Here is a 56,513-nt window from a genome sequence, read left to right as displayed (position 1 = left end):
AAGTGAAGACAATAGTGAAGACCATGAGTAATAACAATACGGATCAAACATCTCTCAATGCCTCGCTCTTAACTAAAGCAACGCGTATTTTAGCCCAAGCCGATGAAACCGGCGTTGTGGCTATCATGGCAAGCAGAAACGCAATGGCTTGTCAGCAAAATCAATTAACCCTGCGTTTGCCCTTCTATGCGCCTACTTGGCAAGCTGCGTTAGCGCAAAAAACCAAAGTCAAATTAGCCATGCTAGGACTAAGTTTGCAATTTAGTCAGCAAGTTGCTGCACTTAAAGCAAAAAATACGCCTGCGATAAAAGGCGTTAAAAACGTGATTGTGGTTGCTTCGGGTAAAGGCGGGGTCGGAAAATCCACCGTGGCGGTGAATCTTGCCTTAGCGTTGGCACAAAATGGTGCAGCGGTGGGCATGTTAGATGCCGATATTTATGGCCCATCGGTGCCGCTCATGCTGGGGCAGCAAGAGGCGCGACCGCAAAGTGATGATGGCAAAACCATGTTGCCGATTGCTGCCCATGGCATCGTCGCCAACAGTATTGGCTTTTTAGTGGCCAAAGATGATGCAACCGTGTGGCGAGGCCCGATGGCCAGCAAAGCCTTAGCTCAAATTATCCGTGAAACCCAATGGGGCGAGTTAGATTACTTGGTGGTGGACATGCCCCCAGGCACGGGTGATATTCAATTAACCCTATCACAACAAGTGCCAGTGACGTCGGCCATTGTGGTCACCACCCCGCAAAACGTCGCCCTCGCTGACGCCAGTAAAGGGATCAATATGTTTCGCAAGGTTGACGTGCCCGTAGTGGGGGTAGTGGAAAATATGAGTATCCATGTGTGCAGCCAATGTGGCCATCAAGAAGCCATCTTTAGTCACGGTGGGGGCCAGCATTTGGCGCAGCAATATGAAGCCAGATTACTTGCGCAGTTGCCGCTGCATCGCCACTTTTGCCAAGATACCGACGCGGGCACGCCGACCGTAGTCCAACGCCCTGATTCCCCGCTAACCCAAGCGTACCAACAATTAGCGGAGACGGTGGCGATCAAGCTTTACCAAGAAGGGGAGCTTGGCGAACAGCAGATATCCGTACTGGCCATTGAATAGGCCAGACATTAAGGGGCAGGCTGCTTTAATCTTGACTTGCCCACAAAATATCTAACTTACATACCCAATCGACTTGAAGATGCTTGTTTCAGAGCCCCACCGTGTTTTCAATACTAGGCACGCTAATGCAGGAATGTAGGCACCTTCTAAATTAGCGTAACAACGTAGTGTAAACACGGTGGCGCTCCCGAAGGGCAAGTTTTACAGGCGTTTATGCCGCGTTATTGATTTTGATAAGGGGAAAGCCATTACCTGCAATCAATGCCTTGCCTAAACGCCTGTAAACTCTTGCTGAAAGCGAGCATCTCCAGGTTGATTGGGTATATAATATTGGGTAATTACAACATTATTTAATTCTGAGCAACTATGTCTACTGAACCAAACCAAGCTGTTATTATTGCCATTGCTGGTGCATCTGCCTCTGGTAAAAGCCTGATCGCGCAATCGATTTACCGTAAATTAAGAAAAGATTTTAGCTCAGACGAAATTGGGGTGATCTCCGAGGACAGGTATTATCGTGATCAAAGCCATTTGCCGATGGAGCAGCGCGTATTAACCAATTACGATCACCCCAACGCCATGGAGCATGAACTGTTAGTTGAGCATTTAAAGGCGCTAAAAGCTGGTCAAGTAGTACAACTGCCTCAATATTCCTATACAGAACATACGCGCATGGCGGAAACAACCGAGTTTAAGCCCAAAAAAGTCATCATCCTAGAAGGCATCTTATTATTAAATGTGCCTGAGCTGCGCGAGCAAATGCACACCAGTGTGTTTATGGACACCCCTTTGGACATTTGTCTCGTAAGACGATTAAAACGTGATGTTGAAGAGCGTGGTCGTTCAATGGAGTCAGTGTTAAAGCAATATCAAGCAACCGTTCGTCCCATGTTTTTGCAATTCATTGAACCATCAAAACAATATGCTGATATTATTGTTCCTAGAGGCGGTAAAAATATCATTGCAATTGACGTTCTAACTGCCCGTATTCGCCAATTTTTAAAAAATTAGCCTAGCAGCCTAAATCAATTTTTACCTGACATTACCTTAGGAGCTGGGCATTACTTGAATTAAACAGAGGAATATCCATGAAAAAACTGTTATACGCCGGTTTGGCTCTGCTGCTCTTGCTCGTTATCGGAGTGGTTATTATCACTTCAATGATCGATACCGATAAAATAAAAGCCTTGGTTGCAGAACAAGTAAAAAGTAAAACTGGCGCTGAGCTGGTCATTTCTGGCGATCTGAATTGGCAGTTTTTTCCTCGCTTGGGTTTTACCTTAGGTAAAACGGAACTGCGAAATCCCACCGGTTACAGCCAGACAAACTTAGTTGAGTTTAGTGGTGCGAGCATGGATTTGGCCGTTAAACCTCTGTTTGACAAGAAAATTGAAGTGGGCCAAGTGACACTATCGGGCTTAAGCTTAAACTTAATCACCAACAGCGCCGGTAAAACGAATCTTGATGAATTAACCCAAGCCATGGCCAAACACGGGGCTAATTCATCAACGCCTACACAACAAGAAACCGAACAGCCGAAATCATCTAAGCAAGCGAGTGAATATGCCATTAGCATTGCAGGCATCAGTATTGACAATGGCCAGATTGCCATCATTAATGAGCAGACCGGCCAGCAGCAACAAATATCTAATATTAACTTCACCTTAGATGAGCTGGCATTAGCTAAACCAATTCCGGCTACCTTATCGGCCGACTACATGGCACAAGGACTGGTTGCTCGTAGCCAAGGTGAATTTGCCGTTGAGATTAGTCCGGATTTTAATCAATTCGCCCTTAATGGCCTCAAACTCAAGCTTGAGCTAGCCGGTGACAGTGTGCCAAATGGCGAGCAAACCGTGCAATTAGCGGCTAACGCGGTTTATCAAGTGGCGGCAAAATTCGCTGAGCTTAAGGATGTTGAGTTACGTGCGTTAGATCATACCTTTACCGGTGGTTTATCTCTTAAGCAAAGCAAGATCCCGGTGATCAGATTTAATCTAAGCACGGCATTACTTGATATTAATGCACTGCAAGCACAGCTCAATGGCGCAAAACAAAACGAATCGAGTACCCAGCAAGCCGCTACAGATGCACCTGCTGATGCCGCAGCCAATCAACCCGCTCCAGACTTAAGTGCGCTATCCAGCGTCGACCTACAAGGCGATATCAAAGTAAACCAAGTAAAACTGGATAAGGTGTTGATTGAAAATGTGCAAATGAAAGCCTCTGTTGGCAAAGGTCAAGCTTCATTGACTGGGATCCAAGCCAATTTGTATCAGGGTAAACTGGCAGGTCAGTTAAGTTTAAATGGCCAGACTAAACAGCCAAGCTTTACTATCAAGCAAACCCTGACCGGCGTGCAGGTTAGACCCTTGTTAACGGCATTAGCTGATCTGGATAAGTTATCGGGTAGCATGAATGCACAGCTCAACTTAACGGGTAAGGGCTTAAGCGATGCTCAAATTCGTCAATCACTGGCTGGTACGGCAGGATTGAAGTTCGCGGATGGGGCGCTACATGGCACTAACATTGCGCAAATGGTGCGCCAAGCTAAGGCGCAATTAAAAGGGGAGTCATCCGAGCAAGTGGCGGAGAAAAAGACCGACTTCACTGCCCTTACTGGCACTTTTCAAATTGCCAATGGGGTAGCAAAAACCCAAGATATTCATATGGATTCACCAGCCTTGCGCATTGCAGGTAAGGGACAAAGCAGTTTAGTCAAAGAAACCTTAGACTTTGCTGTCGATGTTGCGGTGGTGGGAAGTTTAAAAGGCCAAGGCGGTAAGAGCGCCGACGAGCTAAAAGGCTTTAACGTACCTCTGAAAATTGCTGGAACTTGGCAAGCACCTACCTACACCATAGATATGGAAGCCTTATTGAAACAAGAAATGCAACAGCATGGCGACAAGTTAAAAGAAAAGCTGGATGAGCAAATAGATAGCAAAATCAAAGATGAAGGCACTAAAGAGCTACTGAAGAAGTTGCCCATTAAAGGCTTATTTAATTAACCCCAATAGTAGATGAGGTTAACATGAAAATACTCGTTGTCTGCTTAGGCAATATTTGTCGCTCGCCTACAGCTCATGCGGTGTTAAGGCAAAAGGCACAAGCCCTAGGGCTTAACATTGAAGTGGATTCCGCAGGCACTATCGCGGCTCATGCGGGCGAGCAACCCGATGACCGCTCCATGGCCGCCGGTGAGGCGAGGGGGTATGATTTTTCAGGCATTTACTCACGTAAGGTCAGGGCAGATGATTTTGTAAAATTCGATCTGATCTTAGCCGCCGACAAGCAAAACCTGCGTGATTTAAAGGCGATAGCCCCAGCGCAATATCAAGACAAGCTGGCATTGTTTTTACACTACGGTGAACAAAAAGAAACCGAAATCCCCGACCCCTACTATGGCGGTAAAGGTGGTTTTGAACTGGTCATCGATTTGATAGAGCAAGCCAGTGACGTGATTTTGCAAAAGGTTGCCTCTTAACCTTTTCAGTATCTTAAATCGTGGCCTGTTCGGTAAAGACAGGCTGCGGCTTTAAGCTAGCAACTATTACCTCAGATCTCACTTGATAGATCATGTTGGTAATCAGAGTTACTTTATTATCCCTACCTAAACAATATCTCGGAGCGAAGAATGGAAATTAATAGGATCCACAAAGCCAGCTGTCATTGTGGTGCGGTTGAGCTTGAGCTGACGTTACCTAATGGCATAGAAGATCCGCGCCGCTGTTCGTGCTCTATGTGTCGTAAACGTGGCGCGATTGCGGCCTCGGTGCTGCTTGAAAACTTAAAAATAGTGAAGGGGCAAGATAATCTGACGCTGTATCAATTTAATACCATGACAGCAAAGCACTATTTTTGTAAAACCTGTGGCATTTATACCCATCATCAGCGCCGTTCAAACCCGCATCAATTTGCGATTAATGTTGCCTGTTTAGAGGGGGTGAACCCCTATGAGTTAGAGCCGGTTAAGATAGTTGATGGCATTCGCCACCCAAGTGATGCTATTAAGTGATAGCCTGCAGCGAAGTGCCACGTAACAGGATCACGTGGCACAGGCATGCTTAGAAGGAAGTACGGCGGTATTTGCGATAGACAGGATGCCAGAATTGGTTTATCAGCTCCTGATCCAGCACTTCTTCGGCCACCGGCAGGGCAAGGCCATCATTGATAGCTTGCAGCGCTACCGCTTTGGCTATTTGCTTGCTGACAGTTTGGATCTCCGAAAGGGGAGGCAGCAGGCCATTCTCATCATTTTGATAGGCCATTGAAGCATCAGCAAGGGCTTGGCTGGCCGCCATCAACATGTTATCGCTAATGGATTTCGCCGATACGGCTAATACACCCAGCCCGATCCCTGGGAAAATATAACTGTTGTTACATTGGGATATTTCAATGATTTTGTCGTTATAGCTCACCGGAGCGAACGGGCTGCCAGTGGCGACAATAGCTTTACCTTGGCTCCAATGGATAATATCAGCTGGCGTACCTTCAACTCGTGATGTCGGGTTCGACAGAGGTAATACGATAGGTTGCGCGGTATTGCTGGCCAGCTGTTCGATAATGGCTTGGGTAAATAAGCCCGGTTGGCCACTGACGCCAATTAGCACGGTTATTTTCGCCTGTTCAACCACTTGTTGTAAGCCGAGTGGATCGGGTAGACCCCATTGCGCTACGTCGGCTTTGGCTTGTACCAGTGCTTGTTGGAATGGCTGTAAATTCGGCATGTCGTCGGTCAATAAGCCATAACGATCAACCATAAATACGCGTTGTCTTGCTTGCTGCTCGGTTAAGCCTTCACGCTGCATTTGTTTAACGATATGCTCGGCGATACCACAACCGGCTGAGCCTGCGCCAAGAAAAGCAACGCGTTGATCGCTGAGCTTTTCGCCTTTGTTCTGACATGCAGCAATTAAGGTGCCGACAGACACTGCGGCGGTGCCTTGGATATCATCGTTAAAACAGCAAAGTTGATCGCGGTATTTTTGCAATAGCGGCGTGGCATTGGCTTGGGCAAAGTCTTCAAATTGCAATAAGACATCTGGCCAGCGACGTTTCACGGCTTGAATAAATTCATCGACAAACTCAGCGTATTGCTCACCTGTGATACGTGGGTTACGCCAGCCCATATACATGGGATCGTTAAGTAATTGGGTATTATTGGTGCCGACATCAAGTACGATAGGCAAGCAGTACGCGGGGCTGATACCACCACAGGCGGTGTATAAGGCAAGCTTACCTATGGGGATCCCCATGCCGCCAATGCCTTGGTCTCCTAAGCCTAAAATACGCTCGCCATCGGTGACGACTATGACTTTAACATTCTGTTTGGTGGCGTTTTGTAACATGTCGTCAATCTTGTCTCGCTCGGGATAGGAGACAAAAAGGCCGCGTTTACGACGGTAAATTTTAGAGAATTTCTGACAGGCCAAGCCAACGGTAGGGGTATAAATCAACGGCATGATTTCTTCTAAATGGTCGTTGATCAAGCGATGAAATAGGGTTTCGTTGGTATCTTGAATATTGCGTAAGTAAATATGCTTATCAAGATCGGTTTTGAACGAGGTAAATTGCTGATAACATCGTGCGGCTTGCTCTTCAATGGTTTCAATATTATGCGGTAATAGACCGGTTAAGTTGAAACTGTCGCGCTCTTCTTGGGAAAATGCACTGCCTTTATTGAGCAATGAGGTTTCCAATAACGCAGGACCTGCAAAGGGGATGTATAAGGGGCGTTGAAATGGCATGGCTGTGAACTCTATGTGGTAGATATTTAAAACGGCATTTTTCATTGTGACGGATAACCATATATTTACAATAGCTTTTAATGTGAACTAAGGCTGTTTCAGAACAATTAAACTGATCCGCTTGTTGTGCTAAATCATGGCGATTATTTAAGAGGTATCAGTTTGATATCTAAACTGAAACTAGCGAAAAGGAAAAATATGAATATTTGGGTTGATGCCGATGCTTGTCCGGTCGTGATTAAAGAAATCTTGTTTCGCGCAGCGCAGCGCGTAGAAGTACATACTACCTTAGTGGCGAATGCGGCGATGCCGGTACCGCCTTCACCTTACTTGCACAGTTTACGGGTTGCTTCGGGGTTTGATGTTGCCGATCAAGAGATAGTGCAACGCTGTGAGTCGGGCGATATTGTGATCACCAGTGATATTCCTCTGGCCGATGAAGTGATCACTAAAGGTGCACAAGTGCTAAGCCCAAGAGGCGAGGTGTTGACCAAAGAAAATATTCGCCAGCGACTGAATATTCGTGACTTTATGGATACATTAAGAGCCAGTGGCGTACAATCTGGTGGGCCTGCGCCATTAGATAATCGTGACAAAATGAATTTTGCCAATGAGTTAGATAAGTTACTTAGTATTTATCAGCGTAAACAAAGAGCAAAAGCAAACAAGTGATATTAGGCGCTTGGCTCTACTGTTGGTAAACAGCGAGCCAAGTCCTTGAATAGGCGATTAGCCTAGGCTATCTGTCATTACCTTGTAGTTAGGATCTTCAATTAAATTCACTTCCACCAAGTCGCCTGCACGAGTCAACAACTGTCTACATTCAGGGCTGAGATGTTTCAAGTGCAAGGTTTTACCTTGGTTGATATAGCGTTCGGCCAAAGTATCTATGGCTTCAAGTGCTGAATGGTCAACCACACGCGAACCCGCAAAATCAATGATCACATCTTTAGGATCATTTTTTACATCAAACAATGCAAGAAAGTGGCTTACTGAGCCAAAGAATAGCGGGCCGTGAAGTTGGTAAATCTTGTGCTCAGCATCGGGCTGGCTGCTATCAGCATAAATGTGTTTCGCATGTTGCCATGCAAATACCAGAGCCGAAACGATAACGCCAACAAATACCGCGACTGCTAAGTCGGTAAACACGGTTACCACGGTCACTAACACAATAACAAAGGCGTCGTGTTTTGGCACTTTGCGCATGACTTTAAACGAAGCCCATTCAAAGGTGCCCAGTACCACAATAAACATCACCCCAACCAAGGCAGCCAGTGGTACCACTTCGATGATACTAGAAGCAAATAAGATAAACGCCAGTAAACCAAGGGCTGCGGTGATACCAGATAAGCGACCGCGCCCGCCCGAGTTAATGTTGATCATGGACTGGCCAATCATGGCGCAGCCACCCATGCCACCAAAAACGCCATTGGTCATATTGGCAACACCTTGCGCCACACACTCTTTGTTGCTGTTACCATGACTTTCGGTCATTTCGTCAATCACAGTCAGGGTCAATAACGATTCAATTAAGCCAACGGCCGCTAAGATCAAAGAGTAGGGCAATATGATTTGCAGCGTTTCCCAAGAGAAAGGCACGTCAGGCAGGGCAAAACTGGGCAGTGAGCCTTGCACGGTCGCATTGATGTCACCGGTCATGTTAACCAAGTAATCTTGTACATTGCGGGTATCAAGATCTAAACCAATGGCAAGCAACGTCACAGTCGCGATGGCAACCAGAGACGAAGGCACGGCCGTGGTTAGCTTAGGCAAAAAGTGAATAATGGCCATGGTTAATAAGATCAATCCCCCCATGATGGTAAGCTGATCTGCGGGTAACCATTGGTAAATATTATTACCCAGCTCATCCACGCCGACCTTTTCTTTGAACTGGCCAAATTGGGCCAGAAAGATAACGATCGCTAGGCCGTTAACAAAGCCTATCATCACCGAGTGCGGCACAATGCGGATAAACTTACCGAGGCGAAATAGGCCTGCCAAAATTTGGATCAGGCCGGTCAGCAACACCGCGGCAAATAAGTATTGCACGCCATGAGTTGCAACGAGGGATACCATTACCACCGCCATGGCTCCGGTTGCACCGGAAATCATACCGGGGCGACCACCAAATACCGCAGTAATTAAACCGACCATAAATGCGGCATAGAGGCCAATCATCGGCTCAACCCCTGCTACAAAGGCAAAGGCAACCGCTTCAGGGACTAAAGCGAGGGCCACGGTAAGGCCCGATAAGACGTCATTTTTTACGCTGACTTTGGTAAATTTGGGAAACTCAAACATGGGTTAACTTCTTATTCCTTTAAGGACTATTCTAGCCATAAAATCGGCTTGGGGTGACAATCAGTTAATGCTGGCTTATAGATGAAAAAAGACCGCCAAGGCGGTCCTTTTGTTAAGCATAAAACCTAACACAATTATGATTGTGCTGGTCTGCTCATGTCGCTGCTTGCACTGCTGGTGGCATGTAAGCTGCCTGCCTGTTTAGCTGATTTGCTGATCAAGGCACGCTCAGTTGCAATTCTGGTTTGCACTTTAGGCGTGTTTGAAGGGGCAAAATTGGGCTTGGTCATGGCTGCGGTGGCATGGCCTTTCGGCACCAGCACTTTAGCTACGCTTGACGACTCTTTTGCAACAACGTCAGCGTCTGACTCAACGGCCTCTGAAGGCGTAGCTTCAGTAGAGGTTGGCTTAGCGATAACCTCGGCTTGACTCGGTGCAGTTGCACTCGGCTCAGTGAGCTCACTAGGCTTCGTCGAGTCTTCAGGGCTTTCGCTTATCACTGCGCTTGGTTTAGCGCTTGGTGTAGTAACCGAAGCTTGTGAAGGCTGCGCTTCTACTTCGACTTTAGCTGCGATTGTTTCAGCTTGCGCATTGTCGCTGATTGAGTTGTTAACCTGCTCGGCAATCGACTCTGGTGCTGGTTTACTAACTGTTCCATCGACCGATTCAGCAACAGGTTCAGCATCAGCTTCAGCAGCAGCGTGCGTAACGGCTTCAACGGTTGATGTCGCAGTCGACTCATCAGGGTAGCGTGAAACAACGGCGTCATCAGTTCCAGCTTCAGGCTCAGCATCGGCTTTGTTATCTTGATTTCGTTGATCGCTGAAACGCTTACGACGATAGCTACCAGTGCGTAAATGTCTTGGCATGCGACGAGAGCGTCTACCTTCTTCTTCTGGCTCAGCATTTGAGTCATCGGGCGTATCTAGCTGCGACTGCGCTGTATTATCCGCCACTTCTAGCTGGGTTTGTTGGCTTGGCTCAGGTGAACTGACAGCAGCTTGCGCTGGTTGCTCTTCTGTTGCCTTAGGTGTCGGTGCATCGACAGCTTTTTCCGCTGGCTCTTGCTCTGCTGCTGGGGCAGTTTCTTGGTTCAGGTTTTCTTCAACCGGCTTTTTCTTAGCGGGTTTACGACGCGGTTTTTTCTCGGTCGCTTCAACCTGCACTTTTTCAACGGGGGCGACCACGTTGTTTTCAGCTGAGGTTTCTTGCTGCGCTACTGCGGCCAGTTCAACGCCTTGCTCTGCAACGTCATCTTGCTTAACACGCACTTTTTTACGCATGTTACGACGCTGACGGCGCTCTGCCACAACTTGTTCTTTGTTTTGGTTATCAGCTTGCTCTTGGCGCTTACGATTTGGCTTCTCTTGGCGCTCAACCTTAGCTTGCGTTGGTTTGTTGTCTTGCTCGACGGCTTCCGCTTTCGCTCTTGGGCGGCGTTTTGGTCGTTCACTACGCTCTGGACGCTCACTGGTGCTGCGCTCTGAATGGTCGTTACGATCATTGCGGTCACTGTTATCACCACGGCGATTATTACGACGGCGATTGTCTTTGGTGTTACGACGAGCTTTCTTTGGTTTTTCTTCTGGCTCTGGCGCTTCAGCTTCAGTAGCAGAAGGGGCGAAGAAACGGCCGATAGCGTCGAATAGGCGACCTAATAAAGAAGGTGCTTTAGGCTTAGCAACTTGGGTTGCCGCTGGCGTTGTTACCTGTGGGGCGGCTTGTGTTGCTTCGGTAATAAAACCATGCACTGCAGGCTCTTCGGTAGCACGTTGGGTGCTGATTTGACCAGGCTGATAAACTTCGGCAGTGCGCTCTAAGCTTTCATAATCAATAGGTTCAACTTCGTCATTTTTGCGCAAGCGAGAAACTTCAAAATGCGGTGATTGCAAGTTTTCGTTTGGAATGATGTAAGCTTCAACATTGTGGCGCTTTTCAATTTTAGCAACAGCGCGACGTTTTTCGTTAAGCAGGTAAGCTGCAACTGGGACAGGCACCATAGCCTGAATTTGCTGGGTGTTTTCCTTAATGGCTTCTTCTTCGATTAAGCGCAAAATAGACAATGCTAAAGATTCATTGTCACGGATTGTGCCTTGGCCATTACAGCGTGGACAAACATGCGATGCTGATTCACCTAGTGAAGGACGTAAGCGCTGGCGCGACATTTCCATTAAGCCAAAACGAGAGATGCGCCCTAGCTGTACTCGTGCGCGGTCTTGGCGGACGGCATCACGCATGCGGTTTTCAACTTCACGTTGGTGGCGCACTGGCGACATGTCGATAAAGTCAATGACCACTAAGCCACCCAAGTCACGCAAACGTAGTTGGCGCGCGATTTCATCGGCTGCTTCTAGGTTAGTGTTTAATGCCGTTTCTTCGATATCGCCACCGCGGGTTGAGCGGGCTGAGTTAATATCGATAGAGGTTAGCGCTTCGGTAGGATCGATAACAATTGAGCCACCAGAAGGTAAGCGAACTTCACGTTGAAACGCAGATTGAATTTGGCTTTCTACTTGGTAGTGAGTAAACATCGGAGACTCTAATTGATAGAGTTTTACTCGGCTTAGAAAGTCTGGTCGTACCATAGCGATATGCTGTTTGGCCAGTTCGTAGGTCTTCGCGTGGTCGATTAGGATCTCGCCAATATCACGACGTAAATAGTCACGAATAGCACGCACGATGACGTTAGATTCGCGGTGCAATAAACAAGGGGCGTTGCGTTTGTCGGCTTCTTCGGTAATGTGTGACCAGTGGTTGATCAACATTTTCAAGTCGTGCTCAAGCTCTTCGGCTGACTTACCTACGCCAGCGGTACGAACGATGAGACCCATACCATCGGGTAGGGTAATGTTGCTTAATGCTTCTTTTAATTGGGTGCGTTCATCACCTTCGATACGGCGAGAAATACCGCCAGCGCGAGGGTTGTTTGGCATTAACACTAAATATGAGCCTGCAAGGCTGATGAAAGTGGTTAATGCTGCGCCTTTATTACCGCGTTCTTCTTTATCAATTTGAATGATAACTTCTTGATTCTCTTTTAAAACCTCACGAATGTTCGGGCGGCCTTTAAATGAGTAATCTTTCGGGAAGTAGTTTTTTGCGATTTCTTTAAGAGGAAGGAAGCCATGGCGTTCTGCTCCATAGTCGACGAAAGCAGCTTCTAAACTTGGCTCAATACGGGTTATTTTACCTTTGTAAATGTTTGCTTTCTTTTGGTCGTGGCCAGGGCTTTCAATATCTAGGTCGTACAGGGTTTGCCCATCAACAAGGGCGACACGCAACTCTTCTGCTTGAGTTGCGTTAATTAACATTCTCTTCATTTTTTACTCTATATAATTCGGTGTTTTAACGCGTCACATCCTGCTGCTGCTTGACCCCGGGTCTTTAGCATGAATGCAGCCTCACGGCTGGAATGCATGGGGCGCTGTTTCGGCTGTGAGTAAAACCTTTTTACTATTTTATGGTGGTTTTACGCAGTATTTACCTAGCAGGCTCTATTTTTTGCTCGGAATGTGACGTACTAGCAGCTGCTTTATTACGACTTAAAATTAGTTCAGTCTGCTTGATTGTGTTTTGCTTTTTACCGTTCTGGCGGGAAAAACCTGCTGATTATCCCACTTTATATGGAAAAATAGCAAGGCATAATTTTTATTTGCTTACGCTGCGCTTCTGGTAGAATGCGCCCATGAATGAATTATATAAACAAGTGCAGTTCCTCGATATTGACCAAGAATATCAAGGGCAGCGCATCGATAACTATTTAATCGCCCGTTTAAAAGGGGTGCCGAAAAGCCTTGTCTATCGCATTGTGCGTAAAGGCGAAGTTCGGGTAAATAAAAAACGGGTTAAGCCTGAGTACAAATTACAGTGTGGCGATCAAGTTAGAGTGCCTCCACTGCGTGTTGCAGAGCCCGATGCGCCGCCTTCGGTTAAGCTGAATAAGGTGGCCGCTTTAGAATCACAGATCTTGCACGAGGATGATTGGTTAATTGTATTAAATAAACCATCAGGCTTGGCCGTTCACGGTGGCAGTGGCCTGAGTTTTGGGGTTATTGAAGGACTTAGAGCCTTAAGACCGCAATGTCGCTTTCTTGAGTTAGTTCATCGTATTGATAGGGATACCTCTGGTTGCTTGCTGATCGCTAAAAAGCGCAGCGCTTTACGCCATTTACACGAGCAGCTGCGGATTAAAACCATGCGCAAACGTTACCAAGCGTTAGTGCAAGGTGCTTGGCCTAAATCTATTCGGGTGGTGCGGGAGCCATTATTGAAAAAGGCTGAACAATCCATTGTGCAGGTGCACCCTGAAGGTAAGGCAAGTGAAACGCGCTTTAAAATTTTACAACGCTATCAAGATTGTACTTTGGTGGAAGCCAGTCCAGTAACGGGTCGAACCCATCAAATTCGCGTTCATAGTGCTTGCAATGGTCACCCCATTGCAGGAGATGATAAATACGGTGATGAGGTGTTTGCTGAAAAAATGAAACAGCATGGGTTAGGTCGTTTATTCTTACATGCGGCAGAGCTTGATTTTTATCACCCCGGCCTAGAGCAGGATATGTCGGTAAAGGCACCTCTCAGCCCAGAATTAGTGGCGGTATTGGAAAACTTACAGCGCGCTTAAGCCTTTAAGGCACGCCTCGCCCATAAGTGGGCGAGGGGCTATATGGGTTAAATGACATTCACACCTTGCTTTTCCAGCATCTCAATCAATGAAATCAGCGGCAAGCCAATCAGGCTATTAGGATCGCGTCCTTCCAAGCGACTAAATAAGCTAATGCCCAATCCTTCACTTTTAAAGCTACCCGCACAGTCTAAAGGCTGCTCTAAGCGAATGTAATTCTCAATCATTTGCTCTGTCAGTTCACGAAAGTGCACCGTGTAAGGTTCGACCAGGGAGCTGATTTCACCCGTATCACTGTTAATCAGTGCTAAGCCGGTATAAAAGGTAACTTTTTTACCACTTGCGGCTTTAAGTTGAGCGACGGCATTGTCATGTGTACCCGGTTTGCCCAAAATTTGTGTGCCATTAAAGCAGACTTGATCTGAGCCGATAACTAAGGCTTCAGGGGTTTTGCTGGCGATTGCTTGCGCTTTAGCAATGGCCAAACGCTCGACGAGTTCGATTGCTGATTCATCCGCTAACGCTGTTTCATCGGTTTCTGGCTTAGCGGTGGTAAAGGTGAGATTGAGCTTTTCAAGTAAAGCCTTACGGTATGGCGAAGTTGATGCTAAGACTATTTTTTTATTCATTTTAGTTTCATTCAAGTGAGCAGATTTAGGCTATTGTATTTTTGCGAGCAAGAGAAAGCGAGTTTAAGTGGAAAAAATAGGTTTTTCCTTTGACTCTAATACCCTGAATCTATATCATGCGCGCCTTATGCAAAGACTTAAGATTCAAATTAGCGTTGACCCTGTACGCGCTGCTCAAAAACGGTTGGATATCCAAGGGATCGTCCCAGCTGCTAACATGAGTAGATTGGCAGAGTTAACCAAAGGGATTTGCAAAGATATTGAAACAAACTTGAGTTTCGATTTCGATCTGCAGAGGCTACCAATTATTAAAGGGACTGCTGAAGTAGACGTAATGCTTGAGTGTCAGAGGTGCTCAGACGCATTTCAGTATACTTGTAAAGCCGAATTTTTATACACCCCTGTGCGCCAAGGCGCAGAGGATACCGATTTACCTAGCGCTTACGACGTTATTGAACGGGATGAAGAGGGTGAAATAAACCTTCATCAGCTTGTGGAAGATGAATTGATTGTTAACTTACCATTGATTGCAATGCATGATGTGGCTGAGTGTGGCATCAAAGATTTTGACACCTCGTTTGGTGAAATCGTAGAAGAAGAGCGCGTTAACCCATTTGCAGTTTTAGAATCTCTAAAACGCAAAAGTAAGTAAGGAGTCAGCCATGGCTGTTCAAAAGAGCAAAAAATCTCGTTCTAAGCGCGGTATGCGTCGTTCACATGATGCACTTGTAGCTACACAACTTTCTGTAGATGCAACTTCAGGTGAACTACACCTACGTCACCACGTAACTGCTGATGGTTACTACCGTGGCCAAAAAGTAGTTAACCTGTAAGGTTTTCTGCATTGCACGATCTTACGATCGCGCTAGATGCCATGGGGGGCGACTTCGGCCCCCAGGTCTCGGTGCCTGCAGTCCAGCAGGCACTCAATCTTTTCCCTCATTTGCATATAATATTGGTTGGCTTAACGGTCGATGTCATGCCGTTTATTAAGCAAAATCAATTAGATTGTCATCCCCGATTTCGATTTGTTCATGCCAGTGAAACCATAGGTATGAATGACAAACCATTGCAAGCTCTGCGTGGTTTAAAAGATTCTTCAATGCGCGTTGCTCTTAACTTGGTTCAAGCTGGGGAAGCCCAAGCCTGTGTAAGTGGCGGCAATACGGGGGCTTTGATGGCCCTATCTAAGATGATCTTGAAGTCCTTACCGGGCATAGATAGACCTGCGTTAATCACAGCAATGCCAAATATCAAAGGCAGTCATACTTATTTGCTCGACATAGGCGCAAATGTAAGCTGTGAGGCAGATACGCTATTTCAATTTGCCTTAATGGGCTCAGTGCTTGCCGAGAAAGTAGAAGGGCAAAACCATCCCAAGGTTGCACTGCTTAATGTTGGTGAAGAAGAAATCAAAGGAAATGACCAAGTAAAACGGGCTGCTCAATTGCTGGCTAATTGCTCACAAGTGAATTATGCAGGCTTTATCGAAGGTCATGATTTGTTCACAGGTAAGGCTGATGTCATAGTGGCTGATGGTTTTGTCGGCAATATCACCCTAAAAACCAGCGAAGGTTTAGCAAAACTCTTTAAACAACAGCTCATTTCAAGTATAAATCACAATTGGTTTACCCGTTGTTTGGGTTATTTATTAAAGCCTTCACTGAAGCCACAATTGGCTCACTTAAATCCAGATTTATACAACGGGGCAAGTTTAATAGGTTTGCGTGGCATAGTGATTAAAAGCCATGGCAGTGCACAAAGCCAAGCTTTTCTAAATGCGATCAAAGCCGCAGTCAAGGAAGTAGAGCGACAAGTCCCTGCGCAAATAACGGATAAATTAGAAGCAGTACTACTAGAAAGAGATTCGTAACTCCTTATGTATACAAAAATTATTGGAACCGGAAGTTATTTGCCAACAGCTGTTCGCACTAACGAAGATTTAGAAAAAATGGTTGATACTAGCGACGAGTGGATCACAGCTCGAACTGGTATTAAAGAGCGCCGTATCGCCAACCAGGAAGAAACCGTCTCTTATATGGCCTTTAGAGCTGCCGAGAATGCGCTAGAGGCCGCAAACACTGAGGCTGCCGAGTTAGATTTAATTATTTTGGCCACCACGTCTGCCAACAATGCTTTCCCAGCGGCGGCGTGTGAAGTTCAAGCCTTACTGGGTTTAACCGATGTACCTGCGTTTGATTTAGGGGCGGCTTGTGCTGGCTTTACTTATGCATTGAGTGTTGCCGATAACTTTATTCGCAGTGGTATGTATAAAACCATCATGGTGATTGGCGCGGATGCGCTATCTCATACTTGTGATCCCGATGATCGCGGCACCATCATTTTATTTGGTGATGGCGCAGGCGCTGCGGTTGTTCAAGCCAGTGAACAGCAAGGTATCCTTTCAACTCAGATTAACGCCGATGGTCGTTTTGGTGAGTTATTAAAGCTGCCTAACCCGAAACGCGGTATGTCGGGCAGCGAACTTGAATCTTATATGTTTATGAAAGGCAATGATGTCTTTAAAGTGGCTGTCACTAAGCTTAGTGAGCTGGTTACCCAAACCTTAGCCGCAAATAATATTGATAAATCAGAGCTAGATTGGTTAGTGCCGCATCAGGCCAACTACCGCATTATTAATGCAACGGCAAAGAAACTAAATATGCCGCTTGAGCAAGTGATTTTAACCCTTGAAAAACATGGTAATACTTCCGCTGCTTCTGTGCCTATTGCATTAGATGAAGGGGTGCGTGATGGTCGAATTAAAGCGGGTGATCTTGTTCTATTAGAAGCTTTTGGCGGTGGTTTCGCCTGGGGCTCTGCACTGATTCGAATGTAGTAAGGAAAGAAGATGACAACATTTACATTGGCCTTTCCAGGTCAAGGCTCTCAAGCCGTCGGTATGTTAGCTGAGCTAGCTGAGAAGTACTCAACGGTTGCGGCAACCTTTGCCGAAGCCAGCGAAGTGCTTGGCTATGACTTATGGCAGTTGGTTCAACAAGGGCCAGCAGAAGAGCTAAATAAAACATTTAAAACCCAACCCGCTTTGTTGGCATCCTCTGTCGCAATTTGGCGTGTTTGGCAAGAACAAGGTGGCGCTGCGCCTGCCGTCATGGCTGGCCACAGTTTGGGTGAATATTCTGCGCTAGTGTGTGCCGGCGTGATCGATTTTAAAGATGCCATTAAACTTGTCGAACTTCGTGGTCAGTTAATGCAACAAGCTGTACCAGAAGGTGTGGGAGCGATGGCAGCGGTTATTGGTCTTGAAGATCAAGCCATTGCGGATGCTTGTGCGCAAGCGGCAGAAGCAGAAGTGGTATCGCCGGTGAATTTTAACTCACCAGGTCAGGTTGTTATTGCGGGTAACAAAGCCGCGGTAGAGCGCGCGGGTGCATTGTGTAAAGAAGCAGGCGCTAAACGCGTATTGCCATTACCGGTTAGCGTGCCATCTCACTGTGCGTTAATGAAGCCTGCCGCTGATGAATTAGCAAAAGCATTGACAGCGCTAAACTTTAATACTCCTGTCATCCCAGTCATTAATAATGTCGATGTGGCTCAAGAAACTGATCCTGCAGCTATTAAAGATGCGTTAGTGCGTCAACTATATATGCCAGTACGTTGGACCGAAGTGGTTGAAGCCATGGCAGAGATGGGCGTGACGCTTGAAATCGAAGCAGGTCCAGGCAAAGTATTGTCAGGCTTAGTAAAACGAATTAATAAAACCATCGCTGCACAAGCGATAAATGATGTTGCTGGCTTAGAACAAGCCCTAGCAGCAAGCAATGAGGAATAAAACATGAACTTTGAAGGCAAAATCGTTCTAGTAACAGGTGCGAGTCGAGGTATTGGTCGCGCTGTTGCTGAGAGTTTTGTTGCTAAAGGTGCTACCGTTGTGGGTACCGCAACCAGTGAAAGTGGTGCGGCCGCGATCAGTGAATACTTAGGTGATAACGGCAAAGGTTTGGTATTAAACGTCACCGATGCGGGTTCTATTGAACAACTTTTTGCTGATATCAAAGCCACCTATGGTGATATCGATGTATTGGTAAACAATGCGGGTATTACACGTGATAATTTGATGATGCGCATGAAAGACGACGAGTGGCAAGATATAATCGACACTAACTTAACGTCGATTTTCCGTCTAAGTAAGGCGGTTTTGCGTGCTATGATGAAAAAGCGCAATGGTCGCATCATCAGCATCGGCTCGGTGGTTGGTACCATGGGTAATGCGGGACAAGCTAACTACGCAGCTGCTAAAGCGGGCGTAATTGGTTTTACTAAGTCTCTTGCTCGTGAAGTTGCTTCACGTGGGATCACTGTGAATGCGATAGCTCCTGGTTTTATTGAAACAGATATGACCAAGGCGCTAAATGAAGAACAACGTGCTGGTATTTTAAGTCAAGTACCAGCGGGTCGCTTAGGCGATCCGAAAGAGATTGCGGAAACTGTATGCTTTTTAGCGTCTGACAGTGCTGCATATATCACCGGCGAAACGTTACACGTTAACGGCGGGATGTATATGGTTTGATGCCATATTGTTACCGAGATGTGGTTTAAGCCCATTTTTTCGATAAAAGTCACGAAAAAATTGGTTAGACCAGTCATCTCGGGGTTGAAACTTTCGAGCGATGGAATACACTATCGCGACTAACGCAATTAGCGTATTTTCTAAAGGAAAAAATTGATCATGAGTAATATTGAAGAACGCGTAAAGAAGATCATCATTGAGCAACTTGGTGTTAAAGAAGAAGAAGTTAAAAACGAAGCTTCTTTCGTTGATGATCTAGGCGCAGATTCACTAGATACAGTTGAACTTGTTATGGCTCTAGAAGAAGAATTCGACACAGAGATCCCAGACGAAGAAGCTGAGAAAATTACTACAGTTCAAGCAGCTATCGATTACGTAGTGAACAACGCTGAATAATTGCAGCTTAGCTAAGAATTAATTTTTAGGGCGGTCTTTGGACCGCCTTTTATTTATCTACTTTTTTATCTACCATCCGGAGATTTTGACGTGTCAAAGCGCAGAGTAGTTGTGACTGGTATGGGAATGCTATCCCCAGTCGGTAATTCAGTTGATGCCTCATGGCAAGCCCTTTTGGCAGGCCAAAGCGGTATCAGCAATATTGACCATTTTGATACCGAAGCGTATTCAACTAAATTTGCTGGCTTGATCCGCGACTTAAACGTTGAAGATTACATGAGCCGCAAAGATGCACGTAAGATGGATTTATTTATCCAATACGGCGTTATTGCAGCAGAGCAAGCACTACAAGATAGTCAGCTGGAAGTGAACGAAGCGAACGCTCGTCGCATCGGTGTTGCTATTGGCTCAGGTATAGGTGGTTTAGGTTTGATTGAAGCCAATGCCAAGAACTTACAAAGTTCTGGCCCGCGTAAAATCAGCCCGTTTTTTGTGCCTTCTACTATCATCAATATGGTTTCTGGCCATGTTTCAATCAATAAAGGTTTGAAAGGCCCAAATATCGCGGTGACTACCGCTTGTACCACAGGCTCTCACTGTATTGGTTTAGCCGCTCGCATGATCCAATATGGTGATGCAGACGTGATGTTAGCCGGTGGTGCGGAAAAAGCCTCTACCGAATTAGGCATGGGTGGTTTTGGTGCCGCAAAAGCCCTTTCTACTCGTAACGATGATCCAACTAAGGCAAGCCGCCCTTGGGATCAAGATCGCGATGGTTTTGTTTTAGGCGATGGCGCTGGTGTCATGGTACTGGAAGAGTACGAGCATGCTGTTGCCCGTGGCGCAAAAATTTATGCAGAGTTGGTTGGCTTTGGCATGAGTGGTGATGCTTATCATATGACGTCACCGCCTGCTGATGGTGAAGGTGCGGCGGCTGCCATGCAAAATGCCATTGACGATGCCAAGATTGAGCCTAGCCAAATTAACTACATCAATGCACATGGTACATCTACACCTGCTGGTGATATCGCTGAAACTCAAGCCGTTAAATCTGTGTTTGGTGACTCAGCATATAATTTGCTAGTAAGTTCAACTAAATCAATGACCGGTCACTTATTAGGTGCAGCCGGGGCTATTGAAGCCATTATTACCGTGCTTGCATTGCGTGACCAAATTGCACCCCCTACCATTAACCTAGAAAACCCTTCAGAGGGTTGCGATCTAGATTATGTCGTAGGTACGGCGCGTAAAGCCGAATTAGAGTATGCACTTTCTAACTCATTTGGTTTTGGTGGGACTAACGGCTCGTTGATTTTCAAACGCGTTTAATGCCTTAGCGCCATAATTCTGGTATAAAGCCTGATATGAATGTATCAGGCTTTTTTATTCCCGAATGATATTGATAAACGGTGTAGAGCAACAGACCTTGGCGAGCGATGATCGTGGTTTAGCCTATGGTGATGGATTTTTCACGACCGCTAAAGTGGTTGCAGGCAAAGTTGAGTATTGGCGCGATCATCTAGAGCGTTTAATGCTTGCTGCTAAACGCTTTGACATCGAACTACCCAGTGTACTCACTCTCTTTAACGAAGTTCAGCAAGTGATCCAAGGCGTTGAGCTAGGCTGTCTTAAAATCACCATCACACGAGGCTCGGGTGGCAGAGGTTATAGCCCACAAGGCTGCGGGCAAACGACGCGTATTGTCCAAGTTAGCGATTGGCCTGCACATTATCTGACTTGGCAGCAACAAGGCGCTCGCCTAGACATGGCTGTTTTCTCCCTTGGCATTGTGCCTGCACTGGCTGGTTATAAAACCCTAAATCGACTCGAACAGGTGTTGATCAAGCAAGAATTAGCTGGACTTGATTGTGACGATGTTGCTGTGACTGATATTAACGGCCATTTAGTGGAAGCCAGTGCGGGAAACCTGTTTTGGCGAAAAGGTTCAACCCTTTACACGCCATGCTTATCCCAAGCCGGTGTAAAAGGGGTGATGCGAAAACAAGTGCTGAAAGTGGCTGAACGACTTGAGCTAGCCTCTGAATTAGGTCTATTCCCCGCTGCTGAACTAGATAATGCCGATGAGATTTTCATCACCAATGCGCTAATGGGGATAGTGCCGATTAAACAATATAAACAAAAACAATTAAGTGATTTTTCACTTACAGAGATGATCAATAAAGAACTCACCGATGATTAAAAAGATATTTTTTGCTTTGTTGCTGCTTGGCTTGATGGCCGCGGCTGCAGCGGCGTATTTGTGGCAACAACTGCAAGACTATAAAACCTTACCTAGAGTAAAGGCTGAAACGGTATTAACGGTTGCCAGTGGCAGCCACTTTCGCCAATTAGAGAGCCAGTTAATTGCACAGGAAATCATTCCCGCAACGCCTTATTTTGTCTGGCTAGGGCGAATTTATCCTGAGTTAACGCCGTTAAAGAGCGGCACCTACTTGCTACAACCAGGCTGGAGTTTAGAGCAGGTTTTGCAACATATCGTAGCGGGTGAAACGTATCAGTTTAAGGTTACCTTGATCGAAGGCATGACGTTTAAACAATGGAAAGCTCAGATTGAGAAAGTTGAAGGCGTTAAGTTAACGGGAGTGCTGGACGATGAAGTGGCACTGGCAAAAAAATTAGGCCTAGAGCAAACCAAGTTAGAAGGTTATCTGCAACCTCAAACTTACCTTTTTCCATACCACAGCACGGATTATGAAATCATTGAGCGCGCTTATTTGGCACAACAAGCTGAGCTGGAAGCGGCTTGGCAAGCACGAGCCAAAGACTTGCCACTGAAATCGCCTTACGAAGCGTTGATCTTAGCGTCGATTATTGAGAAAGAAAGTGGCCATGCACCTGAAAGAACCACCATTGCCTCCGTGTTTATCAATCGGTTGAACGCCAATATGCGGCTGCAAACGGATCCGACCGTGATTTATGGTATGGGGGACAGATTTGATGGTAACATTCGGCGCAAAGATCTACGCGAAGCAACGCCATACAACACCTATGTGATTGATGGGTTGCCACCTACGCCGATTGCCATGCCGGGTAAAGATGCTATTTGGGCAGCGCTTAACCCAGCTGATACCAAGTATTATTATTTCGTCAGTAAAGGTAATGGCGAGCATTATTTCTCAAAAAACTTAGCTGAGCACAACCGTGCTGTCAGAAAATACATATTAAAAAAGTAACATTATGACTGTTGGTAAATTTATTGTAATCGAAGGCCTTGAAGGCGCAGGGAAAAGCAGCGCGGTTGCAGGCGTAAAGAATTGGCTATTGGCCAACGGTGTTAAAGAAGTCGTTTGCACACGTGAGCCAGGTGGTACCCCTTTAGCTGAAAAAATGCGCACCTTAGTGAAAGAGCCAGGGGATGAGCCATTAAGTGATAAGGCAGAGTTGTTACTCATGTATGCCGCGCGGGTTCAGCTGGTTGAACAAGTGATCAAACCGGCATTAGCGCGAGGCGCTTATGTCATAGGGGATCGTCACGATTTGTCGTCGCAAGCCTATCAAGGTGGCGGCAGGGGCATCGATCTTAACCTGATCAAACAGATTAAACAGGCCGTGCTGGCAGACTTTAACCCAGATCTCACCTTATACATGGATATTGATCCCGCTCTGGGCCTCGCCCGTGCTGGTAGCCGCGGCGAATTAGATAGGATTGAACAACAAGCCTTGGCCTTTTTTGAGCGCACTCGCGCCGCGTATCTTGCCTTGGTTGAGCAAGATAGCAAAGCCTACACTATAGATGCGGGGCAGAGTTTAGCGCAGGTATCTTCGCAAATACTGGTGCAATTAGAGCAGGTGAGAGAGCAGATACTGTGAGCTATCCTTGGCTTGAGTCGCTTCAGCAGCAGCTTTACCGACAAGCGGATCAACAAAAGCTTCACCATGCTCTATTGATTAGTGGTATCACTGGCTTAGGCAAGGTCACGTTAGCTCAGCAATTAGCGCAACAGTTATTGTGTCAGCAGCCCAGTCAGGCTGGCCCTTGTGGTCATTGCCATGCTTGCGCCTTGTTTTTGGCGGGTAATCACCCCGATTTTCATCCAATTAAGACCGACAACCGAGTGATCACGGTGGATTCGGTGCGCCAATTAAACGCGAAACTGGCCGAGCGTTCGCAGCAGGGCGGAGCCAAAGTTGCGCTGTTTTACGATGCTCAATCATTCAATGAATCCTCGGCTAATGCGTTGTTGAAATCGCTCGAAGAGCCTGGCGATAACACCTTTTTTATCTTGATTTGCGAAAGTGTAGGCCGTTTAATGCCCACCATTACCAGTCGCTGTCAAAAGTTATTGTTAAAGCCGCCTGCTGATTGTCGGCCATGGTTAGCTGGGCAAGGCTACAATAATGTTAGCTCTGGCCTTTTGCATTTATACCAAGGTGCTCCGCTGGCTATTTTAACTGTGTTGCAACAAGGTAAGGCGGATGAGCATGAACAAATCGCTGATGCCATGCAGCAATTGTTAGATGATCCCTGCTATAGTTTTCAGTTTGCAGATTTCATTGCGAAAGACTTAACCACGCGAATGCGTTGGTTTAGTTATTTACTCCATGATATTCAAAAGGTGGCTTTAGGTGTTGGCGTTGAACAATTAGTGTTTGCTCATCACCTTACTTTATTGCAACGTTGCGCCGCTTTGCTACCAACAACGCAGCTCTATCATTTGGCTAACCGTTGGAGCACGCTCACTAATGAGTTCAGTGTGCATACCGGTTTAAGAAAAGAATTACTGCTTAGCCAATATTTTATCGATTTAAAAAACCAATTTGGAGGAAAGGGTGCTAGTTGACTCCCATTGCCATTTAGACAAACTTGATTATCAAGGCAAACATCAAGATATCGCGGATGTGATTAATAAAGCTCGCCAACGGGGCGTCACCCATATGTTGGCTGTCGCGGTAGAATTAGCGGAGTTTGAGCCGCTACAGGCCTTGGTGGCACCTTTTGATAATGTGTTTTTGTCATGTGGCATTCATCCATTACACCAAAATTCAGATCAAGATGAAGCTAAGTTATTAGCTTATTGTCAGCAAGATAATGTTGTTGCTGTCGGTGAAACAGGACTTGATTATTTTTATTCTCCCGATGATAAAGATCTACAACAAGCCTGTTTTCGTCGTCATATTCGCGTTGCAAGGACATTACAAAAACCTTTGATTGTCCATACTCGTGATGCGCGTGAAGATACCTTGGCTTTGTTATCCGAAGAAGGCCAAGGGGAGGTGACGGGCGTGCTGCATTGTTTTACCGAATCTCTTGAAATGGCGCAAGCGGCCATCGCCATGGGCTTTTATATTTCTATTTCAGGCATAGTGACGTTTAAGAATGCTGAAGCACTACGTGAAGTGGTCAAAGCCATTCCTCTGGATCGCTTACTAGTAGAGACAGATTCACCTTATTTAGCACCTGTGCCTTATCGAGGAGAGCAAAATGAGCCGGCATATACCCGAGCGGTGGCGGAATATATCGCTCAGCTTAAAGGTGTGACAACCGCTGAACTAGCTGAGCAAACCACGGCTAACTTTTTCACCTTATTTCGCCATGCACTGCCAGCAAATTAGCGATTAAATATGTGGTATTTCTTTGGCTTAGCGGCGGTTTTTACCTTTGCCGCCACGGGTGTGCTTGCTGCTAGTCGTAAGCGGGTTGATCTTATCAGCGTCTTGTTAACCGGGATGATCACGGCGTTAGGTGGCGGTACACTACGCGATTTACTGATAGGCCAACCGGTATTTTGGTTGGTAGACGAAACGTACCTTTGGGTCGCCTTGCTGGGCTCCTTGGTGACCTTTATTACCGAGCCTAGTATGCGCAAGCGTTATCATTGGGTGTTATACCTTGACGGCCTTGGCATAGCGTTATTTTCTATTCAAGCCATAGATAAAGTTCAAGATGTCGGCTTTTCTGCCACGGTGGCCGTGCTGATGTCGGTGATAACAGCGATCATGGGGGGGGTAATGCGCGATGTGATGACCGGCCATACTACCTTGTTATCAACTAAAGAGCTCTACGCCACACCGGTATTATTGGGCAGTATACTTTACGTGACCCTCAAGGCCATGGATGTAAATTATGATTTAGCTGCCGTGACCGGATTCTTGGTGGTGTTTGTGGTGCGCTTTATCGCAATACGTTTTAACGTGACTTACCCTGAACGATTAATGATAGGGCCAAGGGGATAAAAAAATGCTCGGGACGGATTCCCATTTATCCCGAGCTAGGGGAAGTGAATACTTTTAGTTTAGATCAGCTAAATCAAGTCGCCAGTTTTTAGTCAATAAGAATCACTTCTATTAAGTATTTCGTTACCAGCCATGAGGATGCAGCAATCAGCCGCTAGTTTAGCTACTCAATGAACAGATGATTGTCTCTTACTAGATCTCGAGGGTAGCTATTTTTGATCCGTGCGCCCACCCATTTGCCTAGGCCGATAGCCGCCCCTTTATAAAGTAAAATCAGCTCCCCTTTATTAGTTGCGTTAACTTGGTCGAGATGAATATCTCGTCCCATGTAATATTCTCGGGCTTGCTCTGAGGTTAACTCATACACATTTTTAGTCGCCAACGCTCCGATACTAAGGGCTAGCTCGTGGCTAACTCGATAAGTCTTTTTGATGACATCAGCGAGTTTAATGCCGACACGGTCAAATTTGACCTTGCCTTGCACTTGTGCAAACGCACAGGGAAACAGCCAAACTTCAGCATCACGACTAAAGATGTCGCCGGGAAGTTGCTCTGATGTAATACCAAACTGCTGATTTAGGTAATTAAATAACGCTTCTTTTTGTTTAGCACTGGCTGGACTAAAAGGAAATTTGCCGCGGTGGCGTTGCTGCTCGGTGGGGACAACGGATTGTTTTTTACGAAAACCTGCGACAAAGAAACCTTCACTGTCATATACCTGAGGCCAAACGTGTAGATACCCTTCAGGGGTCGCAACGGCTTGAGCATGGTCAAATAAATCGGTTAATGGCAGTGGCTCAACCGCATCGCCAAAAGTGGCTAGAATATGCTCACAGACGCCTTGGTTTTCATGTCGATTCAAGGTGCATGTTGAGTAAATTAATACGCCATCGGGTTTTAACGCATAAAATGCACTTTCAATGAGCTCTTTTTGGCATTGGGCAATTTCATGAACCGATTCTATGGTCCAGTTCTTCATGGCAAATTCGTCTTTACGAATGGCCCCTTCACCGGAGCAGGGCGCATCAAGTAGCACGGCATCAACACTTTCCGTTAACCAAGTGCCAAACACGCGCGCATCAAAGTGAGTAAGAGCGACATTAGTGGCAGAGCAACGTACTAAATTGGCATGTAACACCTTAACCCGGCTCGAAGAAAACTCATTAGCGATTAGCAAACCTTGATTATTAAGCTGTGCGGCAATTTGTGTGGTTTTTGATCCCGGTGCAGCGGCGGCATCAAGCACTATGGTGTCATCAGTCTGGCTTTGCCATAAATGAAACAATGCGGTGACAGGCATCATGGAGCTGGCTTCTTGAATATAAAACAGGCCCGCCAAATGTTCAGCGGTATTGCCTAAAGGAATACTTTCATCTTCACGGGTTAACCAGAAACCTTCACTGCACCAAGGGATAGGGGTGAGTTGCCATTGCAAGTGGGCAATGCGGTCTAAAAAGTCTGTAACAGAAATCTTGAGGGTGTTAACACGTATGCTCTTGCGCAATGGCTGTTGGCAAATTGCGATAAAGTCATTGAGATCTAAACCTGCAGGTAAGGTTTCTTTAATACAGTTTAAAAATGAGTCAGGTAAATGAATTGAATTAGCCACATGTCGCCCCTTATTACTTGAGGCGACATAATACCATGATTAGCGCGGAAGTTTAGGCTGCCATGTTAGCCACTTATCATCGAAATCTTGCTCCAGTTTAAACGTTTGTCCAGCTTTTGCTTTGGCTTGAACTTTACCGTTTGGCGTTGCAAAGGATATGCCGCCACTGAGAATGGCCTCTAAGGATTCAGCTTTTAAACTCGCGCCAGTAATGCCTATGTCCATGTTAAAGCCTGAGGCTTGCCAAAATACCGTATTTCTGCGGACTAAGTGCTGGTATTTCGGTTCAATATTGATATGAACTTCAACCGAATCCCCGCTGTAGGTAATATTAAAGTCGGTTACCTTACCGACTTGGACTTGCCTAAAATAGACTGGGCTACCCAGGGTTAATGAGCCGGCGCGAGGCGCAATGAGAACCAGCGCAAGACCCGCTTCATTTCGCTCGACGATTGGGGCTGATTTGCTCACGCTAAAGCGCGTTTGTTTTTTCCCCGAACCTGGAACAGCTTCAATAAAGGGGCCAGTGAAAACCGTATCTAGGTGCTCTGCACCTTGTAAGGAAACCTTAGCATTAACGAGCCAAAACTCACTGCCTTGGCGCAAAAAGCGATCGGCAAATTGCGCTTTTAATGCCACGGTTGCGGTAACGTTGTCATTGCGTTGATCCAATGCTAGGTCTGTGATTTCACCTATGGTGAGTCCTTTATACTTCACTTCAGTGTTAGGTTTGAGACCATCGGCACGTGCCAAGCTGAGCTCTAAGGTATGTTTTACTTCGGTAGCGGATTGAAAGGAATCGAATAGGGGATAATAGTCGCCGGCTTTGGTCGTTTTGTTCGCAATATTGTCAAACGCAATACCGCCAGCGGCAATGGCCAACAGTGAATCGGCATTGACTTCGACACCGCTTAGGCCTGCTTTAATATCTAAGCCACTGACATCCCAAAATAAGCTGTTGGGCTTAATCAAGTGACGATATTGACCAAAAATAGACAGCTCGATCATGATTTTGCCAGTACGTGTGAGATCATAATGAGTGACCTTACCCACGGGTAACTTACGAAAGTAAACGGGCGAGCCCAAGGTTACCGAAGTCATATTATCGCTGAGTAATCTTATGTTGAGCGGTGTTGCAAAGGCCGCTTGGCCTAGTTCAGCCAGAGATTTATCAGGGTAAAGTCGGTACTGTTCAAGAAATTTTCCGCTGACCTTATTGTTCGGGTTATAGAAACTAATGCCACCAGATATAAAACTGGATATAGGATCGGCATTAACTTGTAACCCTTCTAAAGACGCTTTGACAGAAATGCCACTGGATTGATAAAAACGACTATTCGCTCCCACCAAATGTTTAAACTGTGGATTGATTAATACGTTTATTTCAACTCCATCGGCGCGTTGGTTTAGCTTAATGGACTTAACCTTACCCGCGACCAAGCGGCGAAAATACACCGGATCGCCTGCATTCACGCCGCTGGCATCGTCTGCAACGATGGATAAAGCTAAGCTGTTATTGTCGGTTATATCGCCATCCGCAACGACAAATGTTCGCATTGGCTCGCCCACTTCGGGCTGAAAACCTATGTAATCACCTTTGATTAAATTGCCGAGGTTTTTAATTCCGCCTAAGCCAATTTGCGCTCGTTCAAGCCAAAACCGACTGTTACTGCTGAGCTGATTTTTAAACATGGGTTCGATAACAGCATGGGCTTGAAATAAATTACTGTCATTATCAAAATCGATATAGGTTATTTTTCCTGCTTTAAAGCCGCGATATATAATAGGGGTGCCGATGTTAATACCAGAAATATTTTCTAGCTTGAGTAACACCTTTGCTCCGCGATCGGCTGCTGCGACGTCGTTATAGAGTTTAAATAAAAAGTTTGAAGGCGCTTTATTGCCGTCAGCTGGGGAATCGAAGGAAATAGCACCAGATATAATCGAGGCTAAACTTTCGGTATGAACCTTGAGTCCAGAAAATGAAAATTCAGCATTGATACCACTGACATTCCAAAACCGTGAATTTTGTTTCACCAAGTTGGCATATTTTGATTGGATATTAATTTGAATTTCTACTTCCTGGGCGTCACGCACTAGCCTAAAGTTATAGACCTCACCCACTTGTATTTTTTTATAATAGACTGGAGAGCCAATTGACACACTGCCCATGTCTTCGGCTAACAGTTTAACAATTAAGCCGCGCTCAGGTTGGGTTAACGGTTGCTCTTCACTTGCAATGAAATCGGTGGCTGGGACACCAACCCCCGGACGCATATTAATATAGCTACCGGAAAATAAGGTATCTAAACCGGATACACCGCTAGTTAAAGAGGCTTTTGCTTTAACCAACCAAAATTGCGTATCACTTTTAAGCATATGCGCAGCTTGTTTTTCAATTTCGGCAACCACGTAGACACCTGAAATGTCTTCATCTAACTTGATCGCGGTTACCTTGCCTATATCAACGCCCTGATATTTAATGCGTGTTTTTCCAACTAGGATGCTGTTGGCATTATCAAAATGAATTCTAATCTCGCTAGCGCTATTGTTGAGATGTTGAAATAACAACCAGGCCCCTAAAAACAGCGCGAGCAATGGCAAAAACCAAATGGCTGACAAGCGTTGTTTATCAATTATTACAGGTGTAGCCGGCTCAATTTGTCCAGTCATTATCTTCTTCCATGTCCCACATCAATCGAGTGTCAAAACTTTTTGCAGCCATTAAGGTTAATAGTACCACCAAAGCAAATGCAGTTGCAGCAGGTCCGGGAATAACGACCAACAGCTGACCTTTATCAATGACCGCAACCATGATTGAGATAACAAATAAATCTAGCATCGACCAACGGCCGATCCAGTCAATAAACTTAAACATCAGTAAACGCAGTTTATGGTTGATCTTAAGCTTAAAATGAATCGAAATTAAGATCAGCATAATGCCGATGATCTTGGCCAATGGCACTAAGATAGAAGCAACAAAAACAATGATGGCAATGCCTGTACTGCCTTCTTCTATAAGCGCATAGACCCCTGACATGATGGTATCAGGTGTGGCTTTTCCTTGGCTAACTAATAGAGTGATCGGCATAAAGTTAGCTGGAATTAAAAATATACAGGCCGTGATTAAGTAAGCCCACGTTTTTTGGATGCTATAGGGCTGTCTCATATGCAATTTGGCATCGCAGCGTGGACAGAGAGTATGTGGTTGATAGTGGCAAACTAGACCGCACTCGTGGCAGCGGGCTAAGCCATTTTGTTTAGCTGATTCCATTGACTTTTACTTTATCCCAATAATCGCTTGGATCAAATAAGGTTAAAATCAAGCTATTGGTGACCATCAATAAACTAAAGCAGAGTAGGCCAATACCCAATTCAATATCAGCGATATCCACCAACTTGATTAATGCAACTAAAAAAGAAACTAAATAGACTTCTAGCATGGACCAGTGAGAAAGGTGGTCTATCCATTTTAAGAATTGTTTGAGCTTTGGGGATTGCGCATGGAATATGGATAGATAGCTGGCAAAACAGAGAGAAATTAACATCATTGCGGGTGCCAAAGAGGAGCACAGGAAAATAAGCAAAGCGATAAAAATATTTCCCTCAATATAGAGCTTGAGGGTTGCTTGGATCAAGCTGACTTTTTCGGTTGTACCAATCAGCGTCATTGATAATAAAGGATAAGTATTAGCAGGGATTAATAATATTAAAGCGGTCAGAGAAAGCGCTAAGATAGTGGCGGGCTGGCATTGGGCTTTATGGTATAGGTGACTGCCGCAACGGGGGCATTTGGCACTGTGTTTGATATCTTTGGGGCTTGGTGGCTGATATGGGGCGATCAAGAGATCACAGTGGCTACATGCGTTAAGTTGTGACGAAGATTTTGTCATAATTATTATTAATCAAGCTTTTATTAGAAGTATATCTAAAGTGTGACAACAACACGAATTTTATGTTGGCGGCCGATAAAAGAAATGGTACTGTATATAAAAACAGTTATCGGAGAAAACCTGTGGCCGTAGTCATTAAATACATAGTTGAAAGAAATGGTGAAGAAAAGATGACCTTTACGAGCAAGAAAGAAGCGGATGCATACGACAAAATGCTGGATGTTGCAGACCAGCTTTCTGACTTTCTTGCGACAGGTCCTGTGGGCTTAGATGACAGCCAACTGGAGGAGTTAGGCCTGTTTTTAGCTGCCAACAAGGACGACGTGATGACGATGTTAAAAGGTGGCGCTCCAGCAGTCAAAAAGAAGCCTTCTGAAAAAGCAGACAAAAAGCTTAAGTTAGCCGCTGATCCTGCAGCATAAAAGCTAAGCTGTCTGTGAGCTTATAGAAATTGGAACGTTGCGGGTGTTAGGGCTTAAAAATGGCGTATTGTGCGCGGCCCGCATGTTTAGCTTGATATAAAGCAGCATCTGCACCGGCCAGAAAATCGTTGGCTTTGATTGGCTCGCAACTTTGGTGAGAGTGAACTCCGATGCTGACGGTGACATGGCCGACTGGCTCGATGCCGCGATGGATAATATTGAGCGATGCGATGCTGTTAAGAATGTTACTGGCTACTGCGGTGGCTCCCGTAATATCGGTATTTGGTAAGAGGACACAAAACTCTTCGCCACCGTAACGACACGCAAAATCTGAGCCGCGACGGCAGGCAGATTTAAGCTGTTGCGCGATTTTTTTCAGACAATCATCCCCCTCTAAATGGCCATGATGGTCATTAAATTTCTTAAAGTGATCGACATCGATTAGCAACACGCTAATGGGAAGTTGTTCGCGAAATGCGCGGTTAAGCTCAGCGGGCAAAGATTGATCTAGGTAGCGTCGGTTTGCAATGCCTGTTAAACCATCGCTCAATGTTAATTGCTTTAACTCTTGATTGGCTTGTTCAAGTTGAATAGTGGTCTCGATAAGCTGTGCACGCATCTTAGCGATGCGATCCATGGCTTGCAATTTTGCACTTAAAACAAGCGGGTCTACCGGTTTGGTTAAGTAATCGTCACCCCCCGCCGCGATGCCTTCAGCGAGATCTTCTGAGCTGGTTTTGCCAGAGAGAAAAATAATGGGTACCCAAGGCTCGTTGGATTGGCGTATGCGCTTTGCGACCTCATAACCATCAATTCCGGGCATCATCACATCCAACAAAATAAGATCGGGTTGTTGAGCGTGAAATAATTCAACCCCTTCTTCGCCCGATGACGCGATAATCACGTGATGCTTTTGCGGATCTAGGTATGAACTGATCACCATCTGTTCAATTTTTGAGTCGTCAACGAGCAGTATTTTCATAGACCATATTAGCGATAAGGAATTACTCAATAGTATATGACAATGTCTAACAACTGTGATGAAAAATTTCAGTTTTAGTTATTAAAACAAGCTAATAACGGCCCCAAACATAGGTTGAAAATAAGCGTTAAAGTACTTAGCAATGCTGCATAGCCTATTGGACAAAGAAGGTCAGGCTGATAAATCTCACAATGATGGCAATAAATAAAAATACCACTCCAGAGCGAATAAACTTAAATTCACCTACCGTAAGGTCATCGACGCGATTAAAGAAAATTTTCACGGTTGCAAGGTAATCTGACTTGCGTTTGCTGTAACTGATACAACCAATCAATACGAAGCAAATGCCGAACAGTAGCGCCACTGGCTCAGCGACGGTTAATATTTGCTGCCACATAATCTAATCTCCTTTTTTGTTTATCCTAAACACTGGCAACATAGAAGGCCATTAGCACTTAGTCTAATACCCGAATTAACAACTATATGTATGAAAATAATAGGTTAGATAAAGAAGAGTCAGCTGTTGTCGCAATAAAAAAGCCTTAACACAGGTTAAGGCTTTAAAGGTTTAATGCTGTACTGAGTGCTTATTTTTTGTAAGCGTCGTTGTGCACACCTGCAGCGCGGCCTGATGGATCCGCGTTGTTTTGGAACGACTCATCCCACAATAACGCTTCAGGTGTTGAACAGGCAACAGACTTGCCATGTGGTACACATTTAGCCGCAGACTCAAGTGGGAAATGCTCTTCAAAGATACAACGGTAGTAGTAAGCTTCTTTGGTATCAGGCGTGTTGATTGGGAATCTAAACTCAGCACTGGCCAGTTGTTGATCCGTCACTTGCGTGCTGATAAATTCTTTCAAGCTGTCGATCCAGTTGTAACCTACACCGTCTGAGAATTGTTCTTTTTGACGCCATAGCACTTCATCAATCAGCTTGCCATCGAATGCTTCACGTAGAATATTCTTCTCGATGCGACCGTCTTTGATCATTTTTAGCTCTGGGTTAGTACGCATAGCCACATCCATAAACTCTTTGTCTAGGAAAGGCACGCGAGCTTCAATACCCCAAGCCGCCATCGACTTGTTAGCACGTAAACAGTCAAACATGTGCAGCTTGCTTAGTTTACGGTTTAGCTCTTCATGGAACTCTTGTGAATTTGGCGCTTTGTGGAAGTATAAGTAACCACCAAAGATTTCATCTGCACCTTCACCAGAAAGTACCATCTTAATGCCCATGGCTTTGATTTTTCTCGCCATTAAGTACATTGGAGTAGAGGCACGAATAGTGGTCACATCGTAAGTTTCAAGGTGATAAATTACTTCACGTAGCGCATCGATACCGTTTTGTACGGTAAAGATAATAGGGTGGTGGATAGTACCAATAGAGTCAGCTACTTTTTGCGCGGCAGCTAAATCAGGTGAGCCTTCTAGACCAACCGAGAATGAGTGAAGCTGTGGCCACCAAGCAGCAGATTTATCATCATCTTCTACACGTTGCTTAGCAAAGCGCTGAGTGATAGCTGAAATAACCGATGAGTCTAAGCCACCAGAAAGTAGCACACCGTATGGCACGTCACACATCAACTGACGTTTCACGGCATCTTCTAAAGCTTGACCAATCTCAGCTGGGCTGCCGCCATTGTCTTTAACGCCTTCGTAAGTCATCCAGTCACGGTTGTAGTAACGGGTGATCTTGCCTTCTTCGCTGTCAAGGTAATGTCCCGGTGGGAATTCTTGCACCTTGTTACAGATAGGCGTGAGGGCTTTCATTTCAGAGGCAACATAGAAGTTGCCGTGTACATCCCAACCCATATATAGCGGGATGATACCGATATGGTCACGGCCAATCAGGTATTTGTTCTTGTTTTCGTCGTATAGACAAAAAGCGAAAATACCATTTAGATCGTCAAGGAAGGCGTTACCTTTCTCTTCGTAAAGGCCTAAGATAACTTCACAATCGGATTTGGTTTTAAACTGGTAACCACAGGTTAGCTTGGCAGCTAAATCTTTATGGTTGTAGATTTCACCGTTAACAGCAAGGATATGTGTGTTGTCTTGGTTATATAAAGGCTGAGCCCCTGTATTAACGTCAACAATTGAAAGACGTTCGTGAACTAAAATTGCGTTATCGCTGCTGTAAACGCCTGACCAGTCTGGTCCTCTGTGGCGCAGCAATTTTGACATTTGAATAGCTTGTTCACGCAGTGTAGCGACATCACTTTTAATGTCGAGAATACCGAAGATCGAACACATAGACTTCCCTTCTTAAATAAGTCTTTGAGCAGTTAGCTCATTTTTAAATTTTTGCATCTAAAGTTACATGGAGCAGAGGGGGAAGGCTGACGCCATTTACAACCTGTTTCCATTACGCTTTTATAGTTAGACGTTGGTTTTAACAAAAAACCAACACAAAGTCACTGCCCAATTACATCAATAATTGAGCAGTATTACAGGATTAAATATTAAATCGGCTCGCTATTGGTGTTGTCATGCTTTGCATTTCATTGCAAACATGGCGTGCAAATCCGGCGCCGGCCTCATCATACATATTAAACACTGCATCGACACCGAGACCTTTTAGCTCTTCGATATCTTCAGCAAAGCGTGCAATTGCGGCAATGTTCATACTACAGTTACGATTTCTTAACTGGATTGCTGCATAATGGTTACCGTTATGATCTGGCATGGCGAGCAATATCAGCTTGATCTGATCGGTCAGTTCGAGCTTGTTCCAAAAATCTGAGTCCATTGCGTCACCTGTGATAACGCGTCTGCCTAATTCACGATGCTTAATGGTTTTATCATGGCTGTTATCAATCCCTAATACGGTATCTCCGAAAACTTGTTTTAATTCATCATAAGCACCGGTACCAATTCGGCCCATCCCCATCACCAACACAGTCGCGTCACCCACCCGAATGGGTCTGTCTTCTACATGTAAACGAAGATGCTGAAAACGCTTTAGACGAGCTGACATTTTTTGATACAACTCATCACTCTTGTTGTTGAGCAGAGAAGACAAAACAAAACTGATGGACAGAGCAATGGCGGCAATAATCAACCAATCATTACTTAGCCAGCCTTTACTTGCGGCAAGGGCAGCAACGATTAAGCCAAATTCACTGTAATTAGCGAGTGAGAACGAACCTAATAGCGAGGTTCGAGCGCGTAACTTGAATAGGTTAAAGCAGAAAAAGTACAGCATGGTTTTAATTGGCAGTAACAGCACCAAAATAGCAGCAATGATAAGATGCGTTTCATTTGGCATATCGTTGAGGCCAATATTTAAGAAGAAACACACTAAAAACAGCTCTTTTAAGTTAAATAGTGCCTTTGCCATGCCGCCCGCACTCGGATGAGCTGCAACCAGCATACCGGCGATTAACGCGCCCAAATCGGCTTTCATGCCAACGGCCTCAAACAAGCCAGCACCAACCACAAGAGCTAAGAAAAAGCCATATAATACAAGCAATTCACCGTGGCCCACCTTGTCCATCACCTTAAACAGCACAGGGCGAAGCAAAGGCAGTAAAACTAACGCGATGGCGTAGTACTCGGGCAGTTTGCCGGTGGAGAAGGTAAGAAACAAAACAGCAAAAATATCTTGCATGATCAACACACCAATGGCGATACGACCATACAAAGAGTTCATTTCACTCTTTTCTTCTAAAATTTTAACGGCAAACACCGTACTGGAAAAACTTAAGGCAAAAGCGACGATAAACAAACCCGTGTTATCTAAGCTGTCGACAATGGAAAGGCCTAACGTTTTTAGAATGAACAAAACAAAGGCAAAAAACAGCACAGATCCGGTGATATGCAAGGTCGCTGCACCGAACACTTCACCTTTGAAGAGGGTGCGAATGTCGAGCTTCAAGCCAATTGAGAATAACAGTAAGGTTACCCCGAGGTCGGCAATGGCGGTCAAACCCGGAGTAGATTCAAAGCCGATAGCATTGAGCACAAAGCCAGCTAATAAAAAGCCAACCATGGGTGGTAAACCGATGGCATTAATGGCCATACCGGTGGCAAAGGCGATGCCGATAAGCGTAACAAGTAATGTTGGTTCCATTTAAGTATCTTTATTCTTATATTTACAACAGACAAAGGTTAGCACCAGCGGTGCCGTTTATAAAAAGTCAATATCCTGAATTGAGTTGACAATGTGGTTGGGTTTGAATGGCACCTTGTCAATATCTGCCAGTTGGCTGACGCCACTCAATACCAAAATGGTCTCAAGACCCGCTTGAAAGCCCATCAGAATATCGGTGCGTAAATTATCGCCGATAATACAAGTATCCTTAGAATGTGCACCAATTTTATTTAGGGCTGCGCGAATAATCCAAGTACTTGGCTTACCAACATAAAAAGGCTCGCGTCCGGTCATGCGCTCAATCGGCGCGCATAATGCGCCGCAAGCCGGACTCATGCCGGGGCCATGGGTATCTGGGTTGGTGGCAATAAAGCGAGCACCATCGGCCACAAATCGCGCCGCTTTTTGGATCATGCTCCAGTTGTAACTGGTGGTTTCTCCCACAATCACAAAATCGGGGTTAATGTCGGTAATGGTAAAGCCTGCTTTATACAGCTCGTGGGTGAGGGCACCTTCGCCAATCACAAATGCTTTGTTGCCTTCTTGGCGCTCCATAAATGCAGCCGTGGCCATGGCTGAGGTATAGAAGTATTCAGCGGGGACATTGAGTCCCGCGGATTTAAAACGGTTATGCAGATCATTTTCTGTCATGGCTGGGTAATTGGTCAAAATAACCAATTTATTACCTTGCTCTATGATACGGTGAATAAAAGTATCGGCTCCAGGGATCAAGGTATTGTTATGCAGTAATACGCCGTCAATATCGCAGATAATGCTTTTTTGCATGATGAGTTCCGTATAATGTTAAATGCAGTTTAATACTAACCAGTAAAAAAACGTCTGTATATAGGCAATTAAGCAAGTCCAGCTAGGATATTTTACAGTGACTTAACATCTAGCATGTGCGTCGGTACTACTGTCGATATAACCGTCGGCAAAACCATAAACTAGGAGAGGTGCATGGCACAGCAACAAGAGTATCAAACGGTTATTGCCTATTGGTTTGGCGAGTTAACTGATGGCATGGCTGATGAGCAACATCAGCAGCGATGGTTTGCCGGTGGTGAGCAGGTCGATGCTGAAATCAAACAACAATTTGCCGCTGTCCATCAGCAACTTGCCAATGGCGAGCTCGAACACTGGTTAAGACATGATTTAGGCCGCTTGGCGAGTATTATCGTGCTGGATCAATTTAGCCGTAATTTATATCGCGGTACAGCGCAAGCTTTTGCTTATGACAAGCAAGCATTAGCGCTGGCAAAAGAAGCGGTCGCGCAAGGGGTTGATCTGCGTTTGCCGCTCGATTATCGCGTGTTTATCTATATGCCATTTGAGCACGCAGAAGATATTAATGAGCAAGAGCATTGCCTCGCACTTTTTCAAGGCTTGTTAGAAGATGCGCAGTCACCTAAGGCAATAGAACAAGCCCAAGGTTACCTTAGCTTTGCCCAGCAGCACTACGACATAGTACGTCAATTTGGTCGCTTCCCCCACAGAAATGAAGCCTTAGCAAGATCTTCAAGGCAAATTGAGTTACGCTACCTAGCCGCCGAGCACAGCCGCTTTGGTCAATAGGGGCGTGTAAAAAGGCCGAAATTCAATCAATAGGATGTTATTAATGCTTAAGCAATTTTTTTCTACCGCTTGCCTTAGTGCGAGCATTTATCTTTCTTTAGGCCTGTTTAGTGCACATGCTCAAACCATGGATGAGTTTTATGCTGAGTCGGCCAATCAAGCGCAGTTTGACAAGGCGTTAGCAGAAGGCCATATCGTCAAAGGTCGCGTCTTTTTTGTTAAAAACTGCCAAGATGCGCAAGAGAAAGGGCAAACCACGGAGCAAGATTGTGAATGTATTCAAGGTCAAATCGCTAAGGTGTCCGATAAGGAGTTCTTTTACGAAACTATCCTAGCGTATCAAGAATACCAAGCACGAGTTGAAGCCCATGGTGATGCTGAAAAAACCGCTGCCCTTAAAGAGCAGCAAGCTAAACGTCAAAGCTTGACCAAACGCATTGAGCAAAGCTGTAAGCCAAAAGATTTGCCGGCGAACTAATTTGATTTACGTCTAGCACGCATAATCAAACCTAGGGTGATAAGGCAAACCAGCCAAGCAAAGACATCACCAAAACGACTATAAAACGGGGTATCACTGCTCAGTGTTACCTCGCCTTGGATCACTTCTCGTTGATTAATGCCACTCGATGCCACAACTTCCCCATATGGGCTGATCACCATGCTCACACCGCTGGTGGTACCTAAACCAAAGGCAACACGGTTTTCAATGGCGCGAAACACGCTGTCGGTGGCATGAAGCAGTGGAAATTGACGATTGGCTTTAAAGTCGTCATCCACTGGCATCAAGATGATTTCTGCTCCTTGCTGTTTTAGGTGGCGGCTGATCCATAAGCGGTGGCGATCATAACAAATACCCAAACCTACCTTGCCAAAACGGGTTTCAACCACCTTGCTTTGAGCCGCGGTGCCTGCGCTAAAGCCAAATTGCTTTTCTCGAAAGGTAATCGCTATTTTTGGGGTTCTTAATATTTCCTTGCCTTGGGGATCAAACATCACGGCGGTGTCAAAGCGCTGACCTTGTTCAAGCCAAATTAAATCCACTACTAAGTAACTGGATAATGCTTTCGCCAGATCCTGAACTTGCGTCACCATAGTATGGTTATCCAAACTCGCCATTTCATTTTCAGGCCAGACAATAACATCCACCGGCGAGTTTACCTGCCGACTTAACTGGGCATTGATATCAAAGATGGCTTGCGACATGGCTTGGGTATCGGCCCAATAGCCTTCTCCGTCCATGGGTTTATCCGCTAATTGTTGGATTTTTGGATCTTGATTAGTTAAATCAACCGTGGCCGCGACGTTCACTTTGGCCGAAGTGTTGTTTTGATTAATTAACAGATATTGGCCCCAAGCAAACACCAAGCAAATAAACCCTAAGCTGGCCATCGCACTGCGACTAAACGAGTTATTACTTTGTTTGTTAATAATTAATTGGGTGATGGCGGTATTGCTGAGTAAAACTAAAAAGCTGACTCCGACAAAGCCCGTGACGGAGAGTAATTGCAGCACATTAAGCTGTTGCCACTGGCTTTTAGCAACCAACACAAACCAAACGTCTTCAAGGTAGGGCAGTACGAAACGCAGATATTCAATGCTGCACCAAAACAGCGGCAGGGCAAAAATTCGCCATTTTGCTGGGGTTTTTAAACTAAGCCAAATGCCCCAATGCATCACTCGAGCAAAGAAAAATCCCGCCCCTATCATCAAAGGCAAGCCGAAGGCGGTGCCAAATAATTCCATAAACCAAGAATGGGCAAAACAAGACCAAGTGATGGTGGCAGGCAAGAATAGCCGAAACGCTTTAATATGTGACCAGTGGTGCACCACGTAAAATACAGGGACCAAGGCGAACCAAGCTAGCCAGCCAAAGGCGATCCCATCTAGCTCATAACCCGGCATGGCCAATCCCATTAATACACCGGAGCACAAACTAAGGAAAAGGGCAAAGCTGAGGGGGGTGGATTTCATTACATGGCCTTAATTGATTTATCTTAGCCAACGTGGAGGTGACTTTGGTTGGCAGTTATGCCAATTGATAAGTGTAATAGCTAATTTTGTCAATAGTTTGACTGCAGCAAATGGCTGCAGTGAGTGGCAAAGGGTTCTTTGTTACTGAATATTCATTCGGTAGTGGCAAAATTTGACCGACGTAACCTAGTGTCAGCTTAATTGGTTGAGACAAAGGAAATTGCTTAGGCAGCATATTGATTGTTTGTGGACTGGTGTGCCAACCTTGTCCCGTTGCCTTTAACCAAGCTTCAAGCATCGCCCAACGGGCATAAAATTCACGTCGGGTGGGGTTAATATCCGGTTGGCCAAAACAGCCTTGCCATAGGCGTTCTATCTTGGTTTGACTGTGTTTGTGCAGACACAGATCGACACCGACCTGTGCCCCTGACGTGATTGCGAGCAAAAGGTAGTCGCCGCAATGAGACAAGTTGAACTGCAAATCACAGCCAAGCAACACGGGCTTACCATTTGCCGTGGTGCTAAATTCCAATATGGGTAAATGCGATTTTTGTCGTAAAGCTCGATTCAACACTTGGCGCTGCTTTATATACCTAAGCTGAGCTAAACCGCGCAGACGCGCGGCTTGCTGTTGCTGTGTTAGCGTCAGCTCGCGACAAGCCTGAGTCAAGGGTATTGGCGCATGACCTAGGCGTACCCAATGCAGCTCAACTTCGCAGGCGTTGAAATTTTGCAAGCTCATGGGGTTAGCCTGCCTGTAAGGTTTGACTGAAACCGCCATCGAGCACCAGATTCGAACCCGAGCACAATAGTGGCTGCGCAGCTAAACTCAACGCGGCTTGGGCTATTTCCTCGGGTTGGCAAAAGCGGCGCATCGGGATCCGCTTTTGCGCGTTAGGGTGTTGATACCAAGGGCTTGCCTTGATCATCTCCGTCGCCACGGGACCCGGTGAAATACTGTAGCAGCCTAGGGTGGGATACGCTTTGGCTAGTTGTTCGGTCCAAGCGATCAGCATACGTTTACTGACGCTATAAGCATTTTGTCCCGCCCTTGGCCTAACGCCTGCAATACTGGCAAGATTAATGACGCAGCCGCGCTCGGCCTGCAGTAAATGATCTCGACATAGATCAAACATCGCACAAGCACTTTGGAAATTAGTGGAGATGATTTGCTGCCAATCACTCAATGGCGTGTTAACGAGTAAATTATCTTTAAGCACGCCCGCATTATTAATCAGCACATCTAAGCGTGTACAGCGGGATAAGAATTCGCTGCGCTGCGAGCTCATATTGATGTCAAACACGGCTAGCTCGGCGCTAGCGCCAAGTTGCTGAATTTCCCCAAGCAGAGTGTCACTTGCTTCGCTGCGCCTGCGTACATTGATTAATACATGATAGCCTTGTTGGGCGAAGGCCATCGCCGTGGCTTTGCCTATGCCTTGGCCGGCTCCGGTAATCAATACTTGTCTCATGTTATCTCCTTAAATCGTGGCTGATGTGGTCGCAACAGGGGCTGGATACGGGGGCAAAACCAGTGCTTGAGCCGTGCAATAGTGGGCACTGGGCCAAGTGAGTAAAGGGGTTAATTGGCTCAAACTCAGCCTCTCGTGCTGACATAAAAAATTAACCGTAACCTGCTTAGCGGCTAACTCCATTGCCGCAACTTGGCACAGCGCCAATGCCCCTTCACGCCATACCATTTCAGTACTGTTATGCCATACCACCCATACTTGTGCGCCTTTGCTGCGCATTAAGGGACGATACACTTGCTGCAATAAGGTAAATTGCAGATCTAATAAGGCTTGGCAGGCATGGCTGGCATCAAACAACATAATCAATTGCAGTCCGGCGGTTTGACAGCGCTGAGCCAAGTGCGTCAAGTTGGTTTGTTGTTCATCGTTTAACACGCCTGTGCCACTCAAGCTAAAGTGCTCAAGTAATTGTTCTCCTTGATACAGATACAGCGCACAATCAGCGCTGTGCTTTGTAGAGCTTTGCAAAACATTAGCCATGTTGGCATTCCTTATCATGGTTGCTGTGGTTGTGCTTGTTTTGGTGTTGGTGTTGGCGCTGGTGGATAAAATCACCCAACCAGAGATTGACCTGCGTTGATGCCTCTAAATTGGCAACATGTGAGCTTAGGTTAAGCGTTTGTGGCGTAAGTTGCGGGTAGCGGTGCCAAGGGTTAACCACCTCAGGCGGAAATAAAGGGTCGCCATCACAGCTGATCATCAAACTGGGGATCGTGCTTAATTCAGGGGGATGTCGCTGGGTTAAACAGGCCGTTAAAAACCGTGCTAAGCCAGTGAGGTCGTGATTGTAGTCAACATAGCTTTTTAATACATACTCACTCATTCCCTTGATTTTATTTAGGTATTGTTCACTAAAAAACCAAGGATAAACCTGACTAAAAAGGATTTCGGGCTCAAGCTTGGCGCTTAGCATCTGTAACACATTGTGAATTAACCAATGGGCTTTAAGGCCTATGCTTGGAGCGCTGTTGATAAAGCTTAATGAATCAGGCGGCGTAGCCATCAAGCTAGCAACGCGATTGGCTAACATGCCACCCAGTGAATAACCAATAAAGTGGCTGGTTTGAATGTGTCGCTGCTGTTGGATGTGCTCGATTAACCCCTGCAGCGCACGGGCAATATCGTCAAAACTAAAGCTGGCGGCAGTAGAATCAAGGCTGGCTTGCCCGCAGCCAGGATAGTCAATAAACAACATTAACTTGTCATTAAGGCGGCCACAACGCTGTTGCTTGACCCAAGATGATTCACCGTGGAATAAACCGTTAAAGAACACCAGCAAGTGAGGTGATGTTAGCATGCCTCTTAATTGGTAATCTAAGGTCAGAGTGACGCCATGGCTGTTATCAATCAAATAGTTAAATCTCATCAGCCACCTCCTTGTACACCAAGTTTTGACTTAACCAATGATTAAATAAGCTAATGTCAACGTGATTACCTTGCTGGCCTTGGGCAATGGCTTGCTCTATATCCAGTATTCGTTCATTGCTGCTGTTAAAAACACTGATGCTGGCGCAAGTCTGGCCCTGAGTATGGTTAGTCAGCTCAATCAGCGCGCGGCAACGGCCTTGCTCGGGATGCTGGCGATAGAGTAATAATTTACTTATCGCTACCGGTAAGCGGGGTTGACCATCTTGCAAAATGGCGAGAAAACATAGCAGCTGTAAGCAAGAGTCCAGCCCCAATGGCGACAATAAAAACCGATGGCCGCCGGGATTTAACCAAGCACGCTCAAGTTGCTGGCAATCATAGCTGGCCAACAGCTGGTTATGCTGTTGATTGATAGCCAATTCGCCGGTCAAACTTTGCAGTAGCGGCCCGTGGGTGGTGAGCACCTTAGCATAAAGCTCGGCTGGTCTGGTTTGATAATGTTTAACTTCGCCATAAAGCAGCGGCGCACCTTTGTTCGCAACCAGCAAGGGATTAAAAGCGATGGTGACACTGGCGTGGCGCTTCATCCCTAATAATGTGCCTTGCTTATTGTAGCGTGGTGATTGCAATTGCAATTGCACTTCGTGGCCTTTAGGGCCAAGCAACCGGCTAACGATGTCGATTTCTATTTGAATATCGTCACTTCCTTCTGGCAAGGGCAGAATACGCTCTAGTTTCAGTTCATAAACCTGTAACGGACTCCAATACAGTGGACCTTGGCCGCGATGTTGTAGCCAAGTTGCGGCTTCGACAAAGTATTCCAAAATCACCGTGGCCGGCATTAAGTCCCCTAATGGAAAGCTGTGGTGGCGAAAATAGGGACTGTTTGCTTGATTAACGCTGATTTTAAAACGGCACAGTCCCTTTTTGTCCCAATGAACGCTGGCGTGATTTAGCAATGGATAATCATGGCAGTCTATCTGCTCTTGGCTGCCAGCTTGTTCTGTGCTCAGCAAAGGATATTTAATGCCCTGACTTTGCTGGTTAAATTTGTTTTTTATTTGGCTTTTCATTTTATTGAGCCAATGAGTCAGTTGGCCACTTTTGCTATCAACTAACATAACGCCTCCAATACCTTAGCTAACGGAGCTTGTTCACACCTGTACTGCTGATAATGCTGTTCAAGATGACAGGCCTGGCGTTGCTCATTGGGCGCACGGTGTAATTTGATCTGGCCAATATAAGCCACCAGTTGCTGCTGTTCATCGAATACCCAAGCGCGCAGTGTTTGAGTGGTGTCGTCAAGGGTTAAACTGCGCACTAAGGTGCGGTAATTGGCGTTCTTACGCCAAGGCGTAAACACCACCACTTGGCTTAAGCCAACGGGTAACTTACTGAAAAATTGCTCGCTTAACTGACTTTCAATCTGTACGCAGCAAAGCACGCAAGCTTGCAACACGCTGTCTAAGGCCAGCGGTCCTAAGGCAAAGGCGAAGGTTTGCTGCTTACTTGGGTTGGCGTAAGCGGCTTCCGTGGTTTGTAAATTAAACTCGCTGATCAAGCTTAAGTTATCTGGGCTTAGGGCAAAGCGCCCGGTTAAGCTCTGAAACAAGGCCCCGTGGGTCGGGTTAAATAGTTGATAATAATGCGCTTGACTAAAACGGTAATGATCCCAGTTGTGATCTAGACCGTCGCTATAGCCAAGCTGATGGGGGGCGGTTTGAGTCATGCTGATGTTAACGCTCGCCGTAGCGACAAGCACCCCTTGGCGCAGGCATTTGCCATTCGCATCATAGTAATGGCGGGTTAATCTCACCGCGATGGTTTGGCTATTTAGCCTCGCATCGGCTGCTGGCGGGACAATAACCGCATGAGCAAACACGGTTAAGCTTTCATTTGGTGCAAATGCCAGAGGCCGACGGATGGCAAAGTCCACTAGGGTTAGTTGGATCTTATCTTGCGGCTTAAGCGCTAATGCCATCATGGCCACTTGGCTCATAAACTCGGCGCTGATGGCGGCAGGCACTAAACATTGCCCAGAAAAGATGTGATCGCGCAGATAATGCTGCTGCTCGGGGCTTAGCTGCCATTGGCAATTAAATTCACCTTGGCGCTGAGAGATGGTCGATATAAAGGGTTCAAAGTACCAATAATTCATCGCGTTACCTCAGTTAAGTTGGGGCTGCAAGTGGTAGTGAGCAAAATGCAAAATGGGGCTTAAATCCGCTTCGTGAAACACCCAGACATCAACACGGTGCTCTACTGCTGTGGGTGTAATTAGGCAAACAAGCTTGCCTTGATTGTTCAGCGGATTGTATCTATCAGCCAGATAAGTCAGGGTGCCAATATCGCTGGGCAGTGCGATACCTTGATGTAAGTAGGCGTAAAACGGCAGATGCTGCACCGCCGACATGGCGGCCAATACTGGCGAGCAAAAATCCGGCTGCGTTTCATGCTGCAAACAATACTGGTGACTGTTATGTAAATCGGAATAACACCATAACGCCTTGCTTTTAGGGTTATACAAGTATTTGTAGGTGAGATTGTTGAATAAAATGCCCAAGGTGGCCGGCGATTGCGCCTTAAAATTATCGATTAGCTGGCGCTCAAGTAGCTCACCGCTTGGCTCTGCAAGGTGAGGTCTTATATCCGGGCGGGGCTGGCTCACTGTGGCTAAAACCGCCGTTAAAACCGTCAGTTTAGGGCGAACGCATTGGCCGAGTTGGTTTAACTTGTCATATTTCACCGTTAAACAGTAACTGGGCTGGTGTTCATCCTTAGCGCTGGGCTGCCAATCAAAATATAACGTTTGCAGATCGCCGCCCGTTAAATAGGCCAACCGAGGCGCGGTTATCCGGTGCCATTGGATTGATTGCGCCAGTAATGTCTTGGCTTGGTGGCCGCTGGTTTTGGCTAGCGTACCCAGCGCCAGCTCGAGCATAAATACCGAAGGAATGGCTATCTTAGCGTTAATCAAATGGGACAATAAATATCTGTGCTCCTTGATGCTGAACTGCCACTTTATCGATAACGCATCGCCATTAACTGTGTATTCAAGTTGGCCAAATGAAGCTAAGGTGCTGGGCGGGTTTAGCTCATCTTGAGTGTTAAATTGTGCAAAGGTCATGTTACTCCTTAGCCATAAAGCGAGAAAAAATCACCGTGGCATTTTGACCACCGAAACCAAAGTTATTGGACAAGGCATGATCAAAGCGTAACGCGCGATGCGTTTCTGCTACGTAATCAAGATCGAGCTCGGGATCGGGGGTTTGGTAATTGCGCGTTCCGTGGATCATGTTGTCGCGCAGAGCATTGACACAAGCGATGGCTTCAAGGGCGCCCGCCGCCATAATGCCATGACCTATCATAGACTTGGTCGATGAAATGGGCACTTGATAGGCATGCTCACCCAATACCGCCTTGATGGCATTGGTTTCGGTGCGATCGTTCATCTTGGTGGAGGTGCCATGGGCATTAATATAACCAATTTGCTCTGGCTTTAGCCCAGCGCAATCGAGTGCCCCTTTTAGGGTGCGCCTTGCACCTAGGCCGGATGGATCGGGGTCGGTGGCGCGATAGCCGTCGGAATAGGAGGCATAACCGCTGACCTCAGCTAAAATAGTCGCCCTGCGCGCTGTGGCATGGGATAAGGATTCCAGCACCAAAATGCCACAACCACTACCCATCACAAAACCACTGCGGTTTAAATCAAACGGCCGACAAGCCGTGTCGGGATCGCGGTGCGGGGTGAGGGCACCAATGCGGGTAAACCCGACCATGGAATTCATATCAAAGTCGTAGGCACCGCCGGCGATGGCGCAATCTAGCTCGCCGTGTTGGATCTTTAAAAAAGCTTCGCCGATGGCATTATTACCCGATGCACAGGCCGTGCCTATGCTAAGCAATGGGCCACTGAGCTGATAATAACGGGCAATAAAATGATTTAGGCTATCTTGTTCAGGCGCTTGATAATATTGGCGCAGTGCTGCATTTGCTTGCAGTGCTTGCCAATAGCTCGAGGCATCTAAATCTGCTAATTGTTTACTGGGCGCCGCCTTAGTTAAGCTGGCTAAATATAGCGCCATAATGCTGGTGGGAGAAAAGGGACGATCAGCGACCATACAAGCCAATCTTTGCGCTGTGATGCTGGCGACATCTAACCCTGATTGGCAGATGGCTTCTTTGGCTGCAAGAAAAAATTTCGGGATGGACGTGTCTAAGCTCGCCATCGCCTTTAATTTGCTATCCGCATCGATGGCGCTGCTTACATCCGGTATTGAACCGGCAATGGCTACTATGTCACCCGCGATGGGTAAATGCCTAATAGTCGATAAGCCATTGTTACCTTGTAATAAGTTTTGCCAAAGATACTCTGCGCCTGCGCCAAAAGGGCTCACTGCGCCAAGGCCTGTGATCACCACCCGCTCTTTAGGCGATTGATTCATTGATTTCATGGCTTGACTCCTTGAGAAAGCTGGCAGGTAGCGGCCACACTTTTTAGTAGCAGCGATACTTCATTGCCTTGGTGATCTAGGTGGTGACAAAGCAGAATTTGTTCGCCTTGATGGGTTCGTTTTTGGTGGTTGTAATTGGGATTTTGCGTGTGTGGCTTGTGCTCCAGATTTAAAACCGGTGCCCAATAACCTTGGCTTAGTTGCAAACACCCATAAAATAACTGGGTGGCTGCGCTGGCGCCTAAAGTAAAGCCGCAATAATCCGTCGCCGATAGCAATAAGGCTTGGTTGCCAAGTAGGGTTGTGACCGCATTTACCTCACTATGATCTAATGAGTCTATGCCCGCGAGGCTTAGCTGAGCGGCGCTTAAATCCCGTGCGCAGACACCGGCTTTATCTAAACATGCCTGAATATGCTGCTCTATCTTGTGCTGGCGTATGGAGGGCGAAAGCGTTAAAACATCGGGAATATAACTATTGTGGTACGCCAAAATTTCGATTTGTGGCTCCGTGCGAGTCGGGCATCGTTGCTGGGCTTGCAAACTTGCCTCAACGATAAAGCTCACCCCAGCTTCGCCAATCACTAGGCCAGCTTGATGGGGTTGATTTCGTGCTAATAAGCCGTTGCAATCAAGGGCAAATAACTGCTCTAGGGTCGGATCCATTTCACTCGCGCCCGTCACGTAACGATAGCCGCGCTGCTGCTTGATGGCGTTAAAGGCTTCACCCACGGCAATCATGCCGCCACTAAAGCCATTGACCACACTATAACTCAAGCCGCGCAGACCATACTGAATTGAGATTTGACCGCCGGTGGTATTAGGTAAGCGCGGTAAGATCCACAGGGGTGGAAAGTCGCGATAATGCCGCTCGCCAAAGGCTTGATGATCCAGCGCGTCATCTTGATACGCATTTAAGTAGGGCTGCGCCGCATTGGCCACGCCCTGACTAAAAAAGGCGCCGTAAATCACCCCTGTCATATGATCAGCTTGGCTAAAATCGGCCTCGGTTAATCCAGCATGTTCAATGGCTAAAGTAGCGCTGGCAATCCCTAATAAACCTTGGCGTGTGAGCATGCGACACGCCTTTTTATCGGGGATCCATTGTTTTAGATTGGGTTCATTGACCACACCTTGTAGCCAAGGTAGTTCGGGATGAGGCGTTAGGCCTGATATCCCTTGTTGATGAAGCTGGGTATGCTGCGTTAACTGCGAGCCTAATGCGGTTAACGCACCAAACCCGGATATATAAACGGCGTTTGTTGTCATATTGGCTCTCGCTGAAAAATTAAACTGGTATTAGTGCCCCCTAGGGCGCTTGAGTTGGACATACAATAATCAAGCTGGGCTGGCTGCGGCGCGCTAGCGACCAAGCGAAGCTTGGCCTCTGTAGCGCCTTGGACTAGGGGGCGGTTAGGGTGGATCACTTGGCGGCGCAAGGTTTGCAGGCAGATAATGGCTTCAATCGCGCCGCTAGCCGCCAAGCTATGGCCTAGCCAGCCTTTACTTGAATTAACCCAAGGCCATGGCCTTGATGACTGATGAAAGATTTGCTCAATAGCGAGCGCTTCACTGGCATCGTTTTGCTGCGTTGATGTGCCATGACTATTGATATAGCCAATTTGTTTCGCTGTGATATTGGCGCTGTTGATGGCTTGCACCATGGCCTTTGCTTTGCCATTAGGACAGGGCTCGGTGAGTCGATAGGCATCTTGACTACAACCGAAACCGCTCACCCGGCCCAAGCTTTTGGCGCTTCGTTTAGCCGCGTGAGCTCGACTTTCTAATACCAAAACGCCAGCCCCTTCGGCTAATACAAAGCCACTGCGAGCGTGATCAAATGGCCTCATGGCAGCGTCGGCCTCTGCGTGTTTGCTAAGCATATTTAATCGGTTAAAGCCCGAAACAAAGGCGGGGGCAATGCGGCTATCACAACCGCCAACAATGGCCACATCCAGTAAACCAGATTGGATCATGTGCATGGCTTGGCCAATGGCTTGGCTGGCACTGGTACAGGCATTAACTATGGTGCTATTAAAGCCATTGCAATTAAGCAGCTTAGCCAAATGAGCCAGATGCATATTGGGATAAGACTCCAATAGCCAATTGGGGTTACGTTCATGGATCTCAAGCCTTGTATGGCGCTCACATAAATCAACGCCGCAGCCGATGATCAACCCCACCTTAGGGTTATCAGCGAGCTGCTCAGGTAACAGCTGCGATTGCGCCAGCGCCGCTAGTGCGCTGTGGCAAAGCATTTTGGTGACCCACGACATCTGGCGTAATTGCTTAGCTGGTATTGGCCAATTCGAATTAGCGGGCAATAACCCCCTATGATCTACTTGAGCTAACAAATGCACTTCAGGGCAATGCTTGGCCAGTGCGGTAGGCATGGCTTGATAGCCCAGTTTACCCACTAGCAGGTTTTGCCAAAGGGTATTCACTTGGTTTCCTAAACTAGTAGCACAGCCAAGCCCTGTGACGACGGCATCGGTTAGACTCATCATCGCCTCCTTACGCTGGCTGCGCTTCGCTTGATGTGCTGGTTTCAACGTTAGTTTTCGAATTTGTTTTAGTGGCGACAAAGTCGACTAACACACTGACACGAAAGAAAATACTTGGGTCCTTGTCGCGATAAAACTCATCCAGTAATGCCGCATTAAGGTGAGGGTATTCGCTAAAACGCATTTTTGTTTCATCGCTGATTTCACCATTGGCATCGACAAAACTGCCTTGCTGTAAAAACGCGGGGAAGATGTCACCGGGGGCAATGGTTAATTGATAGGTTTGCTCAAGGGCATAAACAATATCGACAAAATCGATAGACTCGGCGGCCAAGTCATCCACTAGATTAGCCTGTGGTGTGATTTCACTTTGCTCTATGCCTAATACTTCTTCTAATAAGGTTGTTATCGTTTGCAAGATCATAACGTCTCCTGTTGTTTAATTAATCTGCAATAAAAAACATAACAGTAAATAAAGTCCTTTTAAAACAATTATTTAAACTATTTTTTCGACATAAAAAGGGGAGCCTCTCTCATTCTTATTGATAGAAAAGATATTATTTTGGTACATGTTTTTATGTCGGTATTTATGATTTAGTGATTGTTGGTCAGTGTTATTGGCTCCTCTTTTAGTGAAAAAAACCAAAATAACGCTCTATCCTAGAGTCGAAAAAAATCGATAATAAAATCAGGTGATTAGGTGTGAATGGACTAGAAATTTAACTGTATAAAATAGCGAATTGATTGAATCTGTTTGAAGAAGTAAATTGTGTATTAAGTCAGTTAAAAGCATTGGAAATGTGAACTAAAGGGTATGGTGAGCAACATTTGCGCAACAAATGGCTTTATCGCGCTGAAATAATGCTCAAGCAGCATAAATGCAGATGGGTTATTAATGGGGCTAAACAGGAAGAGTGCTGAAAATGCGTTGCGGTTAATGCCTATCGAGCAATAAAGGTCTGTTAGGTAAACAAGCGCGCGTATCGGTAACACGCGCTCGGCGAACGCCTAACCCAGTATGCTAAGGTAGCCTTGTAAAATGATGGCATTCACGATATCGATAAAAAACGCACCGACAATCGGCACCACCATAAAGGCTTGGGGTGAGGGACCCGTGCGCGAAACCAACGCCCCCATGTTCATCACGGCTGTCGGGGTTGCACCCATACCAAAGCCGCAATGACCACCCGACATCACTGCCGCATCATAGTTTTTACCCATCAGCCTAAAGGTGACATAAAAAGCAAATACGGCGAGCACCAAGGCCTGAATAACCAAGATGACAAGAAGCGGTAGGGCTAAATCGAAGATTTCCCATAGTTTTAGATTCATCAAGGCCATCGAAAGGAATAAGGCAAGGGCCACAGTACCGAGTAAATCCACACTTTGCTTGTTGATCTTAAAGCCTCGAGAGACTTCAGTAATATTAGTGATCACCACGCCAATAAACAGAGCATAGACAAAATCCGGCATCTTAAGCCAGCTCAATTGATAGGTTTCAATCAGTAGCGAAGCCCATTTTGCACCAGCGACACAAAGTAACATGATAAACGTCACTTCTAAGACACTTTTGGGGGTGATTCGTTCTTCTTCTAGCTGGTCATAAGTAACAAGCTCAGGATGGTCTTTATGATGTTTACCACCGATGCCGTAGGAAGAAACTAAATTATTCTTGTTAATGAGTCGCTGTGCGACGGGACCACCTATGATGCCGCCAATAACTAAACCAAAGGTTGCGGCCGCCATCGCAAATTCTAAGGTATCAATACCATAATCTTGCGAGAAGGTTTGTGCCCACGCAACCCCTGTACCATGGCCTCCGGATAAGGTAATCGAGCCAGCTACTAGTCCCATTATCGGTTCAAGGCCTAACATGGAAGCTAAACTAACACCTACACCGTTTTGAATGATGATGTACCACGCTGCCACACCAAGGAACAAAATCACCTTACTGCCACCTTGCAGTAGCAACTTATAGTTCGCCGCCAAACCAACCGAACTAAAAAACATTAGCATTAAGGTATTTTGCATGGATAAGGAGAATTCAAGGTTGATACCATTGAAATGCAGCAAGGTGATAATGCTGGCAACCACTAGGCCGCCAACTATCGGCTCAGGAATATTGTATTTCTTTAGAACACGAACTTTTCGATTGATGGTGTGGCCGATAAAAAGCACCAAAATAGCGATAAGAAAAGATTCTAACTCACCAAGAGTGATAATAGATTCCATTTTCCATCCTTTGTTAAGTCTCTAGGTATCATTAAAGTATCGCTATTATCAGGGTAGGTATATAGGCGATAACCCTTAGTGCTGTAAGTGAATTGTTTGTTGAAGATAGACACATATCGCGGCGACCGTCGGTCAATGGATTAGTTTCATGCATTCTTGTATTGATTTTGTGATGTTTTGTTCATATTGTAATTGTCTAAGCAAACCAAATAATTAACTGAAAAATTTCCTAATGTGCGTGAGTTAATTTAATTATGAGAGGATCGCAATGATAAAAAGAATGATGGCGTTACTGTTTGTTTCTGCAGCTTTGGTTGGCTGTAATTCTTCAGAGCAAAGTAAGGTGGGTGGTGACAAAGATGAACATGGCTGTATTGGCTCAGCAGGTTATCAATGGTGTGCTAAAACAGCGTCATGTGAGCGCTCGTGGGAGTTAGCTGAGAAAACGGGTTTTGAAAATACGCCAGAAGCGTTTAATGAATATTGTGATAACTAGGCAGTATTTGGCAATATAGTTTGTAAATCTAAGCCCGCAATAATCATGAAATATGCTTGTTTATTATTGCTATTGGTGGCGCCTTTGGGTTTTGCCCAGCAAAGTCAGTGCTATGGCACCACGGCGAACGGACGGTTAGATCAAGGCGTGCAGTTACCAAGCTCAGGTAATAATTATGAAGGTTATAGCACCCTTGCCCGTTTGGCGGGGCGTACTTATGTGCATTCAGCGGTATATGACATAGTGGTGAACAGCTATGGGCGTCTTGAAACCCTGGCACCTGAAAAGGTGTATAAATATGCTGAAACGGGGTTTGAGCAAGGTGGGCGGTTTAGACCACATAAAACCCACCAAAATGGCTTATCGGTTGATTTTATGACGCCGATGAAAAATCAAGTTGGTGAGTCGGTGCATTTACCCACCAATCCATTAAATAAATTGGGTTACAATATCGAGTTTGATAAGCAGGGCAGATACGACGGCCTTGCAATAGACTATGATGCCCTTGCGGCTCACATTGTCGCCTTGCATAAAGAAGCAAAGCGGTCAGGCCATGATTTGTGGCGGGTTATCTTTGATCCAACGTTGCAGCCTCCTTTGTTTAAGACATCTTATGGGGCGTATTTAAAAGCCAACATACAATTTTCAAAAAAGCGTTCTTGGGTTCGCCATGATGAACATTATCATGTGGATTTTCGAGTTACGTGTAAGCCAATTTAAGCAGTATTAAAGGTCAGTATTTTGGGTAACCCCCCCGTTATAGATAGAAACGAGTCGACAGATAAACCCGATCCCTTGCTTTGCCCACTTTGTGGGCAGACCAATCGTTGCGTCAATTTAGCCGAAATAGACGTGGCCAAATCGTGTTGGTGTAATGATCCCACTATCCGTTTTCCGCAAGAATTGCTTGCGCAAATCCCCGCCGACAAGCGGCGCCAAGCCTGTGTTTGCCGCGCTTGCGTGCTGGCGTATCACAAGGCCAATCCGGCTAACTAATATTTGAAGGACACATAATGGAAGTATTAAGTGGCGGTCGCGAAGCAGGTATTTTTCGCGATAAAGATAAGCTATATCGACCTGCTGGCCGATGGACGCCAGCGGTTCATAAACTATTGCAACATTTGGATGCGGTTGGTTTTAGCAAAGCACCTAAGGTTTATGGCATCAATGAGCAAGGTGATGAAATCTTGTCTTACCTTGAAGGCGAGGTATGTAACTACCCGTTAGTGGGCAACATAGCTTCAAGCCAAGCGCTGATTTCTGCGGCTAAATTGCTACGTGAATATCACGATGCGACCAGTGACTTTATCGTCCAGCATGACTTAGACGCGTTGGAATGGATGTTGCCTAGTCGTGAGCCGATGGAAGTGATCTGCCATGGTGATTTTGCCCCTTACAATGTGGTGTTAGAGGGCGAGCAGGTCAGTGGTGTAATTGATTTTGATACCGCCCATCCGGCTCCTCGTAGCTGGGACATAGCTTATGCGCTTTATTGCTGGACCCCCTTTAAAACCGATGAAGTTGATGCCATGGGTAATTTGGCCAGCCAAATTGAGCGAGCTAAGCAATTTTGCGATGCCTATGGGCTAGGGGATGCACAGCGTGAAGGCTTAGTCGATGTCATGCTAGCGAGGATCCAAGCACTGGTTGATTTTATGCACCATGAAGCGCAAACGGGTAATCAGGCATTTATTGCTAATATCAATGACGGCCACCATTTAGCCTACCTTGCCGACATGGATTATTTGCGTGACAACAGGGCGGTTATTAGCCAAGGCTTGCGCGGTTAAATGTTGTCCGCTTTTTTGTAACGCATTGTTTTTAATTTGATTCATTGGGCTATCTATGAAATTATTACACTCACTATATTGAAATAATCGATTTTCAATTCAATCAATTTAATCGTCATGGAGAACTCGGGTGCAGTTAGATTCATTTGAGCAAGTAAGAGAGGTGCTGGGAGAGCCAAACCCACTGGCCAGTAAGTAGATTTATGATAAATTAAATCCACGCATGCAAGCCTTTATCAGCACTTCACCTCTGGTTATGTTGTCAACTGTTGATGACATGGGTTTTCCGACCATTTCCCCCAAAGGGGATGAAGCCGGTTTTGTCAAAGTTCGTGACGACCAAACCTTGTTAATTCCAGAGTTACGTGGCAATAAACTGGCTTTTTCACTGCAAAACATTGTTAGCACGAACAACAAGGTCGGGCTGATATTTTTAAGGCCAGGCACGGTTGAAACCCTGAGGGTGCATGGCCGCTGTAAACTGGTTACCGGCGACATATGTGAGGCAGTTAAAGGGGTGACCCATCGGGCCTTAATGGTGCTAGAAATTAAGGTAGATAGCGCCTATTTCCATTGCGGCAAAGCCTTTTTACGCAGCAAGGTATGGGACTCGCAGACCCATTTACCGCCAATGAAAATATCCTTTGGCACTGAGATAGCCGAGAACACAGGTAAAGATGCAGGTTTTGTTGAGCAAGCCGATGCCGGTGTAAAAGAACGTTATAAAACAGATTTATGATTGAGTCGGTTAGCGCGATGGAAGTCCATGGGAATAAAGACATTGTTTACGACTTTGAAGAAGCATTAAATTTGAAACCCTTGATGCAGCGGGATTCTTATTCTAGCCATGGCGGGTATCGACATTTTCGCAGTTTAAGTGCTTATCAGAATAACGATTAGAACTTTTCAATAGAAGATAGTGTCTTGTTTCGATGGGATTAAAAATCACCTAAATCAAAAATGGAGCAACCTATGCTAGGAAAGCATCAACAGCCGTATGAGGATTTTTATCATTCGACCCATGAGAATGAGCATTTAGATAGCAAGACTGAATTGCTGGTAGGCCTAGCGGCTGCGATGGCGATGAATTGTTCACCTTGTACTCGATATTATTTGCTGCAAGCCAAGCAAGCGGGTATTACCAAAGGGGAAATCTCGGACGTAACAGCCAAGGTCATGGCAGTTGCTGCGGGCCAGAAAAAGCTACAGATGCAAGAAGTTATCAGTAAGTATGGCATTGATTTAAATGATTTTAATTAATATTGGGCTAGCCTTTTAGCTGTTTTGAAAAAGAGAAAATATGTCAACCTATTTTGCCGGCTTTACCTTAGGCCTATCTTTGATCCTTGCCATCGGCTCACAAAATGCGTTTGTGTTAAAACAAGGCTTAAAAAACCAATATGTGTTGGTGATTTGTTTGGTTTGTGCCTTGTCCGACGCCATCTTAATTGGTTTTGGTGTGGCGGGTTTTGGCGCGATTGTGCAGCGATTTCCTGAGATTGAGCAGGTAGCTCGTTATGGCGGTGCGCTATTTTTGGCTACCTATGCCTTGCTCAGTTTTAAATCAGCGCTGACCAATAACCATGCTTTAGGCAGTAATATAGAAGCAAAAGGGTCGGTTTGGAAAGCGGTGTTGATGTGCTTGGCGTTTACTTGGCTTAATCCCCATGTCTATTTAGATACCGTGGTACTGCTTGGCTCGATTTCAACTCAATATCAGGGCGAACAGCTACAGTTTGCGCTAGGCGCTATGTGTGCATCATTTATATTTTTCTTCACTTTGGGTTACGGCGCTCGATTTTTAGCGCCTTGGTTTAGTCGTCCCAAGGCTTGGAAAGTCCTTGATTTTTTGGTTGGCGTGATGATGTCAGCCATCGCGATTTCTTTGCTTGTGGCTTAATACATGAGCTGTTTACCATCTGATAAGAAGGCGCCATTTATCGCGGTTTAAACACCGCTCCTAATTGTTCCGTTTGGGGCATGAACGATATTGATATCGCGAAAAAGTGGCTAATATTTTGGACAATAGATGCTTACCATCGGATACGAAGGTGCC

General features: G+C 45.9%; 58 protein-coding genes. 32 read left to right on the top strand and 26 right to left on the bottom strand.

Translation table 11 applies throughout. The features are described 5' to 3' along the window. Window positions 1-23: 23 nt before the first annotated feature. The 5 genes from apbC to ACK8OT_RS08815 all read left to right on the top strand — a co-directional run bounded on the left by apbC (window position 24) and on the right by ACK8OT_RS08815 (window position 5,127). A complete protein-coding gene (apbC, locus tag ACK8OT_RS08835) occupies window positions 24-1,112 on the top strand; it encodes an iron-sulfur cluster carrier protein ApbC (protein WP_410196140.1) in 1,089 nt (362 codons plus the stop codon). 366 nt (window positions 1,113-1,478) lie between these two features. Continuing rightward, entirely contained in the window at window positions 1,479-2,123 is a 645-nt protein-coding gene (gene udk, locus ACK8OT_RS08830; protein WP_410196139.1) for a uridine kinase, read from the top strand. Between the two features lie 77 nt (window positions 2,124-2,200). After that, a complete protein-coding gene (locus tag ACK8OT_RS08825; protein WP_410196138.1) occupies window positions 2,201-4,120 on the top strand; it encodes an AsmA family protein in 1,920 nt (639 codons plus the stop codon). A gap of 23 nt (window positions 4,121-4,143) precedes the next feature. Then, on the top strand, window positions 4,144-4,596 hold the full coding sequence (locus ACK8OT_RS08820; protein ID WP_410196137.1) for a low molecular weight protein-tyrosine-phosphatase: 453 nt from the start codon (window positions 4,144-4,146) through the stop codon (window positions 4,594-4,596). A gap of 150 nt (window positions 4,597-4,746) precedes the next feature. After that, on the top strand, window positions 4,747-5,127 hold the full coding sequence (locus ACK8OT_RS08815; RefSeq protein WP_410196136.1) for a GFA family protein: 381 nt from the start codon (window positions 4,747-4,749) through the stop codon (window positions 5,125-5,127). Between the two features lie 49 nt (window positions 5,128-5,176). On the opposite strand, the gene ACK8OT_RS08810 is transcribed toward ACK8OT_RS08815, so the two are convergent. Next, complete coding sequence (locus tag ACK8OT_RS08810) at window positions 5,177-6,859, bottom strand: NAD-dependent malic enzyme (RefSeq protein WP_410196222.1); 1,683 nt, start codon at window positions 6,857-6,859, stop codon at window positions 5,177-5,179. Between the two features lie 198 nt (window positions 6,860-7,057). On the opposite strand from ACK8OT_RS08810, the gene ACK8OT_RS08805 reads away from it, so the two are divergent. Beyond that, window positions 7,058-7,531, top strand: a complete 474-nt coding sequence (locus ACK8OT_RS08805) for a YaiI/YqxD family protein (RefSeq protein ID WP_410196135.1) — start codon at window positions 7,058-7,060, stop codon at window positions 7,529-7,531. A gap of 57 nt (window positions 7,532-7,588) precedes the next feature. Here ACK8OT_RS08805 and ACK8OT_RS08800 read toward each other — a convergent pair whose 3' ends face one another. Both ACK8OT_RS08800 and rne read right to left on the bottom strand, forming a co-directional pair. Continuing rightward, window positions 7,589-9,160 carry a SulP family inorganic anion transporter gene (locus tag ACK8OT_RS08800; protein WP_410196134.1) on the bottom strand — a complete coding sequence of 524 codons (1,572 nt, stop codon included), beginning with the start codon at window positions 9,158-9,160 and terminating at the stop codon, window positions 7,589-7,591. A gap of 134 nt (window positions 9,161-9,294) precedes the next feature. Next, a complete protein-coding gene (gene rne / locus ACK8OT_RS08795; protein ID WP_410196133.1) occupies window positions 9,295-12,480 on the bottom strand; it encodes a ribonuclease E in 3,186 nt (1,061 codons plus the stop codon). Between the two features lie 365 nt (window positions 12,481-12,845). On the opposite strand from rne, the gene rluC reads away from it, so the two are divergent. Then, window positions 12,846-13,784 carry a 23S rRNA pseudouridine(955/2504/2580) synthase RluC gene (gene rluC, locus ACK8OT_RS08790; protein WP_410196132.1) on the top strand — a complete coding sequence of 313 codons (939 nt, stop codon included), beginning with the start codon at window positions 12,846-12,848 and terminating at the stop codon, window positions 13,782-13,784. 47 nt (window positions 13,785-13,831) lie between these two features. On the opposite strand, the gene ACK8OT_RS08785 is transcribed toward rluC, so the two are convergent. Then, window positions 13,832-14,413, bottom strand: a complete 582-nt coding sequence (locus tag ACK8OT_RS08785) for a Maf family protein (RefSeq protein ID WP_410196131.1) — start codon at window positions 14,411-14,413, stop codon at window positions 13,832-13,834. 67 nt (window positions 14,414-14,480) lie between these two features. Here ACK8OT_RS08785 and yceD point away from each other — a divergent pair, with 67 nt between their 5' ends. From yceD to ACK8OT_RS08715, 14 genes are all read left to right on the top strand, one after another. Further along, on the top strand, window positions 14,481-15,065 hold the full coding sequence (yceD, locus tag ACK8OT_RS08780) for a 23S rRNA accumulation protein YceD (protein ID WP_410196130.1): 585 nt from the start codon (window positions 14,481-14,483) through the stop codon (window positions 15,063-15,065). A gap of 10 nt (window positions 15,066-15,075) precedes the next feature. Next, window positions 15,076-15,246, top strand: a complete 171-nt coding sequence (gene rpmF / locus ACK8OT_RS08775) for a 50S ribosomal protein L32 (RefSeq protein ID WP_410196129.1) — start codon at window positions 15,076-15,078, stop codon at window positions 15,244-15,246. 11 nt (window positions 15,247-15,257) lie between these two features. After that, on the top strand, window positions 15,258-16,286 hold the full coding sequence (gene plsX / locus ACK8OT_RS08770; protein ID WP_410196128.1) for a phosphate acyltransferase PlsX: 1,029 nt from the start codon (window positions 15,258-15,260) through the stop codon (window positions 16,284-16,286). A 6-nt stretch (window positions 16,287-16,292) separates the two neighbouring features. After that, on the top strand, window positions 16,293-17,252 hold the full coding sequence (locus tag ACK8OT_RS08765) for a beta-ketoacyl-ACP synthase III (protein ID WP_410196127.1): 960 nt from the start codon (window positions 16,293-16,295) through the stop codon (window positions 17,250-17,252). Window positions 17,253-17,264: 12 nt separating this feature from the next. Next, window positions 17,265-18,206 carry an ACP S-malonyltransferase gene (fabD, locus tag ACK8OT_RS08760; RefSeq protein ID WP_410196126.1) on the top strand — a complete coding sequence of 314 codons (942 nt, stop codon included), beginning with the start codon at window positions 17,265-17,267 and terminating at the stop codon, window positions 18,204-18,206. A 3-nt stretch (window positions 18,207-18,209) separates the two neighbouring features. Beyond that, window positions 18,210-18,944, top strand: a complete 735-nt coding sequence (gene fabG / locus ACK8OT_RS08755; RefSeq protein ID WP_410196125.1) for a 3-oxoacyl-ACP reductase FabG — start codon at window positions 18,210-18,212, stop codon at window positions 18,942-18,944. A gap of 159 nt (window positions 18,945-19,103) precedes the next feature. Beyond that, window positions 19,104-19,340 carry an acyl carrier protein gene (acpP, locus tag ACK8OT_RS08750; RefSeq protein ID WP_233070095.1) on the top strand — a complete coding sequence of 79 codons (237 nt, stop codon included), beginning with the start codon at window positions 19,104-19,106 and terminating at the stop codon, window positions 19,338-19,340. A 90-nt stretch (window positions 19,341-19,430) separates the two neighbouring features. Further along, complete coding sequence (gene fabF / locus ACK8OT_RS08745; protein ID WP_410196124.1) at window positions 19,431-20,669, top strand: beta-ketoacyl-ACP synthase II; 1,239 nt, start codon at window positions 19,431-19,433, stop codon at window positions 20,667-20,669. A gap of 64 nt (window positions 20,670-20,733) precedes the next feature. After that, a complete protein-coding gene (gene pabC / locus ACK8OT_RS08740) occupies window positions 20,734-21,540 on the top strand; it encodes an aminodeoxychorismate lyase (RefSeq protein WP_410196123.1) in 807 nt (268 codons plus the stop codon). After that, on the top strand, window positions 21,533-22,534 hold the full coding sequence (gene mltG / locus ACK8OT_RS08735) for an endolytic transglycosylase MltG (RefSeq protein WP_410196122.1): 1,002 nt from the start codon (window positions 21,533-21,535) through the stop codon (window positions 22,532-22,534). Before pabC ends, mltG begins: the two co-directional genes overlap by 8 nt. A 4-nt stretch (window positions 22,535-22,538) precedes the next feature. After that, window positions 22,539-23,171 carry a dTMP kinase gene (gene tmk, locus ACK8OT_RS08730; protein ID WP_410196121.1) on the top strand — a complete coding sequence of 211 codons (633 nt, stop codon included), beginning with the start codon at window positions 22,539-22,541 and terminating at the stop codon, window positions 23,169-23,171. Next, window positions 23,168-24,142 carry a DNA polymerase III subunit delta' gene (gene holB, locus ACK8OT_RS08725; protein WP_410196120.1) on the top strand — a complete coding sequence of 325 codons (975 nt, stop codon included), beginning with the start codon at window positions 23,168-23,170 and terminating at the stop codon, window positions 24,140-24,142. The genes tmk and holB overlap by 4 nt, the downstream gene beginning before the upstream one ends. After that, window positions 24,132-24,914 carry a TatD family hydrolase gene (locus tag ACK8OT_RS08720; protein ID WP_410196119.1) on the top strand — a complete coding sequence of 261 codons (783 nt, stop codon included), beginning with the start codon at window positions 24,132-24,134 and terminating at the stop codon, window positions 24,912-24,914. Before holB ends, ACK8OT_RS08720 begins: the two co-directional genes overlap by 11 nt. Window positions 24,915-24,923: 9 nt before the next feature. Then, window positions 24,924-25,535, top strand: coding sequence for a trimeric intracellular cation channel family protein (locus ACK8OT_RS08715; RefSeq protein ID WP_410196118.1), 612 nt, complete (start codon window positions 24,924-24,926; stop codon window positions 25,533-25,535). Window positions 25,536-25,698: 163 nt separating this feature from the next. Here the strand turns inward: ACK8OT_RS08715 and rsmF are convergent, their stop codons facing one another. From rsmF to ACK8OT_RS08695, 4 genes are all read right to left on the bottom strand, one after another. Beyond that, window positions 25,699-27,144, bottom strand: a complete 1,446-nt coding sequence (gene rsmF / locus ACK8OT_RS08710; protein ID WP_410196117.1) for a 16S rRNA (cytosine(1407)-C(5))-methyltransferase RsmF — start codon at window positions 27,142-27,144, stop codon at window positions 25,699-25,701. Between the two features lie 39 nt (window positions 27,145-27,183). Further along, entirely contained in the window at window positions 27,184-29,817 is a 2,634-nt protein-coding gene (locus tag ACK8OT_RS08705; protein WP_410196116.1) for a PqiB family protein, read from the bottom strand. Beyond that, window positions 29,801-30,313: a paraquat-inducible protein A gene (locus ACK8OT_RS08700; protein ID WP_410196221.1), complete on the bottom strand. Its 513-nt coding sequence runs from the start codon at window positions 30,311-30,313 to the stop codon at window positions 29,801-29,803. Before ACK8OT_RS08700 ends, ACK8OT_RS08705 begins: the two co-directional genes overlap by 17 nt. A gap of 91 nt (window positions 30,314-30,404) precedes the next feature. Beyond that, window positions 30,405-31,037, bottom strand: coding sequence for a paraquat-inducible protein A (locus tag ACK8OT_RS08695; protein ID WP_410196115.1), 633 nt, complete (start codon window positions 31,035-31,037; stop codon window positions 30,405-30,407). A 122-nt stretch (window positions 31,038-31,159) separates the two neighbouring features. Here ACK8OT_RS08695 and ACK8OT_RS08690 point away from each other — a divergent pair, with 122 nt between their 5' ends. Further along, complete coding sequence (locus ACK8OT_RS08690; RefSeq protein ID WP_410196114.1) at window positions 31,160-31,459, top strand: YebG family protein; 300 nt, start codon at window positions 31,160-31,162, stop codon at window positions 31,457-31,459. Window positions 31,460-31,505: 46 nt separating this feature from the next. Here the strand turns inward: ACK8OT_RS08690 and ACK8OT_RS08685 are convergent, their stop codons facing one another. The 5 genes from ACK8OT_RS08685 to ACK8OT_RS08665 form a co-directional block, all read right to left on the bottom strand. Further along, window positions 31,506-32,441, bottom strand: a complete 936-nt coding sequence (locus ACK8OT_RS08685; protein ID WP_410196113.1) for a GGDEF domain-containing response regulator — start codon at window positions 32,439-32,441, stop codon at window positions 31,506-31,508. 154 nt (window positions 32,442-32,595) lie between these two features. Further along, a complete protein-coding gene (locus ACK8OT_RS08680) occupies window positions 32,596-32,838 on the bottom strand; it encodes a hypothetical protein (protein WP_410196112.1) in 243 nt (80 codons plus the stop codon). Between the two features lie 190 nt (window positions 32,839-33,028). After that, a complete protein-coding gene (gene asnB, locus ACK8OT_RS08675) occupies window positions 33,029-34,696 on the bottom strand; it encodes an asparagine synthase B (protein WP_410196111.1) in 1,668 nt (555 codons plus the stop codon). Between the two features lie 202 nt (window positions 34,697-34,898). Continuing rightward, entirely contained in the window at window positions 34,899-36,515 is a 1,617-nt protein-coding gene (locus ACK8OT_RS08670) for a cation:proton antiporter domain-containing protein (protein WP_410196110.1), read from the bottom strand. 57 nt (window positions 36,516-36,572) lie between these two features. Then, the gene (locus ACK8OT_RS08665; RefSeq protein ID WP_410196109.1) at window positions 36,573-37,322 is read right to left on the bottom strand and encodes an HAD-IIA family hydrolase; all 750 of its coding nucleotides are present in this window, start codon (window positions 37,320-37,322) and stop codon (window positions 36,573-36,575) included. Window positions 37,323-37,496: 174 nt separating this feature from the next. On the opposite strand from ACK8OT_RS08665, the gene ACK8OT_RS08660 reads away from it, so the two are divergent. After that, window positions 37,497-38,111, top strand: a complete 615-nt coding sequence (locus ACK8OT_RS08660; RefSeq protein ID WP_410196108.1) for a DUF924 family protein — start codon at window positions 37,497-37,499, stop codon at window positions 38,109-38,111. Window positions 38,112-38,154: 43 nt separating this feature from the next. Further along, complete coding sequence (locus ACK8OT_RS08655; protein WP_410196107.1) at window positions 38,155-38,589, top strand: hypothetical protein; 435 nt, start codon at window positions 38,155-38,157, stop codon at window positions 38,587-38,589. Here the strand turns inward: ACK8OT_RS08655 and ACK8OT_RS08650 are convergent. From ACK8OT_RS08650 to gltS, 13 genes are all read right to left on the bottom strand, one after another. Beyond that, window positions 38,586-40,082, bottom strand: a complete 1,497-nt coding sequence (locus ACK8OT_RS08650; RefSeq protein ID WP_410196106.1) for a nitrilase-related carbon-nitrogen hydrolase — start codon at window positions 40,080-40,082, stop codon at window positions 38,586-38,588. The two genes, ACK8OT_RS08655 and ACK8OT_RS08650, sit on opposite strands and share 4 nt — an antisense overlap. 55 nt (window positions 40,083-40,137) lie before the next feature. Then, entirely contained in the window at window positions 40,138-40,824 is a 687-nt protein-coding gene (locus tag ACK8OT_RS08645) for a 4'-phosphopantetheinyl transferase family protein (protein WP_410196105.1), read from the bottom strand. 4 nt (window positions 40,825-40,828) lie between these two features. Continuing rightward, window positions 40,829-41,554: an SDR family NAD(P)-dependent oxidoreductase gene (locus ACK8OT_RS08640; RefSeq protein ID WP_410196104.1), complete on the bottom strand. Its 726-nt coding sequence runs from the start codon at window positions 41,552-41,554 to the stop codon at window positions 40,829-40,831. A 9-nt stretch (window positions 41,555-41,563) separates the two neighbouring features. Next, complete coding sequence (locus ACK8OT_RS08635) at window positions 41,564-42,094, bottom strand: hypothetical protein (protein ID WP_410196103.1); 531 nt, start codon at window positions 42,092-42,094, stop codon at window positions 41,564-41,566. After that, the gene (locus ACK8OT_RS08630) at window positions 42,087-42,980 is read right to left on the bottom strand and encodes an alpha/beta fold hydrolase (protein ID WP_410196102.1); all 894 of its coding nucleotides are present in this window, start codon (window positions 42,978-42,980) and stop codon (window positions 42,087-42,089) included. The genes ACK8OT_RS08635 and ACK8OT_RS08630 overlap by 8 nt, the downstream gene beginning before the upstream one ends. Continuing rightward, window positions 42,970-44,103 carry a polyketide synthase dehydratase domain-containing protein gene (locus ACK8OT_RS08625; protein WP_410196101.1) on the bottom strand — a complete coding sequence of 378 codons (1,134 nt, stop codon included), beginning with the start codon at window positions 44,101-44,103 and terminating at the stop codon, window positions 42,970-42,972. Before ACK8OT_RS08625 ends, ACK8OT_RS08630 begins: the two co-directional genes overlap by 11 nt. Next, window positions 44,097-45,140, bottom strand: coding sequence for a polyketide synthase dehydratase domain-containing protein (locus ACK8OT_RS08620; protein ID WP_410196100.1), 1,044 nt, complete (start codon window positions 45,138-45,140; stop codon window positions 44,097-44,099). The genes ACK8OT_RS08625 and ACK8OT_RS08620 overlap by 7 nt, the downstream gene beginning before the upstream one ends. A gap of 9 nt (window positions 45,141-45,149) precedes the next feature. Continuing rightward, window positions 45,150-46,109 carry a hypothetical protein gene (locus ACK8OT_RS08615; protein WP_410196099.1) on the bottom strand — a complete coding sequence of 320 codons (960 nt, stop codon included), beginning with the start codon at window positions 46,107-46,109 and terminating at the stop codon, window positions 45,150-45,152. Between the two features lies 1 nt (window position 46,110). Then, window positions 46,111-47,436: a beta-ketoacyl-[acyl-carrier-protein] synthase family protein gene (locus ACK8OT_RS08610; protein ID WP_410196098.1), complete on the bottom strand. Its 1,326-nt coding sequence runs from the start codon at window positions 47,434-47,436 to the stop codon at window positions 46,111-46,113. Then, window positions 47,433-48,704, bottom strand: coding sequence for a beta-ketoacyl synthase N-terminal-like domain-containing protein (locus ACK8OT_RS08605; protein WP_410196097.1), 1,272 nt, complete (start codon window positions 48,702-48,704; stop codon window positions 47,433-47,435). Before ACK8OT_RS08605 ends, ACK8OT_RS08610 begins: the two co-directional genes overlap by 4 nt. Next, window positions 48,701-49,939 carry a beta-ketoacyl-[acyl-carrier-protein] synthase family protein gene (locus ACK8OT_RS08600; protein WP_410196096.1) on the bottom strand — a complete coding sequence of 413 codons (1,239 nt, stop codon included), beginning with the start codon at window positions 49,937-49,939 and terminating at the stop codon, window positions 48,701-48,703. The genes ACK8OT_RS08605 and ACK8OT_RS08600 overlap by 4 nt, the downstream gene beginning before the upstream one ends. Before the next feature lie 10 nt (window positions 49,940-49,949). Further along, window positions 49,950-50,363 (bottom strand): acyl carrier protein, encoded by a 414-nt coding sequence (locus tag ACK8OT_RS08595; protein ID WP_410196095.1) that lies wholly within the window; start codon window positions 50,361-50,363, stop codon window positions 49,950-49,952. A gap of 584 nt (window positions 50,364-50,947) precedes the next feature. Then, the gene (gene gltS / locus ACK8OT_RS08590) at window positions 50,948-52,171 is read right to left on the bottom strand and encodes a sodium/glutamate symporter (protein ID WP_410196094.1); all 1,224 of its coding nucleotides are present in this window, start codon (window positions 52,169-52,171) and stop codon (window positions 50,948-50,950) included. A gap of 268 nt (window positions 52,172-52,439) precedes the next feature. Between gltS and ACK8OT_RS08585 the strand changes: the two genes are divergently transcribed. From ACK8OT_RS08585 to ACK8OT_RS08550, 8 genes are all read left to right on the top strand, one after another. Continuing rightward, window positions 52,440-52,667 (top strand): hypothetical protein, encoded by a 228-nt coding sequence (locus ACK8OT_RS08585; RefSeq protein ID WP_410196093.1) that lies wholly within the window; start codon window positions 52,440-52,442, stop codon window positions 52,665-52,667. A gap of 45 nt (window positions 52,668-52,712) precedes the next feature. Next, window positions 52,713-53,387: a penicillin-insensitive murein endopeptidase gene (locus ACK8OT_RS08580; RefSeq protein WP_410196092.1), complete on the top strand. Its 675-nt coding sequence runs from the start codon at window positions 52,713-52,715 to the stop codon at window positions 53,385-53,387. Between the two features lie 21 nt (window positions 53,388-53,408). Beyond that, window positions 53,409-53,663 (top strand): cysteine-rich CWC family protein, encoded by a 255-nt coding sequence (locus ACK8OT_RS08575; protein WP_410196091.1) that lies wholly within the window; start codon window positions 53,409-53,411, stop codon window positions 53,661-53,663. Between the two features lie 17 nt (window positions 53,664-53,680). Continuing rightward, the gene (locus ACK8OT_RS08570; RefSeq protein ID WP_410196090.1) at window positions 53,681-54,457 is read left to right on the top strand and encodes a phosphotransferase enzyme family protein; all 777 of its coding nucleotides are present in this window, start codon (window positions 53,681-53,683) and stop codon (window positions 54,455-54,457) included. 223 nt (window positions 54,458-54,680) lie between these two features. After that, entirely contained in the window at window positions 54,681-55,196 is a 516-nt protein-coding gene (locus ACK8OT_RS08565) for a pyridoxamine 5'-phosphate oxidase family protein (protein WP_410196089.1), read from the top strand. After that, window positions 55,193-55,357, top strand: a complete 165-nt coding sequence (locus tag ACK8OT_RS08560) for a hypothetical protein (RefSeq protein WP_410196088.1) — start codon at window positions 55,193-55,195, stop codon at window positions 55,355-55,357. Before ACK8OT_RS08565 ends, ACK8OT_RS08560 begins: the two co-directional genes overlap by 4 nt. 72 nt (window positions 55,358-55,429) lie before the next feature. Beyond that, on the top strand, window positions 55,430-55,717 hold the full coding sequence (locus ACK8OT_RS08555; RefSeq protein ID WP_410196087.1) for a carboxymuconolactone decarboxylase family protein: 288 nt from the start codon (window positions 55,430-55,432) through the stop codon (window positions 55,715-55,717). Window positions 55,718-55,757: 40 nt separating this feature from the next. Next, window positions 55,758-56,357 (top strand): LysE/ArgO family amino acid transporter, encoded by a 600-nt coding sequence (locus tag ACK8OT_RS08550; RefSeq protein WP_410196086.1) that lies wholly within the window; start codon window positions 55,758-55,760, stop codon window positions 56,355-56,357. Window positions 56,358-56,513 lie beyond the last annotated feature (156 nt).

Origin of the sequence: Motilimonas thetidivivens, from assembly GCF_046452435.1 — a bacterium.
Classification (GTDB): Bacteria; Pseudomonadota; Gammaproteobacteria; order Enterobacterales; family CBDFNC01; genus Motilimonas.
The sequence above is the reverse complement of the archived record's forward strand: the minus strand, read 5'-3'. Positions and strand labels throughout refer to the sequence as shown.

Bases quoted from the DNA above. Each gene is read 5' to 3' on its own strand.
- apbC (WP_410196140.1), top strand. From the start codon at position 24: ATGAGTAATAACAATACGGATCAAACATCTCTCAATGCCTCGCTCTTA.
- udk (WP_410196139.1), top strand. From the start codon at position 1,479: ATGTCTACTGAACCAAACCAAGCTGTTATTATTGCCATTGCTGGTGCA.
- ACK8OT_RS08825 (WP_410196138.1), top strand. From the start codon at position 2,201: ATGAAAAAACTGTTATACGCCGGTTTGGCTCTGCTGCTCTTGCTCGTT.
- ACK8OT_RS08820 (WP_410196137.1), top strand. From the start codon at position 4,144: ATGAAAATACTCGTTGTCTGCTTAGGCAATATTTGTCGCTCGCCTACA.
- ACK8OT_RS08815 (WP_410196136.1), top strand. From the start codon at position 4,747: ATGGAAATTAATAGGATCCACAAAGCCAGCTGTCATTGTGGTGCGGTT.
- ACK8OT_RS08810 (WP_410196222.1), bottom strand. From the start codon at position 6,859: ATGCCATTTCAACGCCCCTTATACATCCCCTTTGCAGGTCCTGCGTTA.
- ACK8OT_RS08805 (WP_410196135.1), top strand. From the start codon at position 7,058: ATGAATATTTGGGTTGATGCCGATGCTTGTCCGGTCGTGATTAAAGAA.
- ACK8OT_RS08800 (WP_410196134.1), bottom strand. From the start codon at position 9,160: ATGTTTGAGTTTCCCAAATTTACCAAAGTCAGCGTAAAAAATGACGTC.
- rne (WP_410196133.1), bottom strand. From the start codon at position 12,480: ATGAAGAGAATGTTAATTAACGCAACTCAAGCAGAAGAGTTGCGTGTC.
- rluC (WP_410196132.1), top strand. From the start codon at position 12,846: ATGAATGAATTATATAAACAAGTGCAGTTCCTCGATATTGACCAAGAA.
- ACK8OT_RS08785 (WP_410196131.1), bottom strand. From the start codon at position 14,413: ATGAATAAAAAAATAGTCTTAGCATCAACTTCGCCATACCGTAAGGCT.
- rpmF (WP_410196129.1), top strand. From the start codon at position 15,076: ATGGCTGTTCAAAAGAGCAAAAAATCTCGTTCTAAGCGCGGTATGCGT.
- ACK8OT_RS08765 (WP_410196127.1), top strand. From the start codon at position 16,293: ATGTATACAAAAATTATTGGAACCGGAAGTTATTTGCCAACAGCTGTT.
- fabD (WP_410196126.1), top strand. From the start codon at position 17,265: ATGACAACATTTACATTGGCCTTTCCAGGTCAAGGCTCTCAAGCCGTC.
- fabG (WP_410196125.1), top strand. From the start codon at position 18,210: ATGAACTTTGAAGGCAAAATCGTTCTAGTAACAGGTGCGAGTCGAGGT.
- acpP (WP_233070095.1), top strand. From the start codon at position 19,104: ATGAGTAATATTGAAGAACGCGTAAAGAAGATCATCATTGAGCAACTT.
- pabC (WP_410196123.1), top strand. From the start codon at position 20,734: ATGATATTGATAAACGGTGTAGAGCAACAGACCTTGGCGAGCGATGAT.
- mltG (WP_410196122.1), top strand. From the start codon at position 21,533: ATGATTAAAAAGATATTTTTTGCTTTGTTGCTGCTTGGCTTGATGGCC.
- tmk (WP_410196121.1), top strand. From the start codon at position 22,539: ATGACTGTTGGTAAATTTATTGTAATCGAAGGCCTTGAAGGCGCAGGG.
- ACK8OT_RS08715 (WP_410196118.1), top strand. From the start codon at position 24,924: ATGTGGTATTTCTTTGGCTTAGCGGCGGTTTTTACCTTTGCCGCCACG.
- ACK8OT_RS08705 (WP_410196116.1), bottom strand. From the start codon at position 29,817: ATGACTGGACAAATTGAGCCGGCTACACCTGTAATAATTGATAAACAA.
- ACK8OT_RS08700 (WP_410196221.1), bottom strand. From the start codon at position 30,313: ATGAGACAGCCCTATAGCATCCAAAAAACGTGGGCTTACTTAATCACG.
- ACK8OT_RS08695 (WP_410196115.1), bottom strand. From the start codon at position 31,037: ATGACAAAATCTTCGTCACAACTTAACGCATGTAGCCACTGTGATCTC.
- ACK8OT_RS08685 (WP_410196113.1), bottom strand. From the start codon at position 32,441: ATGAAAATACTGCTCGTTGACGACTCAAAAATTGAACAGATGGTGATC.
- ACK8OT_RS08680 (WP_410196112.1), bottom strand. From the start codon at position 32,838: ATGTGGCAGCAAATATTAACCGTCGCTGAGCCAGTGGCGCTACTGTTC.
- asnB (WP_410196111.1), bottom strand. From the start codon at position 34,696: ATGTGTTCGATCTTCGGTATTCTCGACATTAAAAGTGATGTCGCTACA.
- ACK8OT_RS08670 (WP_410196110.1), bottom strand. From the start codon at position 36,515: ATGGAACCAACATTACTTGTTACGCTTATCGGCATCGCCTTTGCCACC.
- ACK8OT_RS08665 (WP_410196109.1), bottom strand. From the start codon at position 37,322: ATGCAAAAAAGCATTATCTGCGATATTGACGGCGTATTACTGCATAAC.
- ACK8OT_RS08660 (WP_410196108.1), top strand. From the start codon at position 37,497: ATGGCACAGCAACAAGAGTATCAAACGGTTATTGCCTATTGGTTTGGC.
- ACK8OT_RS08655 (WP_410196107.1), top strand. From the start codon at position 38,155: ATGCTTAAGCAATTTTTTTCTACCGCTTGCCTTAGTGCGAGCATTTAT.
- ACK8OT_RS08650 (WP_410196106.1), bottom strand. From the start codon at position 40,082: ATGAAATCCACCCCCCTCAGCTTTGCCCTTTTCCTTAGTTTGTGCTCC.
- ACK8OT_RS08645 (WP_410196105.1), bottom strand. From the start codon at position 40,824: ATGAGCTTGCAAAATTTCAACGCCTGCGAAGTTGAGCTGCATTGGGTA.
- ACK8OT_RS08640 (WP_410196104.1), bottom strand. From the start codon at position 41,554: ATGAGACAAGTATTGATTACCGGAGCCGGCCAAGGCATAGGCAAAGCC.
- ACK8OT_RS08635 (WP_410196103.1), bottom strand. From the start codon at position 42,094: ATGGCTAATGTTTTGCAAAGCTCTACAAAGCACAGCGCTGATTGTGCG.
- ACK8OT_RS08630 (WP_410196102.1), bottom strand. From the start codon at position 42,980: ATGAGATTTAACTATTTGATTGATAACAGCCATGGCGTCACTCTGACC.
- ACK8OT_RS08625 (WP_410196101.1), bottom strand. From the start codon at position 44,103: ATGTTAGTTGATAGCAAAAGTGGCCAACTGACTCATTGGCTCAATAAA.
- ACK8OT_RS08620 (WP_410196100.1), bottom strand. From the start codon at position 45,140: ATGAATTATTGGTACTTTGAACCCTTTATATCGACCATCTCTCAGCGC.
- ACK8OT_RS08615 (WP_410196099.1), bottom strand. From the start codon at position 46,109: ATGACCTTTGCACAATTTAACACTCAAGATGAGCTAAACCCGCCCAGC.
- ACK8OT_RS08610 (WP_410196098.1), bottom strand. From the start codon at position 47,436: ATGAAATCAATGAATCAATCGCCTAAAGAGCGGGTGGTGATCACAGGC.
- ACK8OT_RS08605 (WP_410196097.1), bottom strand. From the start codon at position 48,704: ATGACAACAAACGCCGTTTATATATCCGGGTTTGGTGCGTTAACCGCA.
- ACK8OT_RS08600 (WP_410196096.1), bottom strand. From the start codon at position 49,939: ATGAGTCTAACCGATGCCGTCGTCACAGGGCTTGGCTGTGCTACTAGT.
- ACK8OT_RS08595 (WP_410196095.1), bottom strand. From the start codon at position 50,363: ATGATCTTGCAAACGATAACAACCTTATTAGAAGAAGTATTAGGCATA.
- gltS (WP_410196094.1), bottom strand. From the start codon at position 52,171: ATGGAATCTATTATCACTCTTGGTGAGTTAGAATCTTTTCTTATCGCT.
- ACK8OT_RS08585 (WP_410196093.1), top strand. From the start codon at position 52,440: ATGATAAAAAGAATGATGGCGTTACTGTTTGTTTCTGCAGCTTTGGTT.
- ACK8OT_RS08580 (WP_410196092.1), top strand. From the start codon at position 52,713: ATGAAATATGCTTGTTTATTATTGCTATTGGTGGCGCCTTTGGGTTTT.
- ACK8OT_RS08570 (WP_410196090.1), top strand. From the start codon at position 53,681: ATGGAAGTATTAAGTGGCGGTCGCGAAGCAGGTATTTTTCGCGATAAA.
- ACK8OT_RS08565 (WP_410196089.1), top strand. From the start codon at position 54,681: ATGCAAGCCTTTATCAGCACTTCACCTCTGGTTATGTTGTCAACTGTT.
- ACK8OT_RS08560 (WP_410196088.1), top strand. From the start codon at position 55,193: ATGATTGAGTCGGTTAGCGCGATGGAAGTCCATGGGAATAAAGACATT.
- ACK8OT_RS08555 (WP_410196087.1), top strand. From the start codon at position 55,430: ATGCTAGGAAAGCATCAACAGCCGTATGAGGATTTTTATCATTCGACC.
- ACK8OT_RS08550 (WP_410196086.1), top strand. From the start codon at position 55,758: ATGTCAACCTATTTTGCCGGCTTTACCTTAGGCCTATCTTTGATCCTT.